The following is a 57,671-nucleotide window of genomic DNA, read 5'->3' as shown; positions in this document are numbered from 1 at the left end:
GGTGGGCGGCTGTGCTGCTCGAGGCGCTGGCCCGCCATGGGGTGCGGCATGTTTGTATCGCTCCGGGATCGCGCTCCACGCCGCTGACGCTGGCCGCCGCGGCCAACCGATCGTTTATCTGCCATACCCATTTTGATGAGCGCGGGCTCGGTCATCTGGCACTCGGGCTGGCGAAGGCGGCGCGTGAGCCGGTGGCGGTGATCGTCACGTCCGGCACCGCGGCGGCGAACCTTTACCCGGCTTTAATCGAAGCCGGCCTGACCGGTGAACGGCTGGTGTTTCTCACCGCCGATCGGCCGCCGGAACTGATCGACTGCGGCGCCAATCAGGCGATCCGTCAAAACGGCCTCTACAGCAGCCACCCGACGCTGGCGATCGATCTGCCGCGTCCGACGCCGGATATTCCGGCCGCGTGGCTGGCCTCCAGCGTCGACAGCGCGATGGCGCGCTTGCAGCATGGCGCTTTGCATATCAACTGCCCGTTCGCCGAACCGCTGTACGGCGGCGATGAGCGTCACTATGCCGAATGGTCCGCCGCGCTGGGCGACTGGTGGCAGAGCGATCGTCCGTGGCTGCAGGAAAGCGAGACGCATGCAGTGCCATTGCCGCAGCCGGACTGGTTTTTCTGGCGACAAAAGCGCGGCGTGGTGCTCGCCGGCCGCATGAGCGCACAAGAGGGCGCACAGGTGGCGGAATGGGCCGAAACGCTGGGTTGGCCACTGATCGGCGATGTACTGTCGCAGACCGGGCAACCGCTGCCCTGTGCCGATTTATGGCTCGCGCATCCGCAGGCGCAGCGCCTGTTGCAAGACGCGCAGCTGGTGGTGCAGTTCGGCGGCAGCTTGACCGGCAAACGCCTGCTGCAGTGGCAGGCGCAGTGCCGGCCGGAAGAGTATTGGGTCATCGACGAGCTGCCGGGGCGGCTCGATCCGGCCCAGCACCGGGGGCGGCGCCTGCGCGCCGGCGTGGCGCAGTGGTTGGCGCAGCATCCGGCGCAGCCGCGCGCGCCGTGGGCCGCCGGGCTGGCTGCGCTGGCGGATAAGGCGCTGACGGCGGCGTCCACGCATCTGTACGATAACTTTGGCGAAGCGCAGCTGGCGCACCGCCTGCCGGAACTGTTGCCGGAGAACGGCCAGCTGTTTCTCGGCAACAGCCTGGTGGTGCGACTGATCGACGCGTTAACGCCATTGCCCGTCGCTTACCCGGTATTCAGCAACCGTGGCGCCAGCGGTATCGACGGTCTGATTTCCACCGCCGCCGGCGTACAACGTGCCACCGCCAGGCCAACGTTGGCGGTGGTGGGCGACCTTTCCGCACTGTATGACCTCAATGCGCTGGCGCTGCTGCGCCACTGCTCGGCGCCGACGGTGCTGATCGTCGTCAATAACAACGGTGGCCAAATTTTCTCGCTGCTGCCGACGCCAGAAGAAGATCGTCAGCGCTTTTACTGCATGCCGCAGAACGTCGAGTTCAGCCATGCGGCGGCGATGTTCCAGCTTGACTACGCGCGGCCGGAGAACTGGAGCCAGCTGCAACAAGCGGTTGAGCAAGGCTGGCGGCGCGGCGGCGCCACGCTGATAGAACTGCAGGTGTCGCCGAGTGAAGGGGCCGAAAGCCTGCAATACCTGGTACAACAGATGGCGGTGCAATGATGCTGGCGACGCGAATTTTGCAACAGGGCGAAGCGGGCCGCCCGTGGCTGGTGTGGCTGCACGGCCTGCTCGGCAACAACAATGAATGGCGGGTGATCGCCGCGCGCTGCCCGGAATGGCCGTCGCTGGCCATCGATCTGCCCGGCCACGGCGATTCCGTGGCGGTGGGCTGCCGCGGCTTCGACGACATCAGCGCGCAAATCGCCGCGACCCTGCAACTGCGCAATATTGAACGTTATTGGCTGGTGGGCTACTCGCTCGGCGGGCGCATCGCCATGTATCACGCTTGCCACGGCCGCCATGACGGCCTGCAAGGGGTGATCGTCGAGGGTGGCAATCCGGGGCTGGAGGACGAACAACAGCGCCGCGATCGTTGCGAGCAGGATGCACGATGGGCGGCGCGTTTTCGCAGTGAGCCGATTGCCGAAGTCCTGGCGGACTGGTATCAGCAGCCGGTGTTCAAAGAGCTTAGCCATGTGCACCGCCAGGCGTTGATCGCCGCGCGTTCGGTCAACAGCGGCCCGGCGATTGCCGACATGCTCGAAGCCACCTCGCTCGGGCGGCAGCCTTATCTGGCGCCGCAGCTGCGCCAACTGACCGTGCCGCTGCGGGTGCTGTGCGGTGAGAACGACCCCAAATTTCAACGGCTGGCGCGCGACGCCGGGTTGCCGTTGCGCATCGTGCCGCAGGCCGGCCACAACGCGCATCTGGCCAATCCGCAGGATTTCGTCGCAGAGCTGCAGACATTTCTCGTTAACCCTGGTTAAAGGAACCGAACATGCTTTATCCGAATGAAGAACACCTGTATGCCGCTATCGCCTGGCAGGATTGCACCGGCGATTTCGAAGACATCCTGTATCACAAATCCGCCGACGGCATCGCCAAAATCACCATTAACCGGCCGCAGGTGCGCAACGCGTTCCGCCCGCAAACGGTCAAAGAGATGATCGACGCGCTGGCCAACGCCCGTTACGACGACGGCATCGGCGTCATTATTCTGACCGGCGCCGGCGATAAGGCCTTCTGCTCCGGCGGCGATCAGAAAGTGCGCGGCGACTACGGCGGCTATCGCGACGACAGCGGCGTACACCACCTCAACGTGCTGGACTTCCAACGCCAGATCCGCACCTGCCCGAAGCCGGTGGTAGCGATGGTGGCCGGCTATTCGATCGGCGGCGGCCACGTGCTGCACATGATGTGCGATCTGACCATCGCGGCGGATAACGCCATCTTCGGCCAGACCGGTCCGAAAGTGGGCTCGTTCGACGGCGGCTGGGGCGCGTCTTACATGGCGCGCATCGTCGGCCAGAAGAAGGCGCGCGAAATTTGGTTCCTGTGCCGCCAATACGATGCCGCCGCCGCACTAGACATGGGCCTGGTCAATACCGTGGTGCCGCTGGCCGAACTGGAAAAAGAGACGGTGCGCTGGTGCCGCGAAATGCTGCAGAACAGCCCGATGGCACTGCGCTGTCTGAAGGCGGCGCTGAATGCCGACTGCGACGGCCAGGCCGGTTTGCAGGAGCTGGCGGGCAACGCCACCATGCTGTTCTACATGACCGACGAAGGGCAGGAAGGGCGCAACGCGTTCAACGAGAAGCGCCAACCGGACTTCAGCAAATTCAAGCGTAACCCGTAATGAGCGGAACAAACCGCAGCGCGGCGCTATACCGTTACAGCCTGCCGATGGAGGCGGGCGTGGTGCTGCGCAATCAACGGTTGAAAACGCGTGACGGGTGGGTGGTGCAGCTGTGTCAGGGCGAGCGTGAAGGTTGGGGCGAGATCGCGCCGCTGCCGGAATTCAGCCGGGAAACGCCGGCGCAGGCCGAACAGGCCGCGTTGGGCTGGCTGCAGGCCTGGTTGGCGGGCAACGAACCGGAGCACAGCGCGTTGCCCTCGGTGGCCTTTGGGCTCAGCTGTGCGCAGGCCGAGCTGGAGCAGCGTTTGCCGATGCAGGCGGATTTTCGCAAGGCGCCGCTGTGCACCGGCGATCCGGATGAGCTGTTCGAGACATTGAGCGCTTTGCCGGGCGAGAAAGTCGCCAAGGTGAAGGTGGGGCTGTATGAGGCGGTGCGGGACGGCATGATCGTCAACGTGTTGCTGGAGGCGCTGCCGGATCTGCGGCTGCGGCTGGACGCCAACCGCAGCTGGACCCGCGCCAAGGCCGACAGCTTCGCCAGGTATGTTAACCCGGCATGGCGCGATCGTATCGCCTTCCTGGAAGAGCCCTGCAAGACCCGTGATGAATCGCGCGACTTCGCCCGGGCGACCGGTATCGCCATCGCCTGGGATGAGAGCGTGCGGGAGGCGGACTTTGTGGTGCAGGCCGAGCCGGGCGTGGCGGCCATCGTGATCAAGCCGACGCTGGTCGGCAGCCTGGCGCGTTGCCAGACGCTGGTGGCGCAGGCGCACGCGGCGGGCCTGACGGCGGTGATCAGCTCCAGCCTCGAATCCAGCCTGGGGTTGACCCAACTGGCGCGCATCGCCCATTGGCTGACGCCGGACACCGTGCCGGGGCTGGATACGCTGGGGTTGATGCAGGCGCAGGTGCTGCGCCCGTGGCCGGGCAGCGCGTTGCCGCTGCTGGATGTCTCGGCGTTGGAGTGCCTATGGCGCCGTTGAACGATTGGCCGTGGCGACACTGGGCGCGCACTCAGCCGCAGGCGACGGCGCTGATGCTCGGCGAACGGCCGCTGAGCTGGCTGGCGTTGCAGAGCCAGGTGGATGAGCTGGCGGCGGATTTCCAGCATCAGGGCGTTGAACCGGGCTGCGGCGTGGCGCTGTGCGGTAAAAACAGCTATCCGCTGCTGCTGGCCTATCTGGCGCTGTTGCAGTGCGGCGCACGCCTATTGCCGCTCAATCCCGCCTTGCCGACGCCGCTGCTGGCGCAGCTGTTGCCGGAATTGGATATGACCTTTGTCTTCGGTCCGGACTCGTTGCTGGCGCTGCCGGAAGACGTGATTCGATTGACCCCGCCTTCGACCGAGCCGCGTTGGCCAGACCTGCCTACGTGGGATGCGCACCGTCTGGCGACGCTGACGCTGACCTCGGGCTCCAGCGGCATGCCGAAAGCGGCCGCGCACAGCTATGCCAACCATCTGGCCTGCGCCGCCGGGGTGTTGGGGCTGATGGCGTTTCAGCGCGAAGATTGCTGGCTGCTGTCATTGCCGCTGTTTCACGTCTCCGGACAGGGCATTGTCTGGCGCTGGCTGGCGGCGGGCGCCCGGTTGGCGGTGCGCGAGATGCACCCGCTGAACGAGGCGTTGGCGGGATGCACGCATGCCTCGTTGGTGCCGACCCAGCTGTGGCGGCTGCTAGCGCAACCGCTGGCGGACATGACGCTGAAGGCGGTGCTGCTCGGCGGCGCGATGATCCCGGTGGAACTGACCGAGCGGGCGGAGGCGGCGGGGATCCGTTGCTGGTGCGGCTACGGGCTGACCGAACTGGCCTCCACGGTGTGCGCCAAGCGCGCCGATGCGCGGCCGGGTGTCGGCCTGCCGCTCGGCGGCCGCGAGGTAAAACTGGTGGATGAAGAGGTCTGGATCCGCGCCGACAGCCTGGCGCTTGGCTACTGGCGTCATGGCCATCTGCAGCCGTTGGCCGATGAACAGGGCTGGTTCCCGACCCGCGATCGCGGCGCGATGATCGAGGGGGAGCTACGCATTCTCGGCCGGCTGGACAACCTGTTTTTCAGCGGTGGCGAAGGGGTGCAGCCGGAAGATATCGAACGCGTGCTGGCGGCGCATCCGCAGATATCGCAAGCGTTTGTGGTGCCGGTGGCGGACGCCGAGTTCGGCCAGCGGCCGGTGGCGGTAATCGATGGCGATCCGTCGCTGTCGCTGGCGACGCTGCTCGCCTGGTCGCAGGATAAGCTCGCCAATTTCCAACGCCCGACGGCATTGCTTCCGCTGCCTGACGAGCTGAAAAACGGCGGCATCAAGATTTCGCGCCGCCGGTTGCAGGTATGGGTGGCGGAGCGCCTGCGTCCGGCATAAAAAAAGCCGCCCGAAAGGGCGGCTGAGTGAATGATGCAGGGGGATTATTTCAGCCCCAACGCCTTGGCGACGCCGGCGCCGTAGTCGGGGTGCACCTTGGTGAACAGCTCGACCTGACGGCGCTGGATGTGTTCCGGCACCTGCGACAGTTCGCCGGCGATGCGGGTGAACATGCGCTGGTGCTCTTCGGCGCTCAGCAGGTTGAACAGCGCGCGCGGCTGGCTGTAGTAATCGTCGTCTTCACGATGATTCCAGTGGTCGGCCGCGCCCTCAATGCTCAGCGGCGGCTCGCTGAAGTCCGGCTGCTCCTGGAACAGGCCGAAGCTGTTCGGTTCGTAGGTGGCGCCGTTGCCGCTGTTGCCGTCCACGCGCATCGCGCCGTCGCGATGGTAGTTGTGGAACGGGCATTTGGCGCCGTTCACCGGGATCTGGTGGTGGTTGACGCCCAGGCGGTAGCGGTGCGCATCGCCATAGGAGAACAGGCGGCCCTGCAGCATTTTATCCGGCGAGAAACTGATGCCCGGCACCACGTTGGCGGGGTTCATCGCCACCTGCTCAACCTCTGAGAAGTAGTTGTCGGGGTTGCGGTTCAGCTCGAAATAGCCGACGTCGATCAGCGGGTAGTCGCCGTGCGGCCACACCTTGGTTAGGTCGAACGGGTTGTATGGCGTCTGCGAGGCTTCATGCTCCGGCATGATCTGGATCTGCAGCTTCCAGCGCGGGAAGTCGCCGCGTTTGATCGCATCGAACAGATCGCGCTGTGAGCTTTCGCGATCCTTGGCGATGATCGCTTCCGCTTCTTCATCCATCAGGTTTTCAATGCCTTGCTCGCAGCGGAAGTGGAATTTCACCCAGAAACGTTCGTTGGCGGCATTGATAAAGCTGAAGGTGTGGCTGCCGAAACCGTGCATGTGACGGTAGGATTTCGGAATGCCGCGATCGCTGAAGTCGATGGTCAGCTGGTGCAGCGACTCCGGCAGGTGGGAGAAGAAGTCCCACTTGTAGACTGGGTTGCGCAGGTTGGTATGCGGATCGCGTTTCACCACGTGGTTGAGATCGGGGAATTTCAGCGGATCGCGCAGATAGAACACCGGCGTATCGTTACCCACCAAATCCCAGTTGCCTTCTTCGGTATAGAACTTCATGGCGAAACCGCGAATGTCGCGCTCGGCGTCGGCCGCGCCGCGCTCACCGGCGACGGTGGAGAAGCGGATAAACATGTCGGTCTGTTTGCCGATTTCGGAGAAGATCTTGGCGCGCGTGTAGCGGGTGATGTCATGGGTGACGGTAAAGGTGCCGTAGGCGCCGGAACCCTTGGCGTGCATGCGGCGTTCGGGGATGACTTCACGGTCGAAGTGGGCCAGTTTTTCCAGGAACCACACGTCCTGCAACAGCATCGGGCCGCGTTTGCCTGCGGTGATCACGTTATTGTTATCGACAACCGGGGCGCCGGCTGCGGTGGTCAGTCCTTTCTTGCTCATCACTTGCTCCTTATCGTAGTGCAGTTAAGTAAAGACTCGGGCGGTTTAAGCGTTCATCAGCATAGTCCTTTGGCGGGGCTTCTTCCCCTGACCTTGGTCAAAGCCACTACTAGTTGTAGCCCTATTGCCGAGCGACGGCAAATAGGTCTCGGTTATCGTTGGCATCGCCTTGACGAATATGGATTTTTGTTTGCAAATTTTTACATTTATTTGATTATTGAAGAATTTTTTCGCTTTTATCCCTTAAATACTCATTGCGCTTTGGTATAGACTCATGACGTTATTATTATGCGTTGATTCGATCATTCAGTACGGATGACAAACCAGAGGGAAAGATGATGAAAAAGACTTGGGTCGCGTGCGCGGCAGGATTGCTGTTTGTGACCGGCGCGGCGAACGCCATCAGCGTGTCGGGCGAAGCCGGGCAACACTACACCAACCTGGGCGTTGGTATGAGCACCGGCTCTTCAGGTCTGGGCCTGACCGGCAACTGGGCGCGCAGCGACCACGACGGCAACGTCGGCAGCGTGGGCCTGAACTTCGGCGTGCCGCTGGGGCCGTTGACGGCGACCGTGGGCGCCAAAGCGCTGTACCTCAGCCCGAAAGACGGGAAGAGCGGCGGGGCGGTCGCGCTGGGCGGCGGCCTGGAGTGGGAAATCAACCGTTACTTCAGCCTGCATGGCGAAGGGTACTTTGCGCCTGACTCTTTCACCAGCGGCGTGAAAGCCTATAACGAAGCCAGCGGCGGCCTGCGCTGGAAGTTCCGTCCGCTGAGCGTGGACGTGGGCTACCGTTACATGAAGATGGAAGGCAAAGACGGGCGTCGCGACAATACGCTGGCCGATGGACCTTATGTCGGTGTCGGCCTGAGCTTCTAAGGCCGGCTGACGGGCTGCGGCCCATCGCGTTTTCCGAATCCCTCGGTCCTTGGCCGGGGGATTTTTATTTGTGCCATCAACGGGAAATCCATCCGGACTCTGAATGGCAAAAGATTAAATAATTTAAAGACTCGACGATCGGCATCGCCATAGGCGAGCACATGCCGTAAAATACGTAATATAAATATTTATATAACGATATGGACGTCATGACTTACCGAAATCCACTGGCGGCGCTGATGCCGCTGCTTGCCTCACTCTTTCCTTATACCGCTGCGGCGCAGGCCGATCGTGACGAGGTGTTGACCGTCACCGGCCACGCGTTATCCCCCGCGACGGAAAGCGCATCCGGCGCCGGTTTTAAAACGCCGGAGATTGAACTCGGGCCGCTGGGTACCAGGGCCTGGATCGATACGCCTTATTCTTCCACCACCGTGACCCAACCGATGATCAATAATCAGCAGGCGAAAAGCGTCGCCGAATTGCTGAAATATTCACCGAGTACGCAGATGCAGGCTCGCGGCGGCATGGACGTCGGGCGGCCTCAAAGCCGCGGTATGCAGGGCAGCGTGGTGGCGAACAGCCGCCTGGATGGGTTGAACATTGTCTCCACCACGGCTTTTCCCGTTGAAATGCTGGAACGGCTGGACGTGCTCAACAGCCTGACCGGTGCGTTGTATGGCCCTGCGAGCCCGGCCGGGCAGTTCAACTTTGTGGCGAAACGCCCGACGCCGCAACCGTTACGCGAGGTGACGCTCGGGTATCAGAGCCGCAGCGCCTTCAGCGGCCACGTCGATCTCGGCGGCCATCTCGACGACGACAATATGTTTGGCTATCGCATCAATGCCCTCAACGAAGAGGGCGAAGGCAGCGTTGACGACAGTACCTTGCGCCGTCGGCTGTTGGCCGTGGCGTTCGATTGGAATATCAAGCCGGGCACGCAGCTGCAGCTGGACGCCAGCCATTACGAGTTTCTGCAAAAGGGTTACCCCGGCGGCTTCAGCTATGGGCCGAATGTTCCGTTGCCCTCCGCCCCTAATCCGCAGAATAAACACCTGGCGCTCGAGACGGCGGGCAACGATTTAACCACCGATACCCTCAGCACGCGCCTGATTCATTACTTCAATGACGATTGGTCAGTCACGGGCGGCATAGGGTGGCAACAGGCAGATCGCGCCATGCGTTCGGTATCCAGCACTCTGCTCAACGGCAGCGGCGATATCAAACGGTCGATGAGCGACTCCAGCGCCTCGGGGCGATTTCGGGTGTTGAGCAATACGCTGGCGCTGAACGGCCATGTCGATACCGGTTCGGTGGGGCATGAGTTGGCGCTCGCTACGACGGGCTACGTCTGGTCTATCTACAGCGGCAAGGGGGCCAGCCGGCGCTACGATTTGGGCATCGACAATATGTACCATCCGTCGGCGCTGCATGAGCCGGGCGACGGAAAAATCCCCAAGAACGGCGCGCGCTATAAATCCAGCGAGAACAGCCAGCAGAGCGTGACGTTCGGCGATACGCTGACATTCAATCCGCAGTGGTCGGCGATGCTGTATTTAAGCGAAAGCTGGTTGCAGACGCGGAATTACAGCGCTGACGGCAAGAAAATCGAAGAAGACAATCAGCAGGGTTTCAGCCCGAATGCGGCGTTGATGTACAAAATCACCCCGACGCTGATGGCCTATGTCAGCTATGCCGACTCGTTGGAGCAAGGCGGTACGGCCCCGTTGGGGGAAGGCGTGAAGAACGAAGGGCAGACGCTCAAACCCTACCGCAGCCGGCAGTATGAGGTTGGCCTGAAAGCCGACGTCGGGGAAATGAACCTCGGCGCCGCGTTGTTCCGCCTCAAGCGGCCGTTCGCTTATGTTGACGCCGAAGACCGTGTGTACAAGGAGCAAGGCGAACAGGTTAACAATGGCCTGGAGCTGACGGCCGCTGGGCGCGTGGGTGACGGGCTGAGCCTTTTTGGCGGCGTCACTCTGCTCGATCCGCAACTGAAAGAGACGGTTTCCGACAGCACACGCGACAAACGCGTGGTCGGTGTGCCGAAGGTGCAGGCCAATATGCTGGTGGAGTACAGCTTGCCGTCGATGCCGCAATGGGTCTATAGCGCCAACGTGCACTATACCGGCAAGCGAGCGGCGAACGACACCAACAGCACCTGGGCTGACAGTTACACCACGCTGGACCTGGGGGCCCGCTACGTTACCCGGATTCATTCTGTGCCTGCGACCTGGCGGCTGGCGGTCAATAACGTCACTAACGAACATTACTGGGCCTCTATTTTCCCGTCGGGCACGGATGGCAATGGCGGTTCGTCGAGCGCCTTTCTCGGCAACGGCCGTGAAGTGCGCGCATCTGTCACGTTCGACTTCTGAGGGCGCTATGAGAATCGTATCGTTGCCCGTATGGGGGCTGTTGGCTGGCGTGTTGTTGCACGGCAGTTTGTGGGCTGCGCCGCCTGCGAGCGAAATGCGCATTGCCTCGCCGTGGCCCGCGCAAAACGCCATCATCGCGATGCTGGGTTATGGCGATAACATCGTCGGCACCTCGAATGTCGCGAAACAGATCCCGCTGTTTCGCCAAAGCCTGCCGCGCATTGACGCCGTTCCGGTAGTGAGTGTGAATAGTGGGCAAGCGTTGAATCCGGAACAAATCATCGCGCTTGGCACTCGGCTGCTGTTTGTGCCTGACAGCATGAAAGTGCCGCAATTGGATTTACTCGAACGGGCTGGGGTGCGCGTATTGGCGTTTAAAGCCAATTCGATGGCGGCGCTGCGCGAGCGAGTGTTAAAAACGGGGGCCGCGCTGGGGCCGGATGCGCAGGAAAAAGCGTTGGCTTACGAGCGCTATTTTTCTCGTAATGTGGCGCGCGTCGCCGAGCGGCTGAAGGATTTGCCGCCAGGGCAGCGCATTCGCGTTTATCACAGCATGGGCAATCCGCTGATCACCTCAGGGCGGCCGTCGCTTAACCAGGATTGGATGGATCTGGCCGGCGCCGCCAACGTGGCGGAAACGTGGTTTGGCCTGAAAAAAGAGGGGGCGGGCGAAGTGGCGCTGGAGCAGATCGTGGCCGCCAATCCGCAGGTGATCGTGGCGATGAACAGGCGCGATGCCGAAGAGATACGCACGTCTGCGCAATGGCAGGGCATCGATGCCGTTTTGCGGCATCGGGTCGTGGTCAATCCGAAGGGGATGTTCTGGTGGTGTCGCGAGACCAGCGAAGAGGCGCTGCAGTTTTTATGGTTGGCGAAAACGCTGTACCCGGCGCGTTTTGCCGACATTGACATGCGGGAAGAGACGAGAGGTTTTTATCGGGACTTTTTCGGTCTGTCGCTCACTGCGGCGCAGATTGACGCTATTCTTAATCCACCCGCTTGAACAGATTCGGGGGCCGAAACGGCCCCCGAATACGTTACCCTACGGCCGGCAGCATGCCGCTGGCGATGCCCAGTTGAATGGCGATCACCGTTACCCCGCAGACAAACACCAACGCCAGCGCCGGGGTGCCGCCCCAGACGCGGTACTGCGCCTGATGCTTTTGGCGAGTTTTCCACACCAGCAGCGAAGGCAGCAGCAGCGCCAGCACCGACAGGGCGATGGCGGCGAAACCCAACGCCAGCACGAAACCACGCGGATAAAACAGCGCGAAGGCCAGCGGCGGCAAGAAGGTGATGGCGCCGGTTTGCAGGCGGCCACGCACGTTATCTTGCCGCTTGAACAGGTCGGCCAGGAAATCGAACAGCCCAAGCGCCACGCCGAGGAACGAGGTCGCCAGCGCCAGATCGGCGAACAGGTGCACCGCCAGTTCAACGTGCGGCGAAGCTACTGCATCACGCACCGCCTGCAACAGGCCATTCAGCCCGGCCTGCTGAGCCAGGATGCCGACGAAGGTGTCGGAGCTGATGCTGCCCAACGTCGCCAGCTGCCAGAAGATATAGGCGATCAGTGGGATCGCGCTGCCGATGATAAACACCCAACGCAGTTTGCGAATGTTGCCGCCCATGTAGTTGACGATGCTCGGCACGCTGCCGTGGAAGCCGAAAGAGGTGAAGATCACTGGAATGGCCGACAGCGCCAGGCCTTGCTCCAGCGGCAACGTCATCAGATTGGTCTGGTGGATATTCGGCAACATCAGGCCGAGCATCACCACCAGAAACACCACTTTCGCGCTGAACAGGATGCGGTTGAACAAGTCGACCGAGTGGGTGCCAATGCACACCACGCCGCCGGCCACCAGGGTGAACAGCAGGACGCCGAGCGACACCGGGAAGTCCTGTGACGTCCATTGGCTGATGCTGGTGGCGAGCAGTTCGCCGGCGCCGCTGATATAGGCGGCGGTGAGGGCGTACATCAGGAACATCATGCTAAAGCTGGTCAGCCACTGGCCGCCGCCGCCGAGATAACGTTTGGCGAGCGTGCCCAGACCGGTATCCGCCTGCTCATGCTGGTAAACCTCCACCAGTAACAGCGCGGTGTAACACATCAACAGCCACAGCCCGACCAGTAAGGCCAGCGTGACGCCGAAACCGACGCCGGCTGCCGCCAGCGGCATCGCCAGCATTCCGGCGCCAATGGTGGTGCCCGCCACGATAAAAACACTGCCAAGAGTGCGATTCTTCACGTTTTTTCTCTACCAGCCGAAAGATTTTGAAAATTATAGGTAACGATTTATGAGGATGGCAGGATAGTGGAAGCCCTAATTTGTGTCAAACCGACGTTACGCACGCCGTACACTAATGTTTACATCTCGCGGACCGGCATGGCACATGAGAAACGGAGCCATGGCTGAAATTATCCGCAGGCGGCTAGTGAAAAGTTATTTACGGGCTTCTATAGTGGAATGACCAAAAAATGTGGGAGAGATCAATGTTAAGGGTGGAGATGCTCAGCACCGGCGATGAGGTGCTGCACGGGCAAATTATTGATACCAACGCCGCCTGGCTGGCGGACTACCTGTTCCAGCAGGGGGTGCCGATGAGCGGGCGTGAAACGGTCGGGGACAGCCTCTCTGCGTTGATCGAGATCCTGCAGGAACGAAGCCATATCGCCGATGTGCTGATCGTCAACGGCGGCCTGGGGCCGACCAGCGACGATCTCAGCGCGCTGGCCGCCGCGAAAGCCTGTGGCGTAGAGCTGGTCGAACGGGCCGACTGGCTGGCGCGCATGGAAGCCTATTTCACCGAGCGTGGGCGGCCGATGGCTCCTTCCAATCGCAAGCAGGCGCAGATCCCGGCCAACGCGGAAATGCTGGATAACCCGGTGGGCACCGCCTGCGGTTTCGCATTGCAGCTGAACAAATGTCAGATGTTCTTCACTCCCGGTGTACCGTCGGAATTCAAAGTGATGGTCGAACAGCAGATCGTGCCGCGCCTGCGCCAGCGCTTCACCTTACCGGCGCCGCCGCTATGCCTGCGCCTGACGACGTTTGGCACTTCCGAGAGCGATCTGGCCGCCGAGCTGGATGGCATGCCGCTGCCGCCGGAAGTGGTGCTGGGTTACCGCTCATCCAGCCCGATTATCGAACTGAAGCTGACCGGGCCGGAAAGCCGGCGTGCGGAAATGGAGCAGGCATGGCGGCGCGTGCGCGAAGTGGCGGGGGACAACTGCATTTTTGAAGGCACCGTCGGGTTGCCGGCGGCGTTGACGCAGCGGCTGAGTCAGCAAGGGCTGAAGCTGGCGTTGAGCGAGCAATTCAGCGGCGGGTTGATCAATCTGCAGCTGCAAAGCGAGGGCGCGCCACTGGCGGGGGGCGAGCTGCTGCCGGCGCACTGTATCGAAACGCTGGAAACGACGCTGGCCCGCGCCCGCTCGCTGGCGGAGTTGACCGGTGCGCCGTTGGCGTTGGCGGTCAGCGCCATGCGCGATGAGCAGGTGAGCATTGCGCTGCACACGCCGCGCGGCGGTATTGGCCAGACCGTGCGTTATCGTGCGTCGCGCCACGGCCTGCGGCTGCGTCAGGAGTCGGTGGCGATGCTGGCGCTGGATATGCTGCGCCGCTGGCTGAATGGGGGCCAGGCGTGCGGTAAAAACGCCTGGCTGGAGGTAGTGGAAATTATCGAGTGACGGTCATGGCGCCGAGTTGCCGGCGTCACGGCTTTGCTGCAGCCGTTCGGACGCCAGCCGTGACAGGCGTATCGCCGCGGCACCCCGCACGTGCAGTTCCAGACCGTAGTCCCTGAGCGCCTGCGCGGCGCTGCCGGCTTGCGCCAGATGCGCCGCCAGGCTGGCGGCGTCCGCCAGCGCGGTGTTGGCGCCAAGCCCGCCCGCCGGGCTCATGGCGTGCACGGCGTCGCCGAGAAAGGCGATGCGTTCGCTGTGCCATTCCGGCATTGCCGCCGTAACCTGCACCGTCCGCACGCTGAGCGACAGGGGATCCGCCAGCGCTAACGCCGTTTGCAAGGCGGGCGCCCATCCCTGCGAGATATGCCGTACATGCGCCTGCAGCGTTGCGCTTCCCTTCGCCCGTGTCGGCCCGCCGAGCCGTTCAGCCGATCCGATACAGGCCCAATAGAGATAATCGTCGACCGGCGTGAGGCGGCAATCGGGCGCGTAGTCGGCCGCCAGCTGCGCCATGGGCGCCTGAAAGCGCATCGGTTCAATCACCAGCGATACGCCGTCGGCGAAGATCACCGATACGCCGTTCAGCAGCTCAGGGGCCAATTGGGTCCGGGTTGCCGCATCGAGCGGCGTTTTGCCGTAGAGGGTGACCGCGCCGCTGTCTTCGGGCCCCGCCTCGGGCAGGCAGCGCCGCCGCACCAGCGAGTTGACGCCGTCGGCGGCGATCAGCACATCGACTCGCACTTGCTCGCCGTTGGCGAACTGTAGCTCCACGCCCTGCGGCGTTTGTGCAAATTCACGCAAGGTATGGCCGAAACGCACCCGGTCTTGCAGGCCGGCAAGCAGGATCTCGCGCAGCGTTTGGCGATGAATGCCGAGATCGCCGCTCGGTTCTTGCGTTTGGCGCTGGCTGGACGGCAACCAGTGCTCGGGGCGCCGGCCGGTGAGCGGGGCAAGCTGCGGATCCCATAGATTGCTCTCGCCGCTGTTTTGCGCGCTGCCGGCGCAGAGCAACCGGTAGTGCGCCGGCGGCAGGCAGGCGGCCAGCGCCTGCTGGCCAGACGGATCGATGCGCAGCCGGTAGCCCTGATCGCGCGCTTGCGGCGTGGTGTCGCGTTCAAACACCGTGGCGTGGATGCCGAAGCGGCTCAGCCCCTGAGCCAGACACAGACCGCCGGGCCCGGCGCCGATAATGCCAATGCTGGGTGTTGTCATCATGTTCCCTCGTGAGTCAGTGGCCACAAACGGGAGCGGCCGGAAGCATTTCATTATGTCGGCGCAGGAAAAGGTTGATATAACGGTATCTGGACTAAAAATAGTGATAAGTGGCCAATGTGAACGATAACCCTCACTTCACTGACGCTGACTGCAGCGAATGGCGGGCGGGCCCCTGGCTGATCGCCCTTGGCGGCCGCGACGCGGCAGGCCGGGAGTATCGGTTGGGCACGCGCGAATACGACTGGCATCAGCATGTGCGCGGGCAGTTGCTGTGCATCGAAAGCGGTTTGCTGCATGTACGCACGGCGCAGGGCGATTGGGTGCTTCCGCCTCAGCGGGCGGGTTGGATCCCGCCGGCGACGGAGCACCGGGTGCAGGTCTGCGGCGCACTGAGCGGCTGGAGTTTGCTGCTGGCGCCGGAGGCCTGCCACGATCTGTCGAATGTACCCTGCGTCATCGGCATTAGCGCCGTGCTGCAGGCGCTGGCTCAGCGAGCAGAAGGCTGGGACAAGCGCAGCGCACTCACCCTGGAGCAGGATCGCATGGCGCAGGTGATGCGGGACGAGATACGTTTGGCGCCGACGGAACCACTGCATTTGCCGATGTCGTCCCATCCGCGCCTGGCCGGCGTTCTGCAGGCCTTGCTGGCGCAGCCGGGGAGCGAGCGTTCGCTGGAGGCGTGGGCTGAATGGGGGGCGATGTCGCCGCGTACCCTGCGGCGGCTGATGATCGGCGAGACGGGGTTGAGTTTTGCACAGTGGCGCCAGCAGGCCCGGTTGTCGTATGCGTTAGCGAAGCTGGCCGAAGGCGAGACGGTGCTGCAGATCGCGGAAACGCTGGGGTATGCCTCGCCGAGTAATTTTATCGCCATGTTTCGCAAAGCCTTTGGCGATTCTCCGGCACGTTATTTTTCCGCATCGGCGGGAAAGGGGCGCTAAGCGAAATACTTTGAGGATAGTTATATATCCCTAATTAATCATAAGGTTATAGGGGATATTCGCGGCGAGAGAATGCTGTTACTCTCTTGACGGGTGCTTGAGACTGTTCGTCTTGGGCATTGTGTGACAAGGCGGATAGATGAAAGCCCCAAACTGACTCTCAATCAGAATGGGGCTGCCCTAACGCCTAGACACCGTTATGGTAGCCCCTTCACAGCAAGGAGGCAAGCATGCGCTTAAGGCATGTGTTTCACTCGCTAACAGTTGTATGTATTACGGTTTTGTTATTTATCTGGATGATAAGAGACTCGCTGTGCGAGCTGAAAATCTACCAGGAAAATATCACTATCCTGATCAGGTTGGCGTGTGAGGTGAAGCGGTAATCATAGGGCGGGGGCAACCCCGCCTTCTGGTCTCCAGGCGCGGTTTCCGGCACCCGACTTTACATTTCCAGCTCGATATCCGTCAGCGGCATGCAGCAGCAGGGCAGGATCTCGCCGGCGTTGATAAACGCCAGCGGCTGCTGGCGGTAGGTCACTTCACCTTTCACCAGCTTCAGGCGGCAGGCACCGCAATAGCCGGATCGGCACTGATACTCCACCTGCACGTCGTGCAGTTCCAGCACGTCGAGCAGACAGTTTTCACTGTTGGGGCAGGAGAGCTGCGTGCCGGCGGCGCGCAGCGTTACGATTGGCGTCGCCATCGCTTACAGTTCGAAGTCGCTCAGGTCGTCGGCGTTGATCTCCGAGTCGATCTGGCCAACCAGGTAGGAGCTCACTTCCACTTCCTGCGGCGCTACCTGCACGTTGTCGGACACCAACCAGGCATTGATCCATGGGATCGGGTTGGAGCGGGTTTCGAACGGCAGACCAAGGCCGACCGCCTGCATGCGGATATTGGTGATGTATTCCACATACTGGCACAGGATGTCTTTGTTCAGGCCAATCATCGAGCCGTCGCGGAACAGGTATTCCGCCCACTCTTTCTCCTGCTGGGCGGCCAGCACGAACAGATCGTAGCACTGCTGTTGACATTCCTCGGCGATCTCCGCCATTTCCGGATCGTCGGCGCCGGAACGCATCAGGTTCAGCATGTGCTGGGTGCCGGTCAGGTGCAGCGCTTCGTCGCGGGCGATCAGCTTGATAATCTTGGCGTTGCCTTCCATCAGTTCGCGCTCGGCGAACGCGAAGGAGCAGGCAAAGCTGACGTAGAAGCGGATCGCTTCCAGCGCGTTCACGCTCATCAGGCACAGGTACAGCTGCTTCTTCAGCGCGCGCAGATTGACGGTGACGGTTTTACCGTTCACCTGGTGGGTGCCTTCACCCAGCAGGTGATAGTAGCTGGTCATCTCGATCAGATCGTCGTAGTAGCCGGAAATGTCTTTCGCGCGCTTCTTGATCTCTTCATTGGTGACGATGTCGTCGAACACTAACGCCGGATCGTTGACGATGTTGCGGATGATGTGAGTGTAGGAACGGGAGTGGATGGTCTCGGAGAACGACCAGGTTTCCACCCAGGTTTCCAACTCAGGGATCGAGATCAGCGGCAGCAGGGCGACGTTCGGGCTGCGGCCCTGGATGGAGTCCAACAGCGTCTGATATTTCAGGTTGCTGATGAAGATGTGCTTCTCGTGCTCCGGCAGCGCCTGGTAATCGATACGGTCGCGGGAAACGTCAACTTCTTCCGGGCGCCAGAAGAAGGAGAGCTGTTTTTCGATCAGCTTTTCGAAGATTTCATGCTTTTGCTGGTCGAAACGCGCAACGTTTACCGACTGGCCGAAGAACATCGGCTCTTGCAGCTGGTCGTTTTTGGTCTGAGAAAAAGTGGTGTAAGCCATAAGCCTGAATCCATCGTAACGTGGCTAAATGAAGGGGCCGGAAAATTCCGGCCCGCTAGGTCAAACTTTAGATCTTGCAGGCGCCGCTTTCGCAGTCGTCATCGCCGGCCTTGGCAGGCTGCAAATCTTCCTGGGCGTCTTCCGCACCGTCGCGGGTGTTTTGGTAGTACAGCGTTTTCACGCCGAACTTGTAGGTGGTGAGCAGGTCTTTCAACAGCTGCTTCATCGGCACCTTGCCGCCCGGGAAGCGGGTCGGATCGTAGTTGGTGTTGGCCGAGATCGACTGGTCGATGAATTTCTGCATCAGCCCAACCAGCTGCAGATAGCCGTCGTTGCTCGGCATTTCCCACAGCAGCTCGTAGTTGTCTTTCAGACGCTCATACTCCGGCACCACCTGGCGCAGGATGCCGTCTTTCGACGCCTTGATGCTGATGTGGCCGCGCGGCGGCTCGATGCCGTTGGTGGCGTTGGAAATCTGCGAAGAGGTTTCCGATGGCATCAGGGCGGACAGCGTCGAGTTGCGCAGGCCGGTTTCCTGGATCTCTTTACGCAGGGTTTCCCAGTCGTAGTGCAGCGGCTCGCTGCAGATCGCATCCAGGTCTTTCTTGTAGGTGTCGATCGGCAGGATACCCTGCGAATAAGTGGTTTCGTTGAACCACGGGCAAGCGCCTTGTTCCTGAGCCAGACGGTTGGAGGCTTTCAGCAGGTAGTACTGAATGGCTTCGAACGTTTTGTGGGTCAGGTTGTTGGCGCTGCCGTCGGAATAGCGTACGCCGTTCTTCGCCAGGTAATAAGCGAAGTTGATGACGCCGATGCCCAGGGTGCGGCGACCCATCGCGCCACGGTGCGCAGCCTTGATCGGGTAATCCTGATAATCCAGCAGAGCGTCGAGTGAACGCACCGCCAGGGTCGCCAGCTCTTCCAGGTCGTCCAGGCTGTCGATCGCGCCCAGGTTGAAGGCGGACAGGGTACACAGCGCGATCTCGCCGTTTTCATCGTTGACGTCTTCCAGCGGCTTGGTCGGCAGGGCGATTTCCAAGCACAGGTTGGACTGACGCACCGGCGCGATCTGCGGATCGAACGGGCTGTGGGTGTTGCAGTGGTCGACGTTCTGGATGTAGATACGGCCGGTAGAGGCACGTTCTTGCATCATCAGCGAGAACAGCTCAACCGCTTTCACGCGTTTCTGGCGAATGCTGTCATCTTTCTCGTACTGGGTGTACAGGCGCTCGAATTCGTCCTGATCGGCGAAGAACGCGTCGTACAGCCCCGGCACGTCGGACGGGCTGAACAGGGTGATGTCTTCGCCCTTGATCAGACGCTGGTACATCAGGCGGTTCAACTGCACGCCGTAGTCCATGTGACGCACGCGGTTGCCTTCAACGCCACGGTTGTTTTTCAACACCAGCAGGCTTTCTACTTCCAGGTGCCACATCGGGTAGAACAGCGTTGCCGCGCCACCGCGCACGCCGCCCTGCGAGCAGGATTTGACGGCGGTCTGGAAGTGTTTGTAGAACGGAATGCAGCCAGTATGGAAGGCTTCACCGCCACGGATCGGGCTGCCCAGCGCGCGGATGCGGCCGGCGTTGATGCCGATGCCGGCGCGCTGCGAAACGTATTTCACAATGGCGCTGGAGGTGGCGTTGATGGAGTCCAGGCTGTCGCCGCACTCGATCAGCACGCAGGAGCTGAACTGGCGGGTTGGGGTGCGCACGCCGGACATGATCGGCGTAGGCAGCGAAATCTTGAAGGTGGAAATCGCATCGTAGAAACGTTTGACGTAGTCCAGACGGGTTTCACGCGGGTAGTTGGAGAACAGGCACGCGGACACCAGCAAATACAGGAACTGGGCGCTTTCGTAGATTTCGCCGCTGACGCGGTTCTGCACCAGGTATTTGCCTTCCAGCTGCTTGACGGCGGCATAAGAGAAGTTCATGTCGCGCCAATGATCGATAAAGGAATCCATCTGCTCGAACTCTTCAGCGCTGTAGTCTTCCAGCAGATGCTTATCGTATTTGCCCATCTCGACCATGCGAGTGACGTGGGCGTGCAGCTTCGGTGGCTCAAACTGGCCGTAAGCCTTTTTACGCAGGTGGAAGATCGCCAGGCGAGCGGCCAGGTACTGATAGTCCGGCGCATCGCGGGAGATCAGGTCAGCTGCGGCCTTGATGATGGTTTCGTGAATGTCGGCGGTTTTGATGCCGTCATAAAACTGAATGTGTGAACGCAACTCTACTTGAGAAACCGAGACGTTGTGTAATCCCTCAGCGGCCCAATCGATGACCCGGTGGATTTTGTCGAGATTGATGCGCTCTTTACGGCCATCGCGTTTAGTTACAAGCAGACTTTGGTTCATGTGGTGTTTTACCTGTCCGTATGGTGCCCCTAAGCAGAAGTGTAGTCGCTCTGCTCAGTATGTAAACACTATATATAGGGGTTGTATGTCGGTGAGGTAACAAGATAGTGAGAAAAAACGGCGTTTGCAAGTGAACAAAACCGGCCTAATTTGTGGATAACTTGGGGGTGAAATGCCACTTGCCGTTCGCAGTGCGCGCCGTGACTGGCGCGACAAGCTTGTCAATAAGCACGATCAGATTTTACTGAAAAACTGAAAAAACCGATCGTTTGGCGCTTTATTAAACGTTAGAAAAAAACGGCATATTGATCTGATTTAATATTCTAAAAAACTGTCTACAACCGCTATTTTGATCGAAGTCGCGGAAATTAGGTATTTTTCCTAATACCGCGTTGGCGCCGCCCCCCGGTAATGCAGGGCCGGCGCGGTTTACCGTGCTTAACCTTCGTGCTGGGTGTGCACCATGTAGTTCACGTCAACGTTGCGCCCAAGCTTGAAATGATCGGTGATCGGGTTGTAATGCAGGCCGATCATGTGCTTTTCGCGCAGCGGCGTGCCGTCGACCCAGCCGATCAGTTCGGACGGGCGAATAAACTTCTTATGATCGTGGGTGCCCTGCGGCACCATCTTCAGTACGTACTCGGCGCCGATCACCGCCATCAGCCAGGCTTTGGTATTGCGGTTAATAGTGGAAAAGAACACGTGACCGCCCGGTTTCACCAGATGGGCGCAGGCGCGCACCACCGAGGCCGGATCGGGCACGTGCTCCAGCATCTCCATACAGGTGACCACGTCGTAGCGCTGCGGATTGGCCTGAGCGTGGCTTTCTACGGTTTCCTGCACATAGGTGACGTCCATGCCGCTTTCCAACGCGTGCAGCCGGGCGACCTGCAGCGGCTCTGCGCCCATGTCCAGGCCGGTCACTTTGGCGCCTTCGCGCGCCATGCTTTCCGCCAGAATGCCCCCGCCGCAGCCCACGTCGAGCACCTGCTTGTCAAAGATGCCGCCGGCGCGCTGCATGATGTAGTTCAGGCGCAGCGGGTTGATGCGGTGCAGCGGTTTGAACTCGCCTTCCAGATCCCACCAGCGGGAGGCGACAGCCTCGAACTTGGCGATTTCCTGGTGGTCAACGTTTTGCACTCGGCTGGATGATTCTGCGTTCATGGGCTGGTCTGGCTCCTTGTTCTCGTTGCGCGGATTATACATGTTCCGGCGCGGCATCGTCTGCGCCGATGCGTTTTTAGCGCACTTATCTGCACAATTTCCGTGAAACAGCGGCGGTTATTTTCCCGTAAAGCGTGCTTTGTGATATAGTTTTACACCTTTGCCACTATGGCAGCGGGCAGATGAATCATTAGTAGAGGGATAGCAGCTCCATGAGCGACCTTGCCAGAGAAATCACACCGGTAAACATCGAAGACGAGTTGAAAAACTCGTATCTGGACTATGCGATGTCCGTTATTGTCGGACGTGCGCTGCCAGATGTTCGTGATGGACTGAAGCCGGTTCACCGCCGCGTTCTGTACGCGATGAGCGTATTGGGTAACGACTGGAATAAACCATACAAGAAATCGGCCCGTGTCGTCGGGGACGTGATCGGTAAATATCACCCGCACGGTGACAGCGCGGTTTACGACACTATCGTGCGTATGGCTCAGCCGTTTTCACTGCGCTACATGCTGGTGGACGGTCAGGGTAACTTCGGTTCCGTCGACGGCGACTCCGCCGCGGCGATGCGTTATACCGAAGTGCGCATGTCCAAAATTGCTCACGAACTGTTGGCGGATCTGGAAAAAGAAACCGTCGACTTCGTGCCTAACTATGATGGCACCGAGCAGATCCCGGCCGTCATGCCGACCAAGATCCCGAACCTGCTGGTCAACGGCTCATCGGGCATCGCCGTGGGCATGGCCACCAATATCCCGCCGCACAACCTGGCGGAAGTCGTCAACGGCTGCCTGGCCTATATCGACGATGAAAACATCAGCATTGAAGGGCTGATGGAACACATTCCGGGGCCAGACTTCCCGACGGCGGCGATCATCAACGGCCGCCGCGGTATTGAAGAGGCCTACCGCACCGGGCGCGGCAAAATCTACCTGCGCGCGCGCGCGGAAGTGGAAGCCGACGCCAAGACCGGGCGCGAAACCATCATCGTTCACGAGATCCCGTATCAGGTGAACAAGGCGCGTCTGATCGAGAAGATCGCCGAGCTGGTCAAAGAAAAACGCGTGGAAGGCATCAGCGCGCTGCGTGACGAGTCCGATAAAGACGGCATGCGTATCGTCATCGAAGTCAAACGCGACGCGGTCGGCGAAGTGGTGCTGAATAACCTGTATGCGCTGACGCAACTGCAGGTCACCTTCGGCATCAACATGGTTGCGCTGCATCAGGGGCAGCCTAAGCTGCTGAACCTGAAAGACATCCTCGAAGCCTTCGTGCGCCACCGCCGCGAAGTGGTCACCCGTCGCACCATCTTCGAACTGCGCAAAGCCCGCGATCGCGCCCATATCCTGGAAGCGCTGGCTATCGCGCTCGCCAACATCGATCCGATCATCGAGCTGATTCGCCGTGCGCCGACCCCGGCGGAAGCGAAAGTCGCACTGGTAGCTCAGCCGTGGGATCTGGGCAACGTCAGCGCCATGTTGGAACGCGCCGGTGACGACGCCGCCCGCCCTGAGTGGCTGGAGCCGGAGTTCGGCATCCGCGACGGCAAGTACTACCTGACCGAGCAGCAGGCTCAGGCGATTCTGGATCTGCGTCTGCAGAAACTGACCGGCCTGGAGCACGAAAAGCTGCTGGAAGAATATAAAGAGCTGCTCAACTTCATCGCCGAGCTGATCTTTATTCTGGAAAGCCCAGAGCGCCTGATGGAAGTGATCCGCGAAGAGCTGGTGGCGGTCAAAGAGCTGTACAACGACGGCCGTCGCACCGAGATCACCGCCAATACTTCCGACATCAACATCGAAGACCTGATCAACCAGGAAGACGTGGTGGTGACCCTGTCTCACCAGGGCTACGTGAAGTATCAGCCGCTGTCCGACTATGAAGCCCAGCGCCGCGGCGGCAAAGGCAAGTCCGCCGCGCGTATTAAAGAAGAAGACTTTATCGATCGCCTGCTGGTGGCCAACACCCACGATACGATCCTGTGCTTCTCCAGCCGTGGCCGCCTGTACTGGATGAAGGTGTACCAACTGCCTGAAGCCAGCCGTGGCGCGCGCGGTCGTCCAATCGTCAACCTGCTGCCGCTGGAAGCCGATGAGCGTATCACCGCCATCCTGCCGGTACGCGAGTATGAAGAAGGGCGCCACGTGTTCATGGCCACCGCCAGCGGTACCGTGAAGAAAACCGCGCTGACCGAGTTCAGCCGTCCGCGCAGCGCCGGCATCATCGCCGTCAACCTCAACGAGGGCGACGAGCTGATTGGTGTCGATCTGACCGACGGCAGCAACGAAGTGATGCTGTTCTCCGCCAACGGTAAAGTGGTGCGCTTCCCGGAAGCGCAGGTGCGTTCGATGGGCCGTACCGCGACCGGCGTACGTGGCATCAACCTCGGCGAAGGCGACAGCGTGATCTCACTGATCGTGCCGCGCGGCGAAGGCGACATTCTGACCGTCACGCAAAACGGCTTCGGTAAACGTACCGCCGTGACCGAGTATCCGACCAAGTCACGTGCCACCCAGGGGGTTATCTCCATCAAGGTGAGCGAGCGTAATGGCCAGGTGGTTGGCGCCGTGCAGGTGGAAACCAGCGACCAGATCATGATGATCACCGATGCAGGCACGCTGGTGCGCACCCGCGTTTCGGAAGTCAGCGTGGTGGGCCGTAACACCCAGGGCGTGACGCTGATCCGCACGGCGGAAGACGAAAACGTCGTCGGTCTGCAGCGCGTGGCCGAACCGGTGGAAGACGAAGAGCTGGATAGCCTGGAACCGGGCGCGGAAGCGGTGGAAGAAGACACCACGCCGCTGGACGATGGCGACGACGCGGCTGAGCCGATGGACGACGACAACGTTTAAAGCAAGGTGAGGGCGTCGGCATGCCGACACCGTAATGCACTGAGACAAAAGGGCCTGGCAGCGATGCTAGGCCCTTTTTCAGTTATATGGTTTAATTGGCGCACCGAGCCGCCGGCCGCCGTGCCGGCGATAGCGTGCGCCGCCACTGACTTTCGTATGGTATCCGATTGAAATACTTAGCCTCTTTTCGAACTACGCTGAAGATATCCCGCTATCTGTTCCGGGTGCTGGCGATTTTGCTGTGGTCGTTGGGAGCGCTGCTCACCACCTTTTATATTCTGAATATCCTGCATCAGAAAGAATCGGACATCCGGCAGGAGTACAACCTCAATTTCGACCAGGTACAGGGCTATATCCGCCATTCCGCCGACATCATCCGCGACATCAAGTATATGGCGGAGAACCGCCTCAACGGGTCAGTCAGCAGCCTGGACATGTTCAGCGGCGTGTTTCCCGGCAAGGGCAGCCCGCCGCAATTCTTTCCGCTGTACCCGGAGTCCAACTGTGCGCTGAGCACCACCTACCGCAGTTCGCTCGATTCACTGAGCGGCCTGATCCAGTATTGGAAAGAGAACTTCGTAGCGGCCTACGATCTCAACCGGGTGTTCTTCATCGGCGGCGACAGCCTGTGTATGGCAGAATTCGGCGGCGGCAATGCGAGTGCCAATCGGGAAAATGTGCTGAAGTCACTGCACGAGCGCATTCTGAAATACCGCAACGCCAAGAATCAGGACAAAGACAACAACCTGTATTGGATCAGCCCCAGCGCGCAGCGGCCGGACGTCGGTTATCTGTATGTACTGACGCCGATCTATATCGGCAACAAGCTGGAGGCGTTGTTGGGCATCGAACAAACCGTTCGGTTGGAGGATTTCGTTACCGCCGGCAACCTGCCGATCGGCGTCACGCTGCTGGATGAGAACAACGAGCCGGTGCTGCGTCTGGCGGACGGCGATCGTTATGCCGCCTCACTTAACAGCTATCCCGTAGAGCACGCGTACTTCGGCTATGTCGACAATTACCGCGACCTGATTCTGAAGAAAGCGCTGCCACCTTCTTCGCTGAGCATCGTCTATGCACTGCCGGTGAAAAGCGTGGTGGAACGCTTCAAAATGCTGATCCTCAACGCGCTGTTGCTGAACCTGTTGTCAGCCATCGTGCTGTTCACGCTGGCGTGGCTGTTTGAGCGCAAGATGTTCCTGCCGGCGGAGGACAACGCGTTTCGCCTGGAAGAGCACGAGCAGTTCAACCGCAAGATCGTCGCCTCGGCGCCGGTGGGTATCTGTATCCTGCGCATCAGCGACGGTACCAATATCCTGAGTAACGAACTGGCGCATAACTACATCAACCTGTTGACCCACGAAGATCGCGATCGCATTACGCGCATCATTTGCGAACAGCAGGCGAATTTCGTCGATGTGATGACCAGCAACAACAACAACCTGCAGATCAGCTTTGTTCACTCGCGCTACCGTAACGAAGAGGTGGCGATTTGCGTGCTGGTGGACGTCAGCGCGCGCGTGAAGATGGAAGAGTCGTTGCAGGAGATGGCGGCGGCGGCGGAGCAGGCCAGCCAGTCCAAATCGATGTTCCTGGCTACCGTCAGCCATGAGCTGCGCACGCCGCTGTACGGCATTATCGGCAACCTCGATCTGCTGCAAACCAAGGCGTTGCCGCAAGGGGTCGATCGGCTGGTCAATGCGATGAACAACTCTTCCGGCCTGCTGCTGAAAATCATCAGCGATATTCTCGACTTCTCCAAAATCGAGTCCGAGCAGCTGAAGATCGAACCGCGCGAGTTCTCCTGCCTGGAGGTGATCACCCATATCGCCGGCAACTATTTGCCGCTGGTGGTCAAGAAACGTCTGGGGCTGTACTGCTTTATCGAACAGAACGTGCCGGAGCGCATCTTCGGCGATCCGGTGCGGTTACAGCAGGTGCTCTCCAATTTGGTGAACAACGCCATCAAGTTCACCGATACCGGCTGTATCGTGCTGCAGGTCTGCACCCGCGGCAGCTACCTGGAGTTCAGCGTGCGCGATACCGGCGTCGGTATTCCGGAGAAAGAGGTCTCGCGCCTGTTCGACCCGTTCTTCCAGGTGGGGACCGGTGTTCAGCGCCACTTCCAGGGAACCGGTTTGGGGCTGGCGATCTGCGAAAAATTGGTCAACCTGATGGACGGCGATGTCTCTGTCGAGTCCGAACCGGGGTTGGGCAGCTTGTTCAGCATTCGCATTCCGCTGTTCAACGCCCAGTTCCCGATCCCGCAGGCCAGCGATACCTGGCAGGGCCGGCGGCTGTGGCTGGATATCCGCAATCAGCGGCTGGAAAGCTACCTGATGGCGATCCTGGGCGGTTACGGCGCCGATATCCAACGCTATGACGGGCAGGAGACCGCTGCCGGTGAGGTGCTGCTCAGCGATTACCCGCTGATGCTGGACACGCCGCTGCTGGCTCAGATCCAATTCTCCACCGAGCATATCGGCCCGTCGCAGGAAACCCGGCCAGGCTATTGGATGCACAGCACCTCCACGCCGCGTGAAACGTTGACCTTGCTCAACCGGTTGTTTGGCGTCGGCGGCGGCGCGGCAGAGGGGCTGGTGCAGCTGCCGGTGCCCGCCAAGGCCAGCGCGGCGGACAACGGCGATATTCATCTGCTGGTGGTCGACGATCATCCGATCAACCGTCGCCTGTTGTCCGATCAGCTGGGGTCGCTGGGGTATCAGGTGGTGACCGCCAACGACGGCGTCGACGCGCTCGGCGTACTGAAACAGCATCACGTCGATATTGTGCTGACCGACGTCAATATGCCGAACATGGACGGTTATCGCCTGACGCAGGAACTGCGACAGATGCAGTTCAGCGCACCGGTAATCGGCGTGACGGCGAACGCGCTGGCGGAAGAGAAGCAGCGCTGTCTCGAGGCGGGCATGGATAATTGCCTGTCGAAACCGGTTACGCTGGAGACGCTGGAACAGACGCTGGCTTACTACAGTCAACAGGTGCGCTACAGCCGCAGCGAGGCTTGAAAAACAAACAGGCACGGCGGATGCCGTGCCTGTTTGTTTTTCACCTGCCGTGAGGCGGGCTTTAGTCTTTGTCCAACGGCGTCATGCTGACGGACGAGAGATAGTTGAGCAGGGCGATGTCGTTCTCGACGCCCAGCTTCATCATTGCCGATTTTTTCTGGCTGCTGATGGTTTTGATGCTGCGGTTGAGCTTCTTAGCGATTTCGGTCACCAGGAAACCTTCGGCGAACAGACGCAGCACTTCGCTTTCTTTCGGCGACAGGCGTTTGTCGCCATAGCCGCTGGCGCTGATTTTTTCCAGCAGTTTAGAGACGCTTTCCGGCGTGAACTTCTTGCCTTTCTGCAGGGCGGCCAGCGCCTTCGGCAGATCGGTCGGCGCGCCTTGTTTCAGCACGATGCCTTCGATATCCAGATCCAATACCGCGCTCAGGATCGCCGGGTTGTTGTTCATGGTCAGCACGATGATCGACAACTGCGGATAGTGACGCTTGATGTACTTAATCAGCGTGATGCCGTCGCCATACTTGTCACCCGGCATTGACAGATCGGTGATCAGCACGTTGGCGTCCAGCTTGGACAGATTGTTGATCAGTGCGGTTGAGTCTTCGAACTCCCCAACGACATTCACCCATTCAATTTGCTCAAGTGACTTCCGGATGCCAAACAGTACGATAGGATGGTCATCAGCAATAATTACGTTCAGGTTATTCATGTTGTTGGCTACCTTGCTTCAGCAGTCTGCTGACGAAAAAATCAATCTGACTGATGTTATTCTCGATCTCGGGCGCATCACCTTCTGCGATGCGCTGTTCTAACGATTCGCACAGCTGCTTGCCGGGAAGCAGATTTAACATGGCAAACACGCCTTTCAGGCGGTGTGCGGTTTGTGACAGCGCATTGAAATCACTGCTGCCCGCCTCAGTATACAGTTTTTTGACATCGTCGGGTACTGTATCGACAAACAGCCCATAGTAATCACTTGATTTCAATTGTTTTTCATAGAGTTGGATATCTTCTGAACTCAATGAAAGCGGGCTTTCTTCCTGTTCCAGCGCGGCCATTTGCTGTTCGATCAGCATCAGCACGGCGTCGATTAATGCGCCGTTCAGGTTGTAGTTCACCCGAATGTAGCGTTTATCCAGCGCTTGCCAACCCGGCTCATCGGTCGCCAGCAGCAGGGTGTAGTCATCGGCCCGCTGCGGGTTATCCGTCAGCAGCACGTCATAATCGCGATTGACCGCGCGATCTTCGGCGACGAGACAGTCGGCGCCGTAGGCCTGCAACAGGCGGGTCACGATGCCGCGCACTTCATCCGACGTGACGTCCAGCAGGGCGGTGACGCCGTCGAGCAGCTTTTCCTGCTCCTGCGGTTCTTTTTTCTCCATCTCCATGGCGACGCGAATGGTGTAGCGAGTGCCGATATCCACCTTGCTGCGAATGTCCAACTGGCCGTTAAGCTTCTTGCACAGCTGATTGCACAGGAAGAAGGTGAGGCCGGAACCGTGGTTGAAGCGGTCCACCAGCGTCTGGCTGAGGAACGGATAGTTGAGGTTGCTGATCTCTTCGTTGGAGATGCCGGAGCCGGTGTCGTTGATTTGGAAAATCAGGCGGTCAGGGTGCTCGGGCTCATGGTCGATGACCAGAGAAATCTTGCCGCAGGCGGTAGTGATAATGGCGTAATGCACCAGCAGCGAGATCACCTTGCGCAGCGCGTTGGCGTCGCCGATATAGTTCTGCTCGACGTCCAGCTGGAAATGCTTGAACAGCGCCAGCCCCTTTTGATTGAGGGCAGGCAGGGCCTCCAGCAGTAACTCGTCGATCAGCGCCGTTGGGTTGAACGGCTCGCGTGTGGGTTGCCAGTCCTGGGTTTCCAGCCGGGTCAGGAGGGTGATGTTATCGATCAACTCCAGTACCGAAGCCGACGCCGTCGTCAGTTGGCCCAGCAGCGCCTGCTGTTGTTCCTCATCCGGCCGGTTGTGCAGGCGGTCGACCAGATCGTGCATCTGACGTACCGGCTGATTCAGCTCGATGCCCAGATTGTGCAGCATCAGTTTGCGCGCCTGAACGTTTTTGTCGTATTCGCGCCGCGCCTGCTGTAGCCGCTTGTTCACCATCACCTCTTTATCCTGATCGTTCATCAGGAACAGGTAGGTGTCCGGTGAGAGCTGGCTGCGGAAAATGCGAATTTCATACACCTCGTTGTTGACCGTCGCCTGGATCACTCCGTGATGCTGTTCGGCCATATGGGCGATCTTTTGCAGGCTGAGATGCGGCAGCAGGTGCTCGGCGATTTTGTTGCTGGCGATCACCGTATTGTTGGCGAAGCTGTAGACCAGCAGGCCGGAGGGCAGGCTGGAGACGATCTCCCGATTCAGCGCGCGCTCGGCCTCCAGTTCCACTGCCATGTTTTCGCTCGGGCGAATGTACTGGCGGCGGATAAAGTAGATGCTCAGCATCGACAGCGCCAGCAGCAGCAAGTTGACTGCGATCAGCCAGATGTTGTTGCGCAGCAGATCGATGGCCAGATTGATAGCCGAAACGCGATACACCACCTTCAGCGGCGCATTGGGCAGGGCGGCGCTGAACTCCACCCAGCCCCCGCTCATCGTTGCATGGGTACCGAGGACGGTTTCCGACGGGATGGTGCTGTCGTCGAGATCGACATCATCCGGCAGCAGCAGGAAATTGGCGCGGGCCAGATTGGCCGGAATGATGTCGTTGATCGGCAAATCAAAGGCGATCACCGTCGCCAGATGCCCCGGCTGATTAAAGGTGGTGCGAATCGAAAACGAATAGGCGTTCTGGAAGCGTTGCTTGCGCAGATCGGAAAAGCTCTCGCGTTCGTCGAGCATATTGGCCTGCTGCAGCATCTCGGCGCGGCGTTCGTCCGCCGAGGTGGTCAGGTAGCTTTCCCGAAAGCGCGAAGCCAGCTCTTTGAGCGGCTGGGTAGTGATCAGGCTGAGGCTGTTGTCCTGACCATTGAGGTAATACATGGCGTAGTTCTCGGTCTTGGCGCCCCAGCGGGTATCCAGGTAGTCCGAGATGTTGGCGATCATCGCCAGCGTGTTCTCGTCATGGCTGCCGAAGATCACCGCGTCGGTTTTCTTGTGCGGTTTCTCGACATAATAGACGTCGGGCCGCAGGCGGGTTTCCTGCAAACCGGGATCGACATTCTGCGCCGGCGCATTGCCGAATTTGTCATAGACCTGATAGGTCATATAGCGGTAGGTATCGATACGCTTTTGCAGCGAACCGGCGATGCTATTGAGCGTGTATTTCTTTTCCGCCAGCCAGGCATTGGTGTAGTTGTAGCCATACAGACCGATGCCGATCGTCAGCAGCACGATAAACAGCAGGAAGCAGCGGGTAATGTTGCTGGAGCTGATGGTCAGTTGTTTATTTTGCATAGTGGCTGCGCATTCCTGAATCAGCGAGTGACGGCCCTGGCGCTGGCGGTCACCGCCAACAGCAGAGCGGCTACGCAGGCGAAGGCCACCGTCAGGTTGGAAAACTGAGCGATGAAGCCGATCAGCGCCGGGCCGGCCAGAATACCGGCATAGCCGACGGTGGTGACGGAAGCGATCGCCAAATTGGCCGGCATGTCGCGCTGGTTGCCTGCGGCGCTGAACAGGATCGGCACGACGTTCGAGGCGCCCAGGCCGACCAACATGAAACCGGCCAGCGAAACGGTGGCGTGATTGAAGGCGATGGCCAGACCCAGGCCGAAAGCGGCACACAGGCTGCCCAGCAGCAGCACCCGGTAGCGGCCCAGCGAGTTCACCACCCGATCGCCATTGAGGCGGCCGAGCGTCATGGTGATGGAAAACAGCGCATAGCCCAGACCGGCCTGGCTGTGTTCGACACCGCGCAACGTGGTGAGGAACAGCGCGCTCCAGTCGAGCATCGATCCTTCCGCCAGAAACATGATAAAGCACAGAATGCCGATGAACATCACCCAACCGCGCGGCAAGACGAACATCGGCCCGCCGTCGTCGGCGCCGCTCTCACGCAGCAGATGGCGGCTGGCAAGCGCCAGCAGGACTATCACCGCCAGCACGGTGAGCAGGGTGGATTGCAGCGGTGTCAGCCCCAACCACAGCAACGCGCTGACGCCGCCGGCGCCGGCAATGCCGCCGATGCTGAAGAAACCGTGAAAGCCGGACATCATCGCCTTGCCGCTGGCGCGTTCGACGATCACCGCCTGAACGTTCATCGCTACGTCGATCATGCCGATTGCCGCACCGAATAGCAGCAGCGCTACGGCCATGCCGCCGAGGGAATCCATCAGTGCCAACAGCGGCAGATCAATACACAATCCCAGACCCGCCATCAGGATCACCGCGCGGCAGCCCAGTTTGCCGGTCAGGAAACCGGTCAGCGGCATCGCCAACAAGGAGCCGGCGCCGATACAGAGCAGCAACAGGCCGAGCGAACCGTCATCGATACCGATGCGCGCTTTGGCGAAGGGGACCAGCGGCGCCCAGGCGGCCATGCCGAGACCGGCGACGAAAAAGGCCAGACGGGTGGCGATCTGTTGAGGAATGCCGGGCGTTTGCTGTTCATTGCACAAGGTAGCTGTCATGTAAGCGTCAGGATCTTGGGTCAAAAGAATGGTGAAAGTTACTGACAGTTTTTATCACAATCCGCGATCCGGATCGAAAATATTCGCGCCTGACATCTCCCTGGCACCGCCTCTGCGCACCAGCCACAGCGCGATAGCTTGGACAATATACTCCTTTTGCTGCTCGTTCAGTGCGACGCCTTGCGGTATGCCGTGCCACTTTTCCAGACAGCTGCGGCAGCAGGTAGCGGTGGCATGCTGGGCGACGAACACCGGGTGGCCGCGCATCGGTGTTTGCTTGCCGTCATTCTTAGGATGGGCGGCGGCCAGGCGGCGGTCGATAAAATCGCGGGCATGGCTGAGTATCAGCGGCAATCCCTTGCCGTCGAGATAAGTCTGGTCTTTGGCATTTAAACGGAAGCGAGCGCGGAAGGGGGAGGTTTGTAGCCGCCGCCACAGCACGTCGGGTTGAAAGGGCATCATGAATTTTACTCGCTGGAGGTGCACTTTTTTCAGGTTATCAGAATTGAAACTCTGCGGCTAATTGTGCCTGTGGCGGGAAATAATCGGTGGGATAAAGCACGAAATGAAAAGTAATTTCAATTTGTAGACTAAAATAAGGGAAAAGATTAGCAATTAGTGCGAAAGTAAATTAATGAAACTATATCATTAAGTTATTTATTTGCGTGCTATTTGTACGATTCGGAATTGTGAGGAGAGTATGGAGAAAAATAAAAAACCGGCCAGAAGCCGGTTAAAGGAGTGCAGAAATTATCCTCGGATCTCGGATAATGAAGGTAATAATGAAAATAATGATGATAGCGAGGTGATTATAGCGGCTGCGTGCGGACGGCGTTTTGGCACAATGTGCTTATTGTCTGGCTCAATTGTATGGTTGGCTTTTTTTTCTTAAAGATATGTATAACTACATGATTTTTTATCAATTAATCTATTCTTTGTCTTTAAGTGCTTTATTTTGTTTGTCTGTAATGTTTTGTGAAAGTTCGCGCGTATTTACATTTGGAAACCTTTATTAATTACACTGAAACACTATCGGATACTTGGTATCATTTTCTTTCTGGATTAATATAACCCTTGTTACCAGAATGGTAATGCACAGTCGTGCTAATAATGCTCGAAAAGGGCAGTGGCCGTAGCTCGACATAATTAACGAGGATAATAACGATGAAACTTCGAGTACTCTCTCTGATGGTACCCGCACTGCTGGTTGCAGGCACAGCAGGCGCGGCGGAAATCTACAACAAAGACGGTAATAAACTGGATTTGTACGGTAAAGTCGACGGTCTTCACTATTTCTCCAGCAACAACGGCGTGGACGGCGATCAGTCTTATATGCGTTTTGGCCTGCGCGGCGAAACGCAAATCAGCGATCAGCTGACCGGTTACGGCCAGTGGGAATATCAGGCGAACCTGAATCACGCTGAAAGCCAGGACAACAAGAACTTCACCCGTTACGGCTTCGCCGGTCTGAAATTCGGCGACTATGGCTCCTTCGACTACGGCCGTAACACCGGCGTGCTGTACGACGTCGCGGCGTATACCGACTTGCAGCCTGAGTTCGACGGTATGACCTACGGCGCCGACCAGTTCATGTTCCAGCGCTCCAGCGGCCTGGCGACCTACCGTAACAACGACTTCTTCGGTCTGGTTGACGGCCTGAACTTCGCCCTGCAGTACCAGGGTAAAAACGGCAACGGCGAAGAGACCAACAACGGTCGTGACGTTCTGGGTCAAAACGGCGAAGGCTACGGTATGTCCATGAGCTATGACATGGGCTACGGCATCAGCGCCGCAGGTGCCTTCTTCAACTCGCGTCGTACCAGCGAGCAGAACGGCGGTAACGGTCATCAGAACATCATGGGTCGCGGCGACAAGGCCGAAGGGTACTCCGGCGGTCTGAAATATGACGCCAACGACGTCTACCTGGCGGTGATGTTCACCCAGTCCTACAATGCGGCGCGTTTCGGTAGTTCTGACAGCAGCGTTTATGGCTACGCCAACAAGGCGCAGAGCTTCGAAGCCTACGCGCACTACCAGTTCGACTTCGGTCTGCGTCCGTTCGTGGGTTATAACCAGACCAAAGGTAAAGACCTGGGCCGCGCCGGCAACGGCAAGGACTACGGCGATCAAGATCTGGTCAAATTCGTCGACCTGGGTGCGACCTACTTCTTCAACAAAAACATGTCCACCTATGTTGATTACAAAATCAACCTGGTGGACAACAACGACTTCACCGACGCTGCCGGTATCAACACCGACAACGTGGTTGCCGTGGGCCTGGTTTACCAGTTCTAAGCACCTCAGTGTGAACGTCATCGCGCGGCCTTCGGGCCGCGTTTTTTTTGCCTGTAAGCCGGTAAAAAAGCACGGATTGATCCGCTATCGGCACGGGAAGTACCGTGGTTTTCCTCCTCTAAGCCTACGCTGTCAGTACAGAAAAAGAGGGGGATGATATGGAACTCAAGATCGACAAGGTGATCGAAACGGTGCTGTACGTCAGCGATATTGAACGCGCGGACGCTTTTTACCGGGAGGTGCTGAAACTGCCGGCGATGGTCGCTAACGAACGGTTTCGCGCCTATAACGTCGGCGATCGAAGCGTACTGTTGCTGTTTATCGAGGGCGACTCGCTGCGCGGGGCGCACTATCCTACCGGGTTTATTCCTGCGCACGATGGCGTGGGGCCAGCGCATATCGGGCTGGCGGTGGCGAAAGCGCAACTGCCACACTGGGAACGGCATCTGACGGCCAACGGCGTGGAGATTGAGGGGCGGATGCGCTGGGAACACGGCGGGGAGAGTATTTATTTTCGCGATCCCGACGCCCACCTGTTAGAACTGGTGACGCCGGGCATCTGGGCCAATTACTGATCGAACCCGCCTTGTGCCAGCAACGCCAGAGCGGCATTCAGCACCTGCAGCGCCGCCTGCGGTTGCCGCTCTATCTGCACTCTGACGATGGCGCCGTCGATCAGCATCGCCAGCATTGCTGCCTGCTGTTCCTGCTGTGGGCCGGCGGGCAGGTGACGTGCCAGTTCCTCCGCCATTTGCCGCTTATGCCGGCTGGCGATGTGCAGGCTTTCCGGCAGCAGATCGGCGATTTCCACCGCCGTATTGATAAATGCGCAGCCGCGAAAGCGCGGTTCGTCGAACCACTCCGCCAGGCAGGGCGCCAACGCCGGCAGCAGCCCACCGGTTTGCGCCACATGATGGGCCAGCGATGTGCTGAACCAGGTGAGCCACTGCTGATGGCGATAGGTCAAAAACGCCGTAATTAAATCATTCTTGCTGGGAAAGTGGCGATAGAAGGTCACCTTGGTCACGCCCGATTCTTTTATGATGCGATCGATGCCGGTGGCGCGGATCCCTTCTTGATAAAACAGATCGTGCGCCGTCAGCAGGATACGCTGGCGGGCGGGTAAGGCGTTGAGATCGGCGGTCATCATTTTCTCCCTGGCTATTTCCGAGTGATTGTAGACAACTCTGTCTACATGCGCTAGCGTAATGATGTAGACAGAGTTGTCTACACGCCTTCACTTAGGAGATAAACATGAGTATTAAACCCCCATTGCCGCCTTTTACCCGCGAATCCGCTATCGAGAAGGTGCGGCTGGCGGAGGATGCCTGGAATAGCCGCGATCCCGAACGTGTATCGCAGGTGTATTCCCTCGATACCCACTGGCGTAACCGCGCGGAATTTGTCGATGGGCGCGCGGCGGTGGTCGGCTTTTTGCAACGCAAGTGGGCGAAAGAACTGGAGTATCGGCTGATTAAGGAGCTGTGGGCGTTTGACGGCGCGCGCATCGCGGTGCGTTTTGCCTATGAATGGCGCGACGATTCCGGCAACTGGTATCGCAGCTTCGGCAATGAGAACTGGGAGTTCAATCAGGAGGGGCTGATGATCAACCGTCACGCCTGCATCAACGACATGCCGATCCGCGAACAGGATCGGCGTTTTCATTGGCCGCTCGGCCGGCGCCCGGACGATGTCCCGGCCCTGAGCGATTTCGGTTTTTGAATCTGATGGGATGCTGCGATGGCCTTTTGAGAGCAAAAGCGCACCGATCGACAAAGGGGAATTTGTAGAAAAGCCTTCCCGCTTCTAGACTTAGGGAACAACAAATGCACTCCAAGAGGACAAGCTATGACGAAGAAGTTGGTTTTGGCCGTCGGCACTGCGGCGGTATTCTCCATTCTTGCCGGTTGTACCACCTATGATCGCGCAGCCAGCTATGTCAATGAGCCGGTGGTCAGCGATGTCAAAGTAGGGATGACCAAGCAGCAGGTGCGGGCTATCGCGGGTCCACCGTCGACCACTGCCACACTGGTTCATGCGCAGGGCACCTGCGACACCTATGCGGTGGCGCCGCGCGACGGCAAGGTGCAAACCTACTTTGTCAGCTACAACGACACGGGCCATGTCATGAACAAGGGCTATCAAACCTGTTCAGACTACGATTCTCAGCCGAAATAATCGCGTTTCGGCCGACCAAAAAAGCCTCGCTTGCGCGGGGCTTTTCATTTTTTAAGCGTTTAAGGCCTGAAGTTTAGGCAACTGCACCGGTTGTGCCATTTTTTTGCATCAAAACGATAGACATTTCATAACGGTATCGCTAATATCAGCGCCCATTGGAAGGATGGCCGAGTGGTTTAAGGCAACGGTCTTGAAAACCGTCGAGTGTAACAGCTCCCAGAGTTCGAATCTCTGTCCTTCCGCCAAATTCAGCCGGCTTAGCTCAGTAGGTAGAGCAACTGACTTGTAATCAGTAGGTCACCAGTTCGATTCCGGTAGCCGGCACCATGACAGAGGCCCCAGCAGCGATGCTGGGGCTTTTTGTTATGGTATTGGTGCGCTAGAAAAGTGCACACTGCAGCAGCGCGCGCTTCGAATAGCATCGATATTAACATTAACCAACCGATAACCGGATGGGGGAGGCACGGCGTCAATCCCATTAGCCAAGGGCTGAACGTTTGCATATACTGGCGGAAATATAGCCGGTGGGCGAGTCCGGCTATCAGACAGGGTTCAAATATCAGTGACCAGCCACTGATCCGCTTCTTCGAACATCTCTTCCAACATTCGGTTCAGCTTCTCACGATCGCTTTTGCTGGCGTCGGAGTTCAGGCCGTTGGCCTGCATCGGCTTCACGCGCACCTCCGCCTCCGGGAACAGCACATGCACGCGTTTTTCCAGCTCGTTGCGAATAATCTCGGCGGCGTTGGGTAGCCCAGCGACGTTGCGCTTGTCGTACACTAATTCTACAAACATGACTCACCTGTAAACACTGATTTAATGTACAGTATTCTGGCCTGAGGAAGGCGGGTTGGCAAGAGGGGGGCGCAATTTTGCATAAGGCGTTTATTCTTACTTGCGCAGCGGGCTGCCAAGCCTGCCACTGAATCTTTTCTTTACGTCTGGCCAGTGGTCTGCATTTTCCTCGCTCACTTCGTGCGTGAATATTCAAAGGGCACGATTATCCTCCGCAACCTACATTTTTCTCCCTTACTAATCAGTATGTAAGGCGGTGGCGTCGGGCTGGGGGCTCCCTGGTGTTGGGGGCCCGACGCCACCTTTCTGGTCGCCGTTCTTGGCATAATATCGATCAATGCAGGTATGCGCCGGAACTCGGCGCTACGGGCGCTGACGCAGCTTCTTCGCGTTCTGACAGAGAAAAAATCCCGAGTGTTGGCCAATGGTCGCTCGATGAGCGATGAATAAAGCACTCATCTCATTTCCTTTAAAATTATCGAACCGGGATGCGATTTGCTCTCCAGGTTGGCTTCTGTGCGTTAAATTGCTGCGGGGTTAATGTTTAGCATTTTGGGTTTCTCCTGCGTCGGCTATGGCGTGAATGCGATGAAGATATCCCGGGCGTTGTAAAGCGCCTCTGATGTTTGATGAACGGGCATATGAGTTAGCCTGTGCAGACAGCATTTTTATAAGTAAATTGAATCATTTAAAAGGCAGCCAGTCATGTTCGGCAAGACCGGTGATTCACAATAAAATTATTATATTACAATGTATTGTATTTATATTTCGTATACCAAAGGCCCCGAGTCATTGTCATAGCCACCCTAGAAGTGGTTTAATGTTTTTAATTCACTTTAATGACACTAAAGTATAGGTTTAAAACATTATAATGCAACCAAACAACATTAAAATATCAGAAGAAAATGGTATGTCATTGAAAATGATAGGTGAAAACCTTACTTACCTCATGCGCATGCACGGGATTGACGCCAGTCGGTTGAGCAGCGAAACAGGGATAGGTATTGCCACGATCAATAATCTGAGGAAAGGCGTGGGGAATCCCACGATCTCTACGCTTGCGTCCATTGGTGAATTTTTCAGCGTAAAAGTAGGGGAGCTGACTGACAAGGATTTAAGCGTCACGGGAGAGGCCAAACACAATGTGAGATCGCTTCCACTCATTAGCTACAGCGATGTAGAACGTTTTCTGGCCAACACGATCAGAACGGCAGATACCTATACGACAGAAGTCGATGACATGACGGACGATTCGCTGTTTGTGGTAGAGATAACGAATAATTCACTGTCGCCTGAATTAGACCGTGGAACGTATTGTGTGATCTCGCTCAAGGAGCCATTTTGCGATGGCGATATCGTCCTGGTTAAGCTGAAAAATTACCCAATATGCTTAAGGCGAGTTTTTGTTTCCGACGGCGACTTGTTGTTTACAAACATCTCATTAGATTCAGATAGCAGTGTGAAGTCCTATAGCGATTATGCGATCGTCGGTGTTCTATTGAAAACGATAAAGAGGCTGAAATAAATGGACTTATTTAACATAATGAGAAGGTTAAGAAAAATATACTCTCCCAGTTACCTCTATACGTTAGATCGTAGTGTGATCCGAACGGCGGATGGATATTGGCTTTTCAAAGAGTTTGGCACCCATACTTTCGTGAAAAAAAACTGGGGGCAACTCATCGAGGGCGATTTTCTCAGGCATGTTAACCCGAAAGATATCGCTTTTATCGCCGAGACCGAATCTAAAATAAAAATCGCCTCGGCCAAACTGTCGATTCATGAAGAGAAACGAAACTGTATGTGGACGTTGAAAAACGATGTTGACTCGATATCAATATCAGGGGCGGATTTTCTAAGGGATCGCGATCTTGTCGACAAAACCGAGTCCTTGGATGCGACGAAAATAGCCTTCTATGCCGGGGTAAAGGAAGGCAGAGCACTCTCTGCCTCATTGAAAAATGCTAAGAAAAGCGACAGGTCTAAAAAAACAATACTGACGTTGATTAAATAAACCAGGGTTCGACGTGAATATGCTCATCGAACGTAATCACGCTGAAAGCCGAATTGTCTATGCTGCTGACACCGCTTGTGCCGTTCTTCCATTGCGAACAAATCGCCGGGGAAACAGAGACTAAGGTTTCCCCCAGCTTTCTTTGGAATAGCGTATGTGCATGGCCTGAGCCGATAAACTTAACGTTTAATCGTTGGCAGAGGCTCAAAAACTCCTCGGCATTGTTTAACATACAGCTATCAACAATCGGGGTGCCTACCGGAATAGGATGATGATGCAAGAAGACGGCGACCTTTTTATTGTCACTTGCGACGATGGCTTTTTCAAGCGTGTCGAGCGATTGCGTCGAGACCCTGCCGAAATCTTCGTTATCGACCACCGAGTCGATGCTGAGCATGCGCCATTCGTCATCTTCAAACGAGTTTATATCGTAGCTGCCGCCCTGTTTACGGGCTGTATCGTCCAGGTTCTTTTTGTTGTCGTGGTTGCCTGGGAAAAAATAGAAAGGTAAGGAAGTGCGGTTCATTATCTTAAAGAAGCGCTCATAAGAGGGGATATCGCCATCATGAGAGATGTCACCCGTCACAATGATTAAGTCGGCATTGATTTTATCGGCATTGGCATTAATGAAGTCAATGGCCCTGTCGAAATTAGCAAGATGCTTCGAAGCCAGCGCGCTTTCATTAGGCATAATATGTATGTCGCTAATCTGAATTACTTTCATGTGAGACCCTGTTGATATTACTTAAATGGATTGTATGAGGTGCCCCAATCATAATGATCGGTATTTTCTATCTTCTTCACCCACTCGACTAAGGCGATGGCGAGCGGCAGTAATACAATAGAGACGACAACTTTATAAGACCACGTCGTGCTTATGATGTTAACCAACTCCATGAAGGTGTATTTTCCTGAAAGACTGATCGGATAGGCTGTCAGCAACAGGGCGGCCTGTGTAGACATGGAGCCCACAATATATCGGATAAAGAAGTATTTGCCGGAGAAGATAATCTTCATCTTTGAAATAATAAAACCATTGACGAAATAAGCGACCGGAACGGACACCCAGGTGCCTATCATGACTCGCCAGAATTCATGGTATAAAGAATAATAGTGTGTGGCGATATCGTTGTTTTCTGGCTGAATAACGGCTGAGAGATTAAGTATTATGACATATAAGCTTTGGCAGAACACCATGATCCATATTGCTCTTACCGACAATTTATAGCCGTAAACCTCAGTCAGCAATGTGGATATCAAGAAACACAAGGAGAATACAATGCCGCTTGCCGTTATTTTAAAACCATAGATATCAAAGACCTTATAAACCAACGTGTCGCAGGTGATCATAATGGTCACCGTCAGGCCAACAAAAAGGCCATAGAGCTTGAGATTTCCTTGCATTTTTATTCCTTATTTAGTCCGTGTTCTTCTGTTATTCATAATCCATACTTATTTAAAACGTCAAACGGGCGGCCAGATAGTGGCGTAATGATGCTCGAGCCATGTTGCATGGTCATCATTTCTCTTTATTCAAGGCAACGCCCCTTCTTTCCCACACGGGGTTCCTGAAGGCGAAAGCGCTACGCTGGGTTTTGCGGAGAATGCTGATAGCCTGTTGGTTGAGAAAAGGTGATTCTACCGTAATTCATTAATATTTCTAATAAATATATTGCCTGGATCGCGCTGTGTCAATCAAGGAAAGAGGAATACGGGACGTTAGCTTGATGAGGGCTTTATGCATTCACTCCCGGGGCGTGGGCGGCAGAGCCTGCAGCTGAATCACCAATTCCGCCAGGCTAGCGGCCTGCATTTTCTCCATCACTTTCGCCCGGTGAACCTCTACGGTGCGCAGCGCGATATTCAGCCGCTCCGCCATTTCCCGATTCATCATGCCTCGCACCACCAACTGCGCGATGTCGCGTTCTTTCGGTGTGAGCGTATGGTAGCGGCCGCAAGTTTCATGGCGCTGCTGGGCTTTGGCCGAGACCTGCTGCGCCCGTTCGAGGGCGGCGATTAACGGTTCAGCGGCGATCGGTTTTTGCAGGAAGTCCACCGCCCCGTACTTCATCTGCTCCACCGCCATCGGCACGTCGCCATGGCCGGACAGGAACACCACCGCCAGCGTACTACCGCGGCGGCGCAGCTCAGCGTAGGCCTGGTGCCCATCGAGTTTCGGCATCCGCATGTCCAGCAAGACGATCCCGGTCTGAAACAGGTCGGCCCGCGCCAAAAAGTCGGCGCTGTCATTCCAGCACTGCACGTCGTGGCCGAGGCTGGTCAGCAAAAAATGGCAGGCGTCGGTGACGGCGGCGTCATCGTCCACCAGATGAATTAGCGACATGGTTTTCCTCATCGTTCAATATGAAATGCAGCGTTATGCACAGCCCATTGCGGCTGTCGGGGGCGGAGCGGTTAGCCAGGCGGATTTCGCCGCCGCCGTAGCGGGCCAGGCGCCGGCAAATGGCCAACCCCAGCCCCATGCCGCCGGCTTTGGTGGTGTTGAAGGGGCGAAAAGCCTGTTCCAGCCCGGCCGTTGTCATGCCGCCCGCGTTGTCCTGCAGATGCAACTCGATCGCCCGTTCGCTCTGGACGGCGGAAAGCCAGACGGCATTGGCTCCGGCCTGCGCCGCATTCAGCAGCAGGTTTGCCAGCAGCTGTTCCAGCAGCGCCGGCGGCAGGATTAGCGTCAGCGAAGGCGCCACGTTGTTGAACAGTTTCAGGTCGGGATAGCGCTGAGTCAGGCGCAGCAGCGTCCACACCCGCTCGGCGGTTTCGCTTACCGCCGCGGGTCGCCAGCGCGTTTGGTCTATCGCCTCAGCGGTGGGCTGCACCCACTGGCGCAGGTTATGAATCGTCTCGCCGCCACGCTGCGCCTGTCGGTCGATATTTTCCAGCGGCGTCAGCAGCGGGTGTTCGGCGTCCGTTTTGCGCAGTTGGATCAGGCATCCCTGCGCATAAAGGCGAATGGCCGCCAGCGGCTGGTTGAGCTCGTGCGCGAAGCCGGAGGCCATTTCCCCCAGCACGTTCAGCTGCCTGGCGTTCTCCAGCGCCTGCTCCTGCCGCCGCAGTTGCTCTCCGGCATGGATCAACTGCCGCCCGCGCCGGCGTACCAGCAGCGCGATCCAGATATGGTTGACGATCAACAGCGCCAGCACCGCCAGCGACAGGCCGACGGCCGTCTGATGCTGGATCAGCCAGCTCTTGATATCCAGCCACAGCCGCCGCTGTTCCGGGTGTTGATTGACGGCGCGCAGCAAGGCTTCCACCTCGCTGGTCGAGACCGGTGCGCCCCATTGAAAGGGAGACTGCGGAGGTGCGGTCAGCAAGGCTCTTGCCACCGCATCCACCAGTGAGTTATCCAGGCCGGGCAGGGCGGCGAACGACCAGTTGGGGTAAAGTGGCGTGCTGCTGACGCAGGGAACCGATGTGGGCCGTTGCAACAGCGGGCGAAAATCCGCCGGGTTGATCAGGCCTTCTCGATCCATTTTCTCCAGCAGGCAGACGGGGACGATGGCGGCCTGAATGGCGCGCTCGCGCAACAGATAGAGCAGGGCATCGGCAGGGAAACCGGTAAAGCGCAGGTGGAAATCGCGATCGGGCCGCATACCGGCATCGCTGAGCGCCTTATAGCCGGTCAGATAGCCGCCGAAGGCCTGCGGATCGATGGCGCCCACCGTTTTGCCCATCAGCGCCTGCGGCGTCGTGATGCCGCTGTCGCGCCGCACTAGAATCACGCTGCCGATGATGTTGCCCGTTGCCCGATCGCCGTTGGCGGCGCGCAACGATGCCAGCCAGCGCAGATGATAGCGGCTGTTCAACTGCACGAACTGCGCCGGATTAGTGACCACGAACTGCACGCTGCCCCGATTGACCGCTTCGCGCATCTGCGCCAGATCGAGCGGCTGCAGGCGGAAGCGCTCACCGCCGACACTGCCGTTGAGGCTGTCGATCAGCGGCTGCCAGTCACGCGCGGTCGCCGCATCGCCGCGCATCGCCAGCACGCCGACCGACCACTCTCCCGCCTGTGCCGCCATCCCCCAGCCGAGACTGAACAGCAGTAATAACACGACCCTCACAGCCCCTCCTGATGGGCAATTTGCCTGCCGCCACTTGTTTTAGATCAACGTTGGGGCCGGTATGTGGTTAACCACAATAGAGCGCCATCGATGCCATTTTTACACTGTAAATCATCGACATTGTTTATTCATCTAACAGGCATCAATAGCGTGATCGGGGTGATGCCCAGGGCGTGGGAGAGGCGCATGGACTTCAGTAAACGGCAGTTTTTGCAGCAGCTGGGCGTGTTGACGGCGGGGGCTTCGCTGATCCCCGTGGCGGAGGCCGGGCTGACGTTAGCGCCGACGCGGCGCGAGGGGGATGCGAGCCGCCGCTACGCGATGCTGATCGATCTGCGGCGTTGCGTCGGGTGCCAGGCCTGTACCGTGAGCTGCGCCATTGAAAACCAGACGCCGCACGGCGAGTTTCGCACCACGGTAAACCAGTACCAGGTCAGCCTCGAAGGTGAAGCGGTGGCGACCAACGTGCTGCTGCCCAGGCTGTGCAACCACTGCGACAACCCATCCTGCGTGCCGGTGTGCCCGGTACAGGCCACTTTCCAGCGTGAGGACGGGATCGTGGTGATCGACAACACGCGCTGCGTGGGGTGTGCCTATTGCGTGCAGGCCTGCCCGTACGATGCCCGCTTTATCAATCACGCCACCCAAACGGCGGACAAATGCACCTTCTGCGTGCATCGGCTGGAGGCGGGATTGTTGCCGGCGTGCGTGGAGTCGTGCGTGGGGGGAGCGCGGATCATCGGCGATATGCGCGATCCGCACAGCACGCTGAGCAAGATGCTGCGGCGCCACGAGGCCGAGATCAACGTCCTCAAGCCGGAGAACCAAACCGCGCCCCATGTGTTTTATCTGGGGCTGGATGACGCCTTCGTCACGCCGCTGCCGGGGCGGGCGCAGGTTGCCTTATGGGGGGAGGGACGATGAGTCGCCAACTGATGATCGCAGAAGTGCTGGGCCAACCGCAGGCGGTGAGCTGGCTGCCGTGGGCCGTGCAATATTTCTTCTTTATCGGCATCGCTGCCTGTGCTGCGCTGCTGGCCTGCGTGTGGCGCTGGCGCGGTGGAGAAAACGCCGCGCATCTGGAGCGCATGGCGCTGTTTATTGGGCTGACGTGCGCCATCACCGCACCGCTGGCGCTGACCGCCGACCTGCATCAAACCGCCCGCTTCTGGCATTTCTACGCCTACCCGACGCCCTGGTCGTGGATGCCGTGGGGCGCGCTGTTCTTGCCGCTCTTTACCCTGCTGATCGGCCTGTGGTTTCTCGCTCTCGAATTTGCGCGGCTGACGGGCAGGCCGGTTGCGCTGCTGCGTGGGATTGCGCCCGCCTGCGCGCTGGTGGCTATCGGCCTGCTGTTGTACACCGGGCGTGAGGTTTCCGTCGTGCGTGCCCGCCCCATTTGGTTCAGCTACGGATTTCCGATCGTGATGTTCCTCAGCGCGCTGCAGGCGCTCTTGGCCTTGCTGCTGCTGACATTGCGCGAACGGCCCGGTCTGCAGGCGCCGCTGGCGCGCGGGATGCTGCTGACGTTACTGCTGCTCGGCGGGACGATCCTGCTGTGGGTATGCGGCGATACGTTATCCGGCGCGGCGGTACGCCACTGGCTGCAGACGCAGGCGATGGCGCGCCGGTATGCCGTGGGATGGATTGCGCTGTGGGGGCTGACGCTGGCGTGCGCCGCTTGGGCCGGCTCTCGGCGCTTGCCGCGCGGCGGTACGACGCTGCTGGTGGCCGGCGCACTGGGGCTGAGTTGGCTGATGCGCTGGACGCTGTTGATCGAGGTGCAAACCATCCCGAAATACAACGCGACGTATTCCCCTTATAGCCTGCCGCTCGGCACCGATGGCTTGCTGGCGATCGTCGGCACTTTCGGGTTGTGGCTGGCGTTAATGATCATGGTGCGTGAAGCACAGGCGTTTTTACTGCGGAGAAAACAACATGGCTAAACTCACCCGGCGTCAGTGGTTGAAAGTGGGCCTGGCCTTCGGTGGATTGTCCGCCTTTGGCCTGAGCTATCGCGAGGTCGCCAAACGGGCGATAGACGGCTTGATTCACGGCACTTCAGGGCGGGTGACCCTGGATCGCATCAACGGCAACTCCCTGCCGCCCGAAGGGCGGGCAAGGCCGGAATGGCAAGGCAATCCGCAGCAGGCCATCTCGATGACCCAGTGTTTCGGCTGCTGGACGCAATGCGGCGTGCGGGTGCGGGTGGACAGGCAGACCGATCGGGTATTGCGCATTGCCGGCAACCCTTATCATCCGCTGTCTCAGGAACGGCACGTCGACTCGGCCTTGCCGCTGCAGGACGCGTTGGCGCAGCTGGGCGGCGAAAGCGGCCTCGACGCCCGTTCCACCGCCTGCGCGCGTGGCGCCACGCTGCTGGAAGGGCTTTACAGCCCGCTGCGCGTGCTGGAGCCGATGAAGCGCGTCGGCAAACGCGGCGAGGGCAAGTGGCAGCGCATCAGCTTTGAGCAGTTGATCGCTGAAGTGGTGGAAGGCGGCGATCTGTTCGGCGAGGGGCATGTGGAGGGCCTGCGGGCGATCCGCGATCTGGAGACGCCGATCGATGCCCGACAGCCGGGGCTGGGGCCGAAAGCCAATCAGCTGCTGGTGACCAACGCCGGTGACGATGGGCGCGACGGCTTCCTGCGGCGTTTCGCTCAGAACAGTTTCGGCAGCAAAAACTTCGGCGCGCACGGCGCTTACTGCGGGCTGGCCTACCGTGCCGGTTCCGGTGCGCTGATGAACGATCTGGACAAAAATCCGCACGTAAAACCCGACTGGGAACAGGTCGAATTCGCGCTGTTTATGGGGACCTCGCCGGCACAGTCCGGCAACCCGTTCAAGCGCCAGGCTCGGCAACTGGCCAGCGCCAGATTGCGCAGCGAGTTCCGTTATGCGGTAGTGGCGCCGGCGCTGCCACTGACCACCACATTGGCGGACGATCATGGCCATTGGATCCCGATATTGCCGGGCACCGACTCGGCGCTGGCGATGGCAATGATCCGTTGGGTCCTCGACCACCGGCGTTATCAGGCCGATTATCTCGCCATCCCGTCGGAGGTCGCCATGCAACGCGCCGGCGAGAAGAGCTGGACCAACGCCACGCATTTGGTGATCGCCGAGAGCGAGCATCCGCGGGCGGGGCAGCATCTGACGCTGGCCGATCTGAATGGCGCCGGGTCGGCGTCGCCGTTGGTGGTCAACGGCGCGGGGGAACTGGTGGCGGCCGAGGCGTGCGACAGCGCCGAGCTGTGGGTAAGCCGTACGGTGACGCTGCACGACGGCGTGCAGGTGGGGGTGAAAAGCGGCTTCCAGTGTTTGAAAGAGGCCGCCGACAAGCTGTCGCCGGAGGCGTACAGCCGGCAATGCGGCGTGCCGGTGGCACGCATCGCGGCACTGGCCGAGGCCTTTACCGCCCACGGGCGCAAGGCGGCGGTGATCGCCCATGGCGGGATGATGGCGGCAAACGGGTTTTACAATACCTGGTCGGTGATGATGCTTAACGTGCTGATCGGCAACCTGAGCCTGGCGGGAGGCGTGTTCGTCGGCGGCGGAAAATTCAACGGCTTCGCTGAGGGGCCGCGCTATAACCTGGTCGAGTTTCCCGGCCTGGTAAAACCGAAGGGCCTGAATATCGCGCGCAGCAAGGCCGCCTATGAAACCTCCGACGAGTACCGCGAAAAAGTGGCGGCGGGCGTTTCCCCCTGGCCGGCCAGGGCGCCCTGGTATCCGTTCGTCGCCGGGCAACTGACCGAGCTGCTGACATCGGCGTTGGCAGGGTATCCGTACGGGCTGAAAGCCTGGATCTCGAACATGACCAACCCCTTGTACGGTATCGCCGGGTTGCGTAGCGTGGCGGAGGAACGATTGAAAGATCCGGCGCGTTTGCCGCTGTTTATCGCTATCGATGCGTTTATCAACGAAACGACGGCGCTGGCCGACTATATCGTCCCGGACACCCATAACTTTGAGAGCTGGGGGTTCAGCGCCCCCTGGGGCGGCGTCGCCAGCAAGGCCACTACCGCGCGCTGGCCGATAGTGACGCCGGCGACCGCGAAAACGGCGCAAGGGCAGCCGATTTCCATGGAGGCGTTTTGCATCGCCGTCGCTAAACGCCTGGCGCTGCCGGGGTTCGGCGATCGCGCTATCGGCGACGGCCAGGGCGAGCTGCTGCCGCTCAACTGCGCCGAGGATTATTATCTGCGCGCCGCCGCCAACGTGGCGTTTGCCGGCAAGGCGCCGGTGCCGGCCGCGAGGGCGGACGAACTGACGCTGAGCGGTGTCGATCGCTTGTTGCCGCAGCTTGCGCAGACGCTGCGCGCCGATGAAATCGACCGCGTGGCGTTTATTTACAGCCGCGGCGGCCGGTTCGCCGTTCACGACAGCGGCCGCCGCGACGGCAGCGTGGGCAACCGCTGGGAGAAACCGCTGCAGATCTGGAATGCGGAAGTGGCGAAGCACCGGCATGCGATCACCGGTGAGCGTTTCAGCGGCTGCCCCACCTGCTATCCGGCGCGTTTGTCGGACGGCCGCGCGGTGGAAGCGCTCTACCCTGAGCAGCAGTGGCCACTGCGCCTGATGTCCTTCAAATCCAACGTGATGAGCAGCTCCACCGCGGTGATCCGGCGCCTGCACGACGTGAAACCGGTGAACCTGGTGGCGCTGAATCCGGCAGACGGGGCACGTTTCGGCATTCAACACGGCGACCGGGTACGTATCAGCACGCCGGGCGGCAGTCGAGAGGTGCGGATCAGTTTACTGGCAGGCGTGATGCCCGGCGTGATCGCGGTGGAACACGGCTACGGCCACCGGGAGATGGGGGCCAGTCAGCACTACCTGGACGGTGAACCGCTGGCGATGGATGAGCGCATTGCCGCCGGCATCAACCTCAACGATTTGGGCTTTGCCGATCCGACGCGTAAAGTGCCGAATACCTGGCTGGATTGGGTGACCGGAGCGGCGGTGCGTCAGGGGATCCCTGCGACCATCGTCAAGCTTTCCGCGTAGGCGCAGCCGTAAATCTGCTGTGGCTGCAGGTGGGGGTGTTAAGCCTGCGTCAGCAGCTGCAAAAAGCGGCTCAGCGCGGCAAAAGGCGGTTCGCTGTTGCGCCAGAAGACGCCCACGCTGCCTTTCTGCTCTATCTTCGGCAGATTCAGGATCGCCAGCTGCCCCTGGCTGGCATAACGCTGCGCCAGCCGTAGGGAAAGAATGGAGATCATATCGCTGCTTTGCAGCAGGTTGGTACTGACGTTCATGGATGCCGATTCAACCGTGTTTTCGGGCAGCATCACGCCGTTATCCGCCAGCGCATTATCAATGCTGAGGCGGATGGGCGTGCCGGTCGGCCAGACAATCCAGCGCCAGTGGGTGAGATCGCGCCAGGTGAGGGAGGCGGATTCCGCCAGCGGATGGTGAGGGCGGGCAACAAAGCATACCGGTTCGGTGTAGAGCACTTGATAGTTGAGCGGCAGTTGCAGCGCCCGCCCGCCAACGCGGCCCACGACGACGTCCACCGCGCCCGCGATCAGATCGTGCAGCAGCGGGGTCATCACCTTTTCCTCAATATTGAGATGCAGCGTTGGCATTTCCTGCAGCAGGCTCAATATGGCCTGCGAAACGCAGTCGGTGGCGACCGGCGAACAGCCGATTTTCAGGCTTCCCACCAGCCCGCCTTGCTTAAAGCGGGCGATTTCAGACTGCGAACGCTCGAGATCGTTGACCAAGCGCTGCGCATGCTGAAGCAGCAGTTTCCCCCCCTCGGAGGGGCGCAGCCCTTTGCTATGCCGCTCAAACAGCGTGATCCCAATCTCATCTTCGAGCTGTGACAACCATTTTGACAGAGCGGGTTGGGAGATGTTCATCATCCGGGCAACGTGGGTCAGATTTCCCTGCTCACCCAACGCCACCAACATTTGCAGATGGTGAAGTTTCATTTTCTGCGCCCAGTTCGCCATTTGCTATAACCCTCCGGTTATGTCTCTGCCTGAAAAGCCATTGTACATTTTATCGCTAAGGATACAAATTCGTAACATACCTAAAACAAGACAGACATCTCCCTACCTGCACCGAGGCGCTCACTATGACTCAACGGCGTGATTTACAAGCACTGATCGATGCTGCTCCCATCAGTAAGACGCAGTGGCGCGTTATCATCTGCTGCTTTTTGGTGGTGATGTTCGATGGTTTTGACACCGCCGCCATTGGTTTCATCGCACCCGACATCCGTACCCAATGGCAACTGACCGCCGGCGAACTGGCACCGCTGTTTGGCGCGGGGTTGTTGGGATTGACGGCGGGCGCACTGCTTTGCGGCCCGCTTTCTGACCGCTTTGGCCGCAAGCGCGTCATCGAACTTTGCGTGGCGCTGTTTGGCACGCTGAGCCTGATTTCGGCCTTCTCCCCCGATATGCCAACGCTGGTCATTTTACGTTTTCTCACCGGCCTGGGGTTGGGGGGCGCGATGCCGAACACCATCACGATGACCTCTGAATATCTGCCTGCTCGCCGCCGTGGTGCGCTGGTCACGCTGATGTTCTGCGGTTTCACGCTCGGTTCAGCCCTGGGCGGGATCGTCAGCGCCCAACTGGTGCCGGTGATGGGGTGGCACGGCATTTTGGTGCTCGGAGGCGTTTTGCCGCTGATGCTCTTTGTGGTGCTGCTGTTTGCCCTGCCGGAATCCCCGCGCTGGCAGGTCCGCCGCCAACTGCCGCGCAAGGTGATTGCCAAAACGGTCAGCGGCATCACCCGAGAGTGCGATGAAGAGACCCATTTTTACCTCAACGAAGCCGCTACAGCGGCCAAAGGGAGCATCAGCCCGCTGTTTGCCGGCCGCCAGCTGCGCATTACTCTCATGCTCTGGGCGGTTTTTTTTATGAGCCTGTTGATTATCTATCTGCTCTCCAGTTGGATGCCGACGCTGCTTAACCATCGCGGTATAGATCTGCAGCATGCCTCTTGGGTGACCGCCGCTTTCCAGATGGGCGGAACGCTGGGGGCGCTGGGGCTGGGCGCGTTGATGGACAAATACAATCCCTTCCGGGTGTTAGCGGCGAGCTACGCCCTGGGCGCCGCGTGTATCGTCATGATTGGTCTGAGCGAGAACGGCCTGTGGCTGATGGCGCTGGCCATCTTCGGCACCGGCATCGGCATCAGCGGTTCGCAGGTTGGGCTGAATGCCTTGACCGCCACGCTCTATCCGACACAAAGCCGGGCGACCGGCGTCAGCTGGTCCAATGCCATTGGCCGCTGCGGCGCGATTGTCGGCTCGCTTGCCGGCGGCGTGATGATGGCGATGAATTTCTCATTCGATACGCTATTTTTCATTATTGCCGTGCCGGCGGCGATCAGTACGGTGATGTTAATGCTGCTGACGGCTGTCGTTCGCCAGTCTGCCCCAGCCCCTGATACGTTGCCTCGCGCAGCGTCGTGAATGAAAAGGAGAATCCCTATGCCTGAACGCAATCAGGATGTTAATCCCAGCCGCCAGCAGTTCTACCGGCATATTTCCGGGCAGAACCTGACCCCATTGTGGGAGTCGCTGCACCATTTGGTGCCGCAAACGCCGAATGCAAACTGCGCTCCGGCTTACTGGAACTATCAGGCGATTCGCCCGCACCTGCTGGCCAGCGGCGAGTTGATTGGCGCCAAAGAGGCGGTTCGCCGCGTGCTGGTGCTGGAAAACCCGATGCTGCGCGGACAGTCCTCCATCACCCCGACGCTGTATGCCGGATTGCAGTTGATCATGCCGGGCGAAGTCGCGCCGAGCCATCGCCATAATCAGTCGGCATTGCGTTTTATCGTCGAGGGGAAAGGGGCATTTACCGCCGTTGACGGTGAACGTATGCAAATGCATGAAGGCGACTTCATTTTGACGCCGCAGTGGCGCTGGCACGATCACGGTAATCCCGGCGAGGAGCCGGTGGTATGGCTGGACGGGCTGGATCTGCCGCTGGTGAACCTGCTGGGTTGCGGTTTCGCGGAAGACTATCCGCAAGAGCAGCAGCCCGTGACGCGCCAGGAGGGGGATTATTTACCGCGCTATGCGGCCAATATGCTGCCGCTGCGCCATCAGAAAGGCAACTCATCGCCCATTTTCAACTACCGCTACGATCGCAGCCGGGAAGCGCTGCACGACCTCACCCGCATGGGGGACGCCGACGAGTGGGACGGCTACAAGATGCGCTACGCCAACCCGGTGACCGGCGGCTATCCCATGCCCTCGATGGGCGCCTTCCTGCAGCTGCTGCCGAAAGGCTTTTCCTCACGGAAGGCGCGCACCACGGATAGCACCATTTACCACGTGGTGGAAGGGCGCGGCCAGGTCAGCATCGGCAGCGAAACCCTTCACTTTTCGGCAAAAGATATCTTCGTGGCGCCGACCTGGTTCGACGTGTCGTTTCAGGCGGACGAAGACACCGTGTTATTCAGTTTCTCGGACAGGCCGGTTCAGGAAGCCCTGGGACTGTTCCGCGAAGCACGTTATTAATTTGGGAGAGACAAAATGACGCAATACGTATTTGCACCGCAAGCCCCCGTGACGGTTCCTGTTGTGGGGAGTGATAAACAGTTTCCCGTGCGCCGTGTCTACTGCGTCGGGCGTAACTATGCTGCGCATGCCCGCGAAATGGGCTTTGACCCGGATCGTGAGCCACCTTTTTTCTTCTGCAAGCCTGCCGATGCGGTGGTGCCGGTGGCGGCCGGCGAAACGCTGGCGTTGCCGTATCCGTCGCAAACCGACAACTATCACTACGAAATCGAACTGGTGGTGGCGATTGGCAAACGGGGGAGCGATATTCCGCTGGAAAAGGCGCATGAATACATTTGGGGATATGCCACAGGCCTGGACATGACCCGCCGCGATCGGCAGATGGACATGCGTCAGATGGGGCGCCCATGGGAAATCGGCAAGTCGTTCGATCTTTCTGCGCCCATCGCGCCATTGCATAAAGCCGGCGACAGCGCCGACGTGAACAACGCGCCTATCTGGCTGCAGGTCAACGGCAGCGATCGCCAGCGCAGCGACATCCGCCATCTGATCTGGTCGGTGAATGAAACCATCAGCTATCTGTCCGGCTTTTTTGAGCTGCAGCCCGGCGATCTGATTTTTACCGGGACGCCGGAGGGGGTGGGCGCGGTGGTGAAAGGCGATGTGATTACCGGCAATGTAGAGGGGCTAACCCCGATCGCCGTGAAGATTGTCTGAGCCGATTCAGAGGTGAATGATGAAGCTGTACAGTTTCTTTAATAGCTCAGCGTCCTACCGCGTGCGCATTGCGCTGGCGCTGAAAGGCCTCCATTACCAGACGGTGGGGGTCAATATTCGCATCGGGCAGCAGAATGAGCTGGCATATCGGCGAATGAACCCGGTCGGGCTGGTGCCGACGCTGCTCACGGACGACGGTGAGTCTCTCAGCCAGTCGCTGGCGATTATTGACTGGCTGGATCGCCATTTTCCTCAGTCGCCGCTGTTACCGACGGCCGACCCGGCGCGCAGCCGGATACTGGAAATCGTTTATGTTATTGCCTGCGATATTCATCCGGTAAATAACCTGCGGGTTTTACGCTACCTGAGTGAAGAGCTGAAGGTGAGTGAGGAAGAGAAAAAACGCTGGTATGCGCACTGGATCCGCCAAGGGCTGAGCGCCGTAGAACAGCTGTTGCTCCAGAGGCCGCCAGGACCCTTCTGCGTTGGCGATACCCCGACGTTGGCGGATTGCTGCCTGATCCCTCAGTGGGCGAATGCCCTGCGGATGGGGTGCGATCTGAGCGGGTATCCGCGCTGTAAGGCGGTTTACGACGCCTGTACTCAGCTCCCGGCGTTTATCGCCGCGGCGCCCGAAAACCAACAAGACAAAATCTCAGCCTGAGCCCGAAAGGAGGAAAACAATGGCTAAAGTGATGCGCGCAATTATCGTCGGGGGAGGCATTGGCGGCGCAGCGACTGCGCTCTCGCTGGCTCGCCAGGGCATTAAAGTGATGTTGTTGGAAAAGGCGCACGAGATTGGTGAGATTGGGGCGGGTATTCAGCTCGGCCCCAACGCCTTTTCCGCGCTGGATAGCCTGGGTGTGGGCGGCGTAGCGCGTCAGCGCGCCGTCTTTACCGATCACATTACCCTGATGGATGCGGTCAATGCCCAGGAGGTGGTGCATATTGAGACCGGGCAAGCATTTCGCGATCACTTTGGCGGTCCCTATGCGGTTATCCATCGGGCGGATATCCACGCCTCTGTTTGGGAAGCGGTATTGACCCATCCGGATGTGGAATACCGTACCTCAACGCAGGTGGCGGGTATCAGCCAAACGGTGGACGATGTGACGGTATTTGATGAGCAGGGCAATCGCTGGACGGCGGATATTCTGATCGGCTGCGATGGCGTGAGGTCGGTGGTGCGGCAGTACCTGCTGGGCGATGCGCCGCGGGTGACCGGACATGTGGTTTACCGCGCCGTGATTAATTGCGATGAGATGCCGGAGGATTTACGCATTAACGCGCCGGTACTGTGGGCGGGGCCGCATTGCCATCTGGTGCATTACCCGCTGCGCGGCGGGAAGCAGTATAACCTGGTGGTGACGTTCCATAGCCGTCAGCAGGAGGAATGGGGTGTGAAGGAGGGCAGTAAAGAGGAGGTACTTTCCTATTTTTCCGGTATTCACCCGCGTCCGCGCCAGATGCTGGATAAGCCGACCTCATGGCGCCGCTGGTCAACCGCCGATCGTGAACCGGTGGAGAAATGGGGCAACGACCGTATCACGCTGGTGGGAGACGCAGCGCACCCGGTGGCACAGTATATGGCGCAGGGAGCCTGCATGGCGCTGGAGGATGCGGTAACGCTGGGTAAAGCGCTGAAAGAGCATGGAGGGGATGCGGCAAAAGCGCTTGCCCTGTACGAGTCGGTACGTATTCCACGCACGGCGCGCATCGTCTGGTCAACCCGTGAGATGGGCCGTGTTTATCACGCCGCAGGCGTTGAGCGCCAGGTGCGTAATCTGTTATGGAAAGGCAAATCTCAGGCGGAATTTTATCGCGGAATGGAATGGCTGTACGGCTGGAAAGAAGAAAACTGCCTGCAGCCGCGCTGAAAGAGAGGCCCTGCCCAGACCTCCGCTAGCGCATGGGCCAAACCGGTGCGGCCTAATCCTCTCAATATGCAGACGAAAAAAAACCTGCTGTAACAGCAGGTTTTCTTAAATTTGGTCGGCATGAGAGGATTAAATAAAGTAATGTAATTAATTGATTTTAATGATCTTGTTTAAGTGTTATTTATCTGTGTATGCCTAAGCGTATGCCTAAACGTGAAAATCATCGCACCAGCGAAAAACTGTCCCGGACCCCAACGTTTCAAGCGATAATAGTACTACTGTAAGCTAAAATGATTAAAATCGCTTTTAGAAGGAAAGGGATGATGAAAAACTGGTCAACGGAACATACGAAAGAGATCAAATCTTGGCTCGACATTGATACTTACCGCAAATTCGAAAAGCTTACACTTATACGGTTCTATCATGAGCTATGGGCAAGGACGTTGTTCTTCAAAAGCTACAGAGAAAATTTTGAGAACAAAGCTCTTATGGGATACTTCTCGAAAATCTTTAGTGGGAATCCTTTTCTTATAGATGAGGAAAAACTTGGGTATATGACTCCCGAAAACAAGTTGTTTCAACCACCTCATCATCATGAAGGACATAGCATCTGAGGTGCGTTTCAGAGAAGCCCATTCGGGACATGTAATCATCAGCAATCTCTGACCACTGAGCATCTGTCAGCGCTTCGTTTTTTGGCAAGCGAAGCGAATTGTGCCAGACGGGTTTAGCAACATCCGGGCGAAGCGCTTTTGTGGTATTAAATTCAACTATCAGATCTTCAGCGGAGCTTCCATCCATGTTCCCGCCAATCACTATCGGATCTTTTTTATGATGAGAAGCTGGTTTTAATGCGTAAAGCACTACACCAGCGAAGCTCTTACCCCTGCGGATTTTTTGCATTCCCTTCATGGAAAGCTCTCCACAGGTCAGCGGTAATTAAATGCAAGCGAAGTTCTGAGACCTGACGTTTTACGGCGAAGAGTTCAGTTTGCGTCAGAGAGCTTTCATAGCTCTTGCTATCAAGATGAGCCACAAGCTTGTTTAGCTTCTGCGAAATCTCACCAAGGGTTTTCCAGGCTTCAATATTGATAGCTGGAACGACAGTAGGAAGTTTATTAAGTAAAGATAAGCGAAGCCACTCGCCTTTAGGATGACGGCAACGTCTCTCATTGAGAAGCGTTAGCTCTTCATCATTTAATCTTACACTGACGCAATGAGAACGAAGCTGGTTGTGTGTGAGCTTCTCTTCGTTAACGTTTCCATTATGGGAGTGCTTACTGAGAACGATCTTATTAAAAGTATTATTTTCGAACATATGAACTCCTTTTCATACAATTAAATAAAAGCATATTCCTTATGCTTAATTTATTTATATGATAGAAGCGAGTAATGTCAATGCCGTGTGTTGATTTTGCTTTTAATTTTTTTCAACCGAAGGGCGAAAAAACAAGGGGAACTCGAAGAAGCAGCGTAGCGCTTCGATGAGTTAGCCCTTGCTTACATACATTAAGCAATGAAAGAGTCTATTTTTATATTTATGTCATCAGGGAAGACTTCTTTAAACTTCCGAATTACATTGACCAAATATTTTTCGGGATCGTCGTAGTCTCCACTATATCTTCCTGATTTTGAATTTATAAAATATTGATCGTTCTTTATAAATAATTCGCCAGCGATTCTTGCCGGTTTAAATCCCGTTAACGTAGGGTGCCCATTGTTATTAATTTCCTTTCCTATGACTAATGTGCCTTCTTGCGTGATTGCCCATATTAAGAACGATTTTTTATTATTGTTCTCTAAATTTTTTGTCAAAGCGGAAAAAGTAAGATCTTGCCTGCCATAAAACGATTTACTACTTTTATTTTTATTTATTTTCTTACTATTAAACTCTTCTGGCTTGAGATAGCTTGGTGCTCTCAAAGTACCATAGAAATTATCGAGGTATGTAGAGTAATCATCATCGTCATTGCTTAATTTATTTAAAAATGAAATTAGGAAGCTTTTTTCTTCAAAGTTCGGAATGTCTTTGAGGATAAGTTCAAGAGTATCGTCATTTTTAGTTAATTGTAATAATATTTCTATTACGGCTTGAGATCTTATGTAATCCTTATAAATTATGCCGGAAACAGCATCTCCTTGAGGTATATCGGTGGCATCAAATAACACATCAAAGCAGTAAGCTTCATCCAGCTTGAATTCTACTATCCAATGATGTTTCGAATAGGCATGTGTTAGAAATTCGATTCTTTTGTTTTCGCAATAATCAATGCCAAACTTATCATTTCCCATTTTTTGGAAATTAAAATTCAAGACATCACTTCTAATTTCAGATATCTCTTTCAGTTTTATTGAGAAGGATAGTTGTAACGTTCTCTCAATATTATTTATTTTTAGTAAGGTTTCGAATAGGTATTTTATCAACTTTGCTGTAGTATAGGCATATTCACTTGATAGCCTAACTTTGCTTTTGGTTAATACAATTATAGAATCTGGAACCAACACTTCATGTGCTTTTTTCCATTTTTTTAAGTCATCCTTCTCTTGAAAAGTTAACCCCCATTCTGTCGTTTCTGTTATTTTGCTTTTCAAATATCTAGACCTTACAAAGGGACCTTGCCTATCATTATGAATGTATAAAGCTTTACCTTCATTGCTGTTGTAACCTAATATAGTTACTGCATGGTCATTCTTTCTAATGAAGGTTTTGTCATCTTTGACTTCATAAATAGTTCCTCGCAATATCAGTGGGATGTTGCTATTAATATGGGTTTCGACCAATTGGTGAAATTCTTCATCTGAAATTTCATCAACTTTAAATAGATGATGCTTGAATTTTTCGACATCTATAGATCTTAATAACTGTTTGTTTGTTAGTGATAAATTAGGAAAGCTGTTGTTCGAACCAGGTATATAATTTATTGCATTTATTGTTATTTCACTACACGATGGGATCGTGCTTAAATCTCGATGTTTCGACGCATGTAGCGCAGACCATAATGCAGTTGTAGCATAAGCTGATACTATCATATCTTGCTCTTGAAATGCCACTGAATCTACCGTCAGAGAAATACCGAATAAATCAACTGTATACTCTCTTAAAAGAGTTTTTTTAAAGGGGGACTGAATAAGGCTATCATATGGTCTAAGACACGTTTTTCCGATAAATGTTTTTGGTAGGGGTTT

The 57,671-nt window shown here is 57.7% G+C and carries 47 protein-coding genes, 2 tRNA genes and 2 pseudogenes (1 of these 51 cut by a window edge); 30 read left to right on the top strand and 21 right to left on the bottom strand.

The annotated features are described in order from the left end of the window. The 5 genes in view from menD to menE are tightly spaced (at most 11 nt apart) and all read left to right on the top strand, a layout consistent with a single transcriptional unit that may run on beyond the window. Nucleotides 1-1,652, top strand: the 3' portion of a protein-coding gene (gene menD / locus QMZ29_RS18860) for a 2-succinyl-5-enolpyruvyl-6-hydroxy-3-cyclohexene-1-carboxylic-acid synthase (protein ID WP_025303652.1). The gene continues 25 nt to the left of window position 1, outside the view; only the last 1,652 of its 1,677 coding nucleotides appear in the window; its start codon lies off the left edge, out of view; its stop codon occupies nucleotides 1,650-1,652. Beyond that, nucleotides 1,649-2,419 (top strand): 2-succinyl-6-hydroxy-2,4-cyclohexadiene-1-carboxylate synthase, encoded by a 771-nt coding sequence (gene menH, locus QMZ29_RS18855; RefSeq protein WP_141998576.1) that lies wholly within the window; start codon nucleotides 1,649-1,651, stop codon nucleotides 2,417-2,419. Before menD ends, menH begins: the two co-directional genes overlap by 4 nt. Nucleotides 2,420-2,430: 11 nt before the next feature. Further along, entirely contained in the window at nucleotides 2,431-3,288 is an 858-nt protein-coding gene (menB, locus tag QMZ29_RS18850) for a 1,4-dihydroxy-2-naphthoyl-CoA synthase (protein ID WP_043136531.1), read from the top strand. Next, nucleotides 3,288-4,271, top strand: a complete 984-nt coding sequence (menC, locus tag QMZ29_RS18845) for an o-succinylbenzoate synthase (protein ID WP_149570087.1) — start codon at nucleotides 3,288-3,290, stop codon at nucleotides 4,269-4,271. Before menB ends, menC begins: the two co-directional genes overlap by 1 nt. Further along, entirely contained in the window at nucleotides 4,259-5,644 is a 1,386-nt protein-coding gene (menE, locus tag QMZ29_RS18840; RefSeq protein ID WP_261426192.1) for an o-succinylbenzoate--CoA ligase, read from the top strand. The genes menC and menE overlap by 13 nt, the downstream gene beginning before the upstream one ends. A gap of 44 nt (nucleotides 5,645-5,688) precedes the next feature. On the opposite strand, the gene katA is transcribed toward menE, so the two are convergent. Then, nucleotides 5,689-7,125 carry a catalase KatA gene (gene katA / locus QMZ29_RS18835; RefSeq protein ID WP_025303647.1) on the bottom strand — a complete coding sequence of 479 codons (1,437 nt, stop codon included), beginning with the start codon at nucleotides 7,123-7,125 and terminating at the stop codon, nucleotides 5,689-5,691. A 338-nt stretch (nucleotides 7,126-7,463) separates the two neighbouring features. Between katA and QMZ29_RS18830 the strand changes: the two genes are divergently transcribed. The 3 genes from QMZ29_RS18830 (at nucleotide 7,464) to QMZ29_RS18820 (ending at nucleotide 11,384) form a co-directional block, all read left to right on the top strand. Next, entirely contained in the window at nucleotides 7,464-8,003 is a 540-nt protein-coding gene (locus tag QMZ29_RS18830; protein ID WP_141967611.1) for a YfaZ family outer membrane protein, read from the top strand. Nucleotides 8,004-8,203: 200 nt separating this feature from the next. After that, nucleotides 8,204-10,381 (top strand): TonB-dependent receptor, encoded by a 2,178-nt coding sequence (locus QMZ29_RS18825; RefSeq protein ID WP_147824051.1) that lies wholly within the window; start codon nucleotides 8,204-8,206, stop codon nucleotides 10,379-10,381. A gap of 7 nt (nucleotides 10,382-10,388) precedes the next feature. Further along, complete coding sequence (locus tag QMZ29_RS18820; protein WP_147824050.1) at nucleotides 10,389-11,384, top strand: ABC transporter substrate-binding protein; 996 nt, start codon at nucleotides 10,389-10,391, stop codon at nucleotides 11,382-11,384. A gap of 34 nt (nucleotides 11,385-11,418) precedes the next feature. On the opposite strand, the gene tyrP is transcribed toward QMZ29_RS18820, so the two are convergent. Continuing rightward, complete coding sequence (gene tyrP, locus QMZ29_RS18815; protein WP_004935940.1) at nucleotides 11,419-12,627, bottom strand: tyrosine transporter TyrP; 1,209 nt, start codon at nucleotides 12,625-12,627, stop codon at nucleotides 11,419-11,421. A gap of 245 nt (nucleotides 12,628-12,872) precedes the next feature. Here tyrP and QMZ29_RS18810 point away from each other — a divergent pair, with 245 nt between their 5' ends. Then, on the top strand, nucleotides 12,873-14,069 hold the full coding sequence (locus QMZ29_RS18810) for a nicotinamide mononucleotide deamidase-related protein YfaY (RefSeq protein ID WP_261426193.1): 1,197 nt from the start codon (nucleotides 12,873-12,875) through the stop codon (nucleotides 14,067-14,069). A gap of 3 nt (nucleotides 14,070-14,072) precedes the next feature. Here QMZ29_RS18810 and QMZ29_RS18805 read toward each other — a convergent pair whose 3' ends face one another. Next, on the bottom strand, nucleotides 14,073-15,281 hold the full coding sequence (locus QMZ29_RS18805) for an FAD-dependent oxidoreductase (RefSeq protein WP_282980817.1): 1,209 nt from the start codon (nucleotides 15,279-15,281) through the stop codon (nucleotides 14,073-14,075). 116 nt (nucleotides 15,282-15,397) lie between these two features. Here QMZ29_RS18805 and QMZ29_RS18800 point away from each other — a divergent pair, with 116 nt between their 5' ends. Then, the gene (locus QMZ29_RS18800; protein ID WP_089196540.1) at nucleotides 15,398-16,219 is read left to right on the top strand and encodes an AraC family transcriptional regulator; all 822 of its coding nucleotides are present in this window, start codon (nucleotides 15,398-15,400) and stop codon (nucleotides 16,217-16,219) included. A 230-nt stretch (nucleotides 16,220-16,449) separates the two neighbouring features. After that, the gene (locus QMZ29_RS18795) at nucleotides 16,450-16,602 is read left to right on the top strand and encodes a Hok/Gef family protein (protein WP_004935921.1); all 153 of its coding nucleotides are present in this window, start codon (nucleotides 16,450-16,452) and stop codon (nucleotides 16,600-16,602) included. Nucleotides 16,603-16,661: 59 nt separating this feature from the next. Here the strand turns inward: QMZ29_RS18795 and yfaE are convergent, their stop codons facing one another. The 4 genes from yfaE to ubiG form a co-directional block, all read right to left on the bottom strand. Continuing rightward, nucleotides 16,662-16,922: a class I ribonucleotide reductase maintenance protein YfaE gene (gene yfaE / locus QMZ29_RS18790; protein WP_025303642.1), complete on the bottom strand. Its 261-nt coding sequence runs from the start codon at nucleotides 16,920-16,922 to the stop codon at nucleotides 16,662-16,664. Between the two features lie 3 nt (nucleotides 16,923-16,925). Next, a complete protein-coding gene (gene nrdB / locus QMZ29_RS18785; protein ID WP_019453694.1) occupies nucleotides 16,926-18,056 on the bottom strand; it encodes a class Ia ribonucleoside-diphosphate reductase subunit beta in 1,131 nt (376 codons plus the stop codon). 67 nt (nucleotides 18,057-18,123) lie between these two features. Beyond that, the gene (nrdA, locus tag QMZ29_RS18780; protein ID WP_025303641.1) at nucleotides 18,124-20,412 is read right to left on the bottom strand and encodes a class 1a ribonucleoside-diphosphate reductase subunit alpha; all 2,289 of its coding nucleotides are present in this window, start codon (nucleotides 20,410-20,412) and stop codon (nucleotides 18,124-18,126) included. Nucleotides 20,413-20,850: 438 nt separating this feature from the next. Further along, a complete protein-coding gene (gene ubiG / locus QMZ29_RS18775) occupies nucleotides 20,851-21,576 on the bottom strand; it encodes a bifunctional 2-polyprenyl-6-hydroxyphenol methylase/3-demethylubiquinol 3-O-methyltransferase UbiG (protein ID WP_025303640.1) in 726 nt (241 codons plus the stop codon). Nucleotides 21,577-21,788: 212 nt separating this feature from the next. Here ubiG and gyrA point away from each other — a divergent pair, with 212 nt between their 5' ends. Together gyrA and rcsC are read left to right on the top strand one after the other, a co-directional pair. Next, nucleotides 21,789-24,431, top strand: coding sequence for a DNA topoisomerase (ATP-hydrolyzing) subunit A (gene gyrA, locus QMZ29_RS18770; RefSeq protein ID WP_025303639.1), 2,643 nt, complete (start codon nucleotides 21,789-21,791; stop codon nucleotides 24,429-24,431). Between the two features lie 167 nt (nucleotides 24,432-24,598). Next, nucleotides 24,599-27,460: a two-component system sensor histidine kinase RcsC gene (rcsC, locus tag QMZ29_RS18765; protein WP_261426195.1), complete on the top strand. Its 2,862-nt coding sequence runs from the start codon at nucleotides 24,599-24,601 to the stop codon at nucleotides 27,458-27,460. 61 nt (nucleotides 27,461-27,521) lie between these two features. On the opposite strand, the gene rcsB is transcribed toward rcsC, so the two are convergent. Genes rcsB through QMZ29_RS18745 form a run of 4 tightly spaced genes read right to left on the bottom strand, consistent with a single transcriptional unit; the run spans nucleotide 27,522 to nucleotide 32,504 of the window. Beyond that, nucleotides 27,522-28,172: a response regulator transcription factor RcsB gene (rcsB, locus tag QMZ29_RS18760; RefSeq protein WP_004935900.1), complete on the bottom strand. Its 651-nt coding sequence runs from the start codon at nucleotides 28,170-28,172 to the stop codon at nucleotides 27,522-27,524. Then, entirely contained in the window at nucleotides 28,165-30,867 is a 2,703-nt protein-coding gene (gene rcsD, locus QMZ29_RS18755) for a phosphotransferase RcsD (protein WP_049207299.1), read from the bottom strand. Before rcsD ends, rcsB begins: the two co-directional genes overlap by 8 nt. 20 nt (nucleotides 30,868-30,887) lie before the next feature. Then, a complete protein-coding gene (locus QMZ29_RS18750) occupies nucleotides 30,888-32,042 on the bottom strand; it encodes an MFS transporter (protein WP_049294881.1) in 1,155 nt (384 codons plus the stop codon). A 54-nt stretch (nucleotides 32,043-32,096) separates the two neighbouring features. Continuing rightward, nucleotides 32,097-32,504, bottom strand: a complete 408-nt coding sequence (locus tag QMZ29_RS18745; protein ID WP_062826730.1) for a DUF4186 domain-containing protein — start codon at nucleotides 32,502-32,504, stop codon at nucleotides 32,097-32,099. Between the two features lie 702 nt (nucleotides 32,505-33,206). On the opposite strand from QMZ29_RS18745, the gene ompC reads away from it, so the two are divergent. Together ompC and QMZ29_RS18735 are read left to right on the top strand one after the other, a co-directional pair. Then, complete coding sequence (gene ompC, locus QMZ29_RS18740; RefSeq protein WP_025303634.1) at nucleotides 33,207-34,337, top strand: porin OmpC; 1,131 nt, start codon at nucleotides 33,207-33,209, stop codon at nucleotides 34,335-34,337. A 158-nt stretch (nucleotides 34,338-34,495) separates the two neighbouring features. Continuing rightward, complete coding sequence (locus tag QMZ29_RS18735) at nucleotides 34,496-34,912, top strand: VOC family protein (RefSeq protein ID WP_025303633.1); 417 nt, start codon at nucleotides 34,496-34,498, stop codon at nucleotides 34,910-34,912. Here QMZ29_RS18735 and QMZ29_RS18730 read toward each other — a convergent pair. Beyond that, nucleotides 34,906-35,484 (bottom strand): TetR/AcrR family transcriptional regulator, encoded by a 579-nt coding sequence (locus QMZ29_RS18730; protein ID WP_049203662.1) that lies wholly within the window; start codon nucleotides 35,482-35,484, stop codon nucleotides 34,906-34,908. The two genes, QMZ29_RS18735 and QMZ29_RS18730, sit on opposite strands and share 7 nt — an antisense overlap. Nucleotides 35,485-35,591: 107 nt before the next feature. Here QMZ29_RS18730 and QMZ29_RS18725 point away from each other — a divergent pair, with 107 nt between their 5' ends. The 4 genes from QMZ29_RS18725 to QMZ29_RS18710 all read left to right on the top strand — a co-directional run bounded on the left by QMZ29_RS18725 (nucleotide 35,592) and on the right by QMZ29_RS18710 (nucleotide 36,842). Continuing rightward, nucleotides 35,592-36,059, top strand: coding sequence for a nuclear transport factor 2 family protein (locus QMZ29_RS18725; protein WP_025303631.1), 468 nt, complete (start codon nucleotides 35,592-35,594; stop codon nucleotides 36,057-36,059). A 126-nt stretch (nucleotides 36,060-36,185) separates the two neighbouring features. Then, complete coding sequence (gene osmE, locus QMZ29_RS18720) at nucleotides 36,186-36,515, top strand: osmotically-inducible lipoprotein OsmE (protein WP_025303630.1); 330 nt, start codon at nucleotides 36,186-36,188, stop codon at nucleotides 36,513-36,515. Nucleotides 36,516-36,672: 157 nt separating this feature from the next. Beyond that, nucleotides 36,673-36,760 (top strand) — tRNA-Ser (locus QMZ29_RS18715). A gap of 6 nt (nucleotides 36,761-36,766) precedes the next feature. Continuing rightward, nucleotides 36,767-36,842: transfer RNA gene (locus QMZ29_RS18710), tRNA-Thr, on the top strand. Between the two features lie 225 nt (nucleotides 36,843-37,067). Here the strand turns inward: QMZ29_RS18710 and QMZ29_RS18705 are convergent. Beyond that, nucleotides 37,068-37,310 (bottom strand): DinI family protein, encoded by a 243-nt coding sequence (locus tag QMZ29_RS18705; RefSeq protein ID WP_025303629.1) that lies wholly within the window; start codon nucleotides 37,308-37,310, stop codon nucleotides 37,068-37,070. Between the two features lie 871 nt (nucleotides 37,311-38,181). Between QMZ29_RS18705 and QMZ29_RS18700 the strand changes: the two genes are divergently transcribed. Beyond that, the gene (locus QMZ29_RS18700) at nucleotides 38,182-38,835 is read left to right on the top strand and encodes a helix-turn-helix domain-containing protein (protein WP_043136493.1); all 654 of its coding nucleotides are present in this window, start codon (nucleotides 38,182-38,184) and stop codon (nucleotides 38,833-38,835) included. Then, nucleotides 38,836-39,324 carry an ATP synthase subunit B family protein gene (locus QMZ29_RS18695; RefSeq protein WP_043136490.1) on the top strand — a complete coding sequence of 163 codons (489 nt, stop codon included), beginning with the start codon at nucleotides 38,836-38,838 and terminating at the stop codon, nucleotides 39,322-39,324. Here QMZ29_RS18695 and QMZ29_RS18690 read toward each other — a convergent pair. From QMZ29_RS18690 to ttrS, 4 genes are all read right to left on the bottom strand, one after another. After that, entirely contained in the window at nucleotides 39,317-40,048 is a 732-nt protein-coding gene (locus QMZ29_RS18690) for a metallophosphoesterase family protein (protein ID WP_261426196.1), read from the bottom strand. The genes QMZ29_RS18695 and QMZ29_RS18690 overlap by 8 nt on opposite strands. A gap of 17 nt (nucleotides 40,049-40,065) precedes the next feature. After that, the gene (locus QMZ29_RS18685; RefSeq protein WP_025303625.1) at nucleotides 40,066-40,728 is read right to left on the bottom strand and encodes a VUT family protein; all 663 of its coding nucleotides are present in this window, start codon (nucleotides 40,726-40,728) and stop codon (nucleotides 40,066-40,068) included. Between the two features lie 340 nt (nucleotides 40,729-41,068). Beyond that, on the bottom strand, nucleotides 41,069-41,668 hold the full coding sequence (gene ttrR / locus QMZ29_RS18680) for a tetrathionate respiration response regulator TtrR (protein ID WP_261426197.1): 600 nt from the start codon (nucleotides 41,666-41,668) through the stop codon (nucleotides 41,069-41,071). Beyond that, the gene (gene ttrS / locus QMZ29_RS18675; protein ID WP_261426208.1) at nucleotides 41,640-43,361 is read right to left on the bottom strand and encodes a tetrathionate respiration histidine kinase TtrS; all 1,722 of its coding nucleotides are present in this window, start codon (nucleotides 43,359-43,361) and stop codon (nucleotides 41,640-41,642) included. Before ttrS ends, ttrR begins: the two co-directional genes overlap by 29 nt. Before the next feature lie 228 nt (nucleotides 43,362-43,589). Between ttrS and ttrB the strand changes: the two genes are divergently transcribed. Genes ttrB through ttrA form a run of 3 tightly spaced genes read left to right on the top strand, consistent with a single transcriptional unit; the run spans nucleotide 43,590 to nucleotide 48,413 of the window. Next, the gene (gene ttrB, locus QMZ29_RS18670; protein ID WP_261426198.1) at nucleotides 43,590-44,327 is read left to right on the top strand and encodes a tetrathionate reductase subunit TtrB; all 738 of its coding nucleotides are present in this window, start codon (nucleotides 43,590-43,592) and stop codon (nucleotides 44,325-44,327) included. Beyond that, on the top strand, nucleotides 44,324-45,349 hold the full coding sequence (ttrC, locus tag QMZ29_RS18665) for a tetrathionate reductase subunit TtrC (RefSeq protein ID WP_261426199.1): 1,026 nt from the start codon (nucleotides 44,324-44,326) through the stop codon (nucleotides 45,347-45,349). The genes ttrB and ttrC overlap by 4 nt, the downstream gene beginning before the upstream one ends. After that, the gene (gene ttrA, locus QMZ29_RS18660; RefSeq protein WP_261426200.1) at nucleotides 45,342-48,413 is read left to right on the top strand and encodes a tetrathionate reductase subunit TtrA; all 3,072 of its coding nucleotides are present in this window, start codon (nucleotides 45,342-45,344) and stop codon (nucleotides 48,411-48,413) included. The genes ttrC and ttrA overlap by 8 nt, the downstream gene beginning before the upstream one ends. A 38-nt stretch (nucleotides 48,414-48,451) precedes the next feature. Here the strand turns inward: ttrA and QMZ29_RS18655 are convergent, their stop codons facing one another. Further along, entirely contained in the window at nucleotides 48,452-49,360 is a 909-nt protein-coding gene (locus tag QMZ29_RS18655; protein ID WP_060433674.1) for a LysR family transcriptional regulator, read from the bottom strand. A 125-nt stretch (nucleotides 49,361-49,485) separates the two neighbouring features. On the opposite strand from QMZ29_RS18655, the gene mhbT reads away from it, so the two are divergent. From mhbT to QMZ29_RS18625, 6 genes and pseudogenes are all read left to right on the top strand, one after another. Next, a complete protein-coding gene (mhbT, locus tag QMZ29_RS18650; RefSeq protein WP_261426201.1) occupies nucleotides 49,486-50,835 on the top strand; it encodes a 3-hydroxybenzoate transporter MhbT in 1,350 nt (449 codons plus the stop codon). 18 nt (nucleotides 50,836-50,853) lie between these two features. Then, a complete protein-coding gene (gene gtdA, locus QMZ29_RS18645; protein ID WP_060433672.1) occupies nucleotides 50,854-51,891 on the top strand; it encodes a gentisate 1,2-dioxygenase in 1,038 nt (345 codons plus the stop codon). A 15-nt stretch (nucleotides 51,892-51,906) separates the two neighbouring features. Beyond that, nucleotides 51,907-52,608: a fumarylacetoacetate hydrolase family protein gene (locus QMZ29_RS18640; RefSeq protein ID WP_025303616.1), complete on the top strand. Its 702-nt coding sequence runs from the start codon at nucleotides 51,907-51,909 to the stop codon at nucleotides 52,606-52,608. Nucleotides 52,609-52,627: 19 nt separating this feature from the next. Further along, nucleotides 52,628-53,272, top strand: a complete 645-nt coding sequence (gene maiA / locus QMZ29_RS18635; RefSeq protein WP_060433915.1) for a maleylacetoacetate isomerase — start codon at nucleotides 52,628-52,630, stop codon at nucleotides 53,270-53,272. Nucleotides 53,273-53,291: 19 nt separating this feature from the next. Then, nucleotides 53,292-54,485 (top strand): 3-hydroxybenzoate 6-monooxygenase, encoded by a 1,194-nt coding sequence (locus tag QMZ29_RS18630; RefSeq protein ID WP_060433669.1) that lies wholly within the window; start codon nucleotides 53,292-53,294, stop codon nucleotides 54,483-54,485. Nucleotides 54,486-54,808: 323 nt separating this feature from the next. Continuing rightward, nucleotides 54,809-55,075 (top strand): annotated as a pseudogene (locus QMZ29_RS18625) (DUF6387 family protein); the annotation flags it as partial. On the opposite strand, the pseudogene QMZ29_RS18620 reads toward QMZ29_RS18625, so the two are convergent. The 3 genes and pseudogenes from QMZ29_RS18620 to QMZ29_RS18610 all read right to left on the bottom strand — a co-directional run. Next, nucleotides 55,074-55,397, bottom strand: a pseudogene (locus QMZ29_RS18620) (relaxase/mobilization nuclease domain-containing protein); the annotation flags it as partial. The pseudogenes QMZ29_RS18625 and QMZ29_RS18620 overlap by 2 nt on opposite strands. Beyond that, on the bottom strand, nucleotides 55,366-55,803 hold the full coding sequence (locus tag QMZ29_RS18615) for a hypothetical protein (protein ID WP_060433665.1): 438 nt from the start codon (nucleotides 55,801-55,803) through the stop codon (nucleotides 55,366-55,368). The pseudogene QMZ29_RS18620 and the gene QMZ29_RS18615, both read right to left, overlap by 32 nt. 191 nt (nucleotides 55,804-55,994) lie before the next feature. After that, the coding region (locus QMZ29_RS18610; protein WP_283225790.1) for a hypothetical protein at nucleotides 55,995-57,671 on the bottom strand (1,677 nt) is incomplete at its 5' end.

Source organism: Serratia sp. PF-27 (assembly GCF_030053255.1).
Classification (GTDB): Bacteria; Pseudomonadota; Gammaproteobacteria; order Enterobacterales; family Enterobacteriaceae; genus Serratia; species Serratia bockelmannii.
The sequence above is the reverse complement of the archived record's forward strand: the minus strand, read 5'-3'. Positions and strand labels throughout refer to the sequence as shown.

Coding starts and splice junctions, on each gene's coding strand:
- ttrR (WP_261426197.1), bottom strand. CDS start 41,668: ATGTCGCTAATTCATCTGGTGGACGATGACGCCGCCGTCACCGACGCC.
- QMZ29_RS18735 (WP_025303633.1), top strand. CDS start 34,496: ATGGAACTCAAGATCGACAAGGTGATCGAAACGGTGCTGTACGTCAGC.
- mhbT (WP_261426201.1), top strand. CDS start 49,486: ATGACTCAACGGCGTGATTTACAAGCACTGATCGATGCTGCTCCCATC.
- QMZ29_RS18690 (WP_261426196.1), bottom strand. CDS start 40,048: ATGAAAGTAATTCAGATTAGCGACATACATATTATGCCTAATGAAAGC.
- QMZ29_RS18745 (WP_062826730.1), bottom strand. CDS start 32,504: ATGATGCCCTTTCAACCCGACGTGCTGTGGCGGCGGCTACAAACCTCC.
- QMZ29_RS18825 (WP_147824051.1), top strand. CDS start 8,204: ATGGACGTCATGACTTACCGAAATCCACTGGCGGCGCTGATGCCGCTG.
- ttrB (WP_261426198.1), top strand. CDS start 43,590: ATGGACTTCAGTAAACGGCAGTTTTTGCAGCAGCTGGGCGTGTTGACG.
- QMZ29_RS18630 (WP_060433669.1), top strand. CDS start 53,292: ATGGCTAAAGTGATGCGCGCAATTATCGTCGGGGGAGGCATTGGCGGC.
- rcsD (WP_049207299.1), bottom strand. CDS start 30,867: ATGCAAAATAAACAACTGACCATCAGCTCCAGCAACATTACCCGCTGC.
- gyrA (WP_025303639.1), top strand. CDS start 21,789: ATGAGCGACCTTGCCAGAGAAATCACACCGGTAAACATCGAAGACGAG.
- QMZ29_RS18725 (WP_025303631.1), top strand. CDS start 35,592: ATGAGTATTAAACCCCCATTGCCGCCTTTTACCCGCGAATCCGCTATC.
- menH (WP_141998576.1), top strand. CDS start 1,649: ATGATGCTGGCGACGCGAATTTTGCAACAGGGCGAAGCGGGCCGCCCG.
- QMZ29_RS18730 (WP_049203662.1), bottom strand. CDS start 35,484: ATGACCGCCGATCTCAACGCCTTACCCGCCCGCCAGCGTATCCTGCTG.
- menE (WP_261426192.1), top strand. CDS start 4,259: ATGGCGCCGTTGAACGATTGGCCGTGGCGACACTGGGCGCGCACTCAG.
- menB (WP_043136531.1), top strand. CDS start 2,431: ATGCTTTATCCGAATGAAGAACACCTGTATGCCGCTATCGCCTGGCAG.
- QMZ29_RS18640 (WP_025303616.1), top strand. CDS start 51,907: ATGACGCAATACGTATTTGCACCGCAAGCCCCCGTGACGGTTCCTGTT.
- QMZ29_RS18795 (WP_004935921.1), top strand. CDS start 16,450: ATGCGCTTAAGGCATGTGTTTCACTCGCTAACAGTTGTATGTATTACG.
- QMZ29_RS18655 (WP_060433674.1), bottom strand. CDS start 49,360: ATGGCGAACTGGGCGCAGAAAATGAAACTTCACCATCTGCAAATGTTG.
- QMZ29_RS18820 (WP_147824050.1), top strand. CDS start 10,389: ATGAGAATCGTATCGTTGCCCGTATGGGGGCTGTTGGCTGGCGTGTTG.
- QMZ29_RS18700 (WP_043136493.1), top strand. CDS start 38,182: ATGCAACCAAACAACATTAAAATATCAGAAGAAAATGGTATGTCATTG.
- ompC (WP_025303634.1), top strand. CDS start 33,207: ATGAAACTTCGAGTACTCTCTCTGATGGTACCCGCACTGCTGGTTGCA.
- ubiG (WP_025303640.1), bottom strand. CDS start 21,576: ATGAACGCAGAATCATCCAGCCGAGTGCAAAACGTTGACCACCAGGAA.
- QMZ29_RS18685 (WP_025303625.1), bottom strand. CDS start 40,728: ATGCAAGGAAATCTCAAGCTCTATGGCCTTTTTGTTGGCCTGACGGTG.
- katA (WP_025303647.1), bottom strand. CDS start 7,125: ATGAGCAAGAAAGGACTGACCACCGCAGCCGGCGCCCCGGTTGTCGAT.
- rcsB (WP_004935900.1), bottom strand. CDS start 28,172: ATGAATAACCTGAACGTAATTATTGCTGATGACCATCCTATCGTACTG.
- ttrC (WP_261426199.1), top strand. CDS start 44,324: ATGAGTCGCCAACTGATGATCGCAGAAGTGCTGGGCCAACCGCAGGCG.
- gtdA (WP_060433672.1), top strand. CDS start 50,854: ATGCCTGAACGCAATCAGGATGTTAATCCCAGCCGCCAGCAGTTCTAC.
- QMZ29_RS18705 (WP_025303629.1), bottom strand. CDS start 37,310: ATGTTTGTAGAATTAGTGTACGACAAGCGCAACGTCGCTGGGCTACCC.
- ttrS (WP_261426208.1), bottom strand. CDS start 43,361: ATGGCGGCACAGGCGGGAGAGTGGTCGGTCGGCGTGCTGGCGATGCGC.
- nrdB (WP_019453694.1), bottom strand. CDS start 18,056: ATGGCTTACACCACTTTTTCTCAGACCAAAAACGACCAGCTGCAAGAG.
- menC (WP_149570087.1), top strand. CDS start 3,288: ATGAGCGGAACAAACCGCAGCGCGGCGCTATACCGTTACAGCCTGCCG.
- QMZ29_RS18615 (WP_060433665.1), bottom strand. CDS start 55,803: ATGTTCGAAAATAATACTTTTAATAAGATCGTTCTCAGTAAGCACTCC.
- nrdA (WP_025303641.1), bottom strand. CDS start 20,412: ATGAACCAAAGTCTGCTTGTAACTAAACGCGATGGCCGTAAAGAGCGC.
- QMZ29_RS18830 (WP_141967611.1), top strand. CDS start 7,464: ATGAAAAAGACTTGGGTCGCGTGCGCGGCAGGATTGCTGTTTGTGACC.
- QMZ29_RS18695 (WP_043136490.1), top strand. CDS start 38,836: ATGGACTTATTTAACATAATGAGAAGGTTAAGAAAAATATACTCTCCC.
- QMZ29_RS18750 (WP_049294881.1), bottom strand. CDS start 32,042: ATGACAGCTACCTTGTGCAATGAACAGCAAACGCCCGGCATTCCTCAA.
- maiA (WP_060433915.1), top strand. CDS start 52,628: ATGAAGCTGTACAGTTTCTTTAATAGCTCAGCGTCCTACCGCGTGCGC.
- yfaE (WP_025303642.1), bottom strand. CDS start 16,922: ATGGCGACGCCAATCGTAACGCTGCGCGCCGCCGGCACGCAGCTCTCC.
- QMZ29_RS18810 (WP_261426193.1), top strand. CDS start 12,873: ATGTTAAGGGTGGAGATGCTCAGCACCGGCGATGAGGTGCTGCACGGG.
- QMZ29_RS18805 (WP_282980817.1), bottom strand. CDS start 15,281: ATGATGACAACACCCAGCATTGGCATTATCGGCGCCGGGCCCGGCGGT.
- ttrA (WP_261426200.1), top strand. CDS start 45,342: ATGGCTAAACTCACCCGGCGTCAGTGGTTGAAAGTGGGCCTGGCCTTC.
- osmE (WP_025303630.1), top strand. CDS start 36,186: ATGACGAAGAAGTTGGTTTTGGCCGTCGGCACTGCGGCGGTATTCTCC.